At 65.4% G+C, this 52,591-nt stretch carries 64 protein-coding genes and 7 tRNA genes (2 of these 71 running past the window's edge); 44 read left to right on the forward strand and 27 right to left on the reverse strand.

Translation table 11 applies throughout. The annotated features are described in order from the left end of the window. From ACYX4P_RS09320 to rpsF, 4 genes are all read right to left on the reverse strand, one after another. Positions 1–1,095 carry the start of a TonB-dependent receptor plug domain-containing protein gene (locus tag ACYX4P_RS09320; RefSeq protein WP_248121271.1) on the reverse strand. Its footprint begins 1,356 nt before the window's first position, so only the first 1,095 of its 2,451 coding nucleotides appear in the window; the start codon lies at positions 1,093–1,095; the stop codon falls past the left edge of the window. A 613-nt stretch (positions 1,096–1,708) separates the two neighbouring features. Continuing rightward, a complete protein-coding gene (gene rplI, locus ACYX4P_RS09325; protein ID WP_055754943.1) occupies positions 1,709–2,293 on the reverse strand; it encodes a 50S ribosomal protein L9 in 585 nt (194 codons plus the stop codon). A gap of 1 nt (position 2,294) precedes the next feature. Then, positions 2,295–2,573: a 30S ribosomal protein S18 gene (rpsR, locus tag ACYX4P_RS09330; RefSeq protein ID WP_054766014.1), complete on the reverse strand. Its 279-nt coding sequence runs from the start codon at positions 2,571–2,573 to the stop codon at positions 2,295–2,297. A gap of 12 nt (positions 2,574–2,585) precedes the next feature. After that, positions 2,586–2,972, reverse strand: coding sequence for a 30S ribosomal protein S6 (gene rpsF / locus ACYX4P_RS09335; RefSeq protein ID WP_201100299.1), 387 nt, complete (start codon positions 2,970–2,972; stop codon positions 2,586–2,588). Positions 2,973–3,256: 284 nt separating this feature from the next. Between rpsF and ACYX4P_RS09340 the strand changes: the two genes are divergently transcribed. Together ACYX4P_RS09340 and ACYX4P_RS09345 are read left to right on the forward strand one after the other, a co-directional pair. Further along, the gene (locus tag ACYX4P_RS09340) at positions 3,257–4,849 is read left to right on the forward strand and encodes a carboxyl transferase domain-containing protein (RefSeq protein WP_248121273.1); all 1,593 of its coding nucleotides are present in this window, start codon (positions 3,257–3,259) and stop codon (positions 4,847–4,849) included. Between the two features lie 61 nt (positions 4,850–4,910). Next, the gene (locus ACYX4P_RS09345) at positions 4,911–5,810 is read left to right on the forward strand and encodes an enoyl-CoA hydratase-related protein (RefSeq protein WP_248121275.1); all 900 of its coding nucleotides are present in this window, start codon (positions 4,911–4,913) and stop codon (positions 5,808–5,810) included. A 39-nt stretch (positions 5,811–5,849) separates the two neighbouring features. Here ACYX4P_RS09345 and ACYX4P_RS09350 read toward each other — a convergent pair whose 3' ends face one another. Next, positions 5,850–6,461 (reverse strand): TIGR02466 family protein, encoded by a 612-nt coding sequence (locus ACYX4P_RS09350; RefSeq protein WP_248121277.1) that lies wholly within the window; start codon positions 6,459–6,461, stop codon positions 5,850–5,852. 87 nt (positions 6,462–6,548) lie between these two features. Between ACYX4P_RS09350 and ACYX4P_RS09355 the strand changes: the two genes are divergently transcribed. Together ACYX4P_RS09355 and ACYX4P_RS09360 are read left to right on the forward strand one after the other, a co-directional pair. Then, complete coding sequence (locus ACYX4P_RS09355; protein WP_248121285.1) at positions 6,549–8,561, forward strand: acetyl/propionyl/methylcrotonyl-CoA carboxylase subunit alpha; 2,013 nt, start codon at positions 6,549–6,551, stop codon at positions 8,559–8,561. After that, positions 8,558–8,953: a hypothetical protein gene (locus tag ACYX4P_RS09360; protein ID WP_248121286.1), complete on the forward strand. Its 396-nt coding sequence runs from the start codon at positions 8,558–8,560 to the stop codon at positions 8,951–8,953. Before ACYX4P_RS09355 ends, ACYX4P_RS09360 begins: the two co-directional genes overlap by 4 nt. Here ACYX4P_RS09360 and ACYX4P_RS09365 read toward each other — a convergent pair. Then, positions 8,950–9,240 (reverse strand): putative quinol monooxygenase, encoded by a 291-nt coding sequence (locus ACYX4P_RS09365; RefSeq protein ID WP_248121288.1) that lies wholly within the window; start codon positions 9,238–9,240, stop codon positions 8,950–8,952. The genes ACYX4P_RS09360 and ACYX4P_RS09365 overlap by 4 nt on opposite strands. A 104-nt stretch (positions 9,241–9,344) precedes the next feature. Here ACYX4P_RS09365 and ACYX4P_RS09370 point away from each other — a divergent pair, with 104 nt between their 5' ends. The 4 genes from ACYX4P_RS09370 (at position 9,345) to ACYX4P_RS09385 (ending at position 13,678) form a co-directional block, all read left to right on the forward strand. Beyond that, positions 9,345–9,743 (forward strand): DUF1489 family protein, encoded by a 399-nt coding sequence (locus ACYX4P_RS09370; protein WP_248121290.1) that lies wholly within the window; start codon positions 9,345–9,347, stop codon positions 9,741–9,743. 63 nt (positions 9,744–9,806) lie between these two features. Continuing rightward, positions 9,807–11,165: an MATE family efflux transporter gene (locus ACYX4P_RS09375; protein ID WP_248121292.1), complete on the forward strand. Its 1,359-nt coding sequence runs from the start codon at positions 9,807–9,809 to the stop codon at positions 11,163–11,165. A gap of 74 nt (positions 11,166–11,239) precedes the next feature. Continuing rightward, complete coding sequence (metG, locus tag ACYX4P_RS09380; RefSeq protein ID WP_292047755.1) at positions 11,240–12,943, forward strand: methionine--tRNA ligase; 1,704 nt, start codon at positions 11,240–11,242, stop codon at positions 12,941–12,943. A 21-nt stretch (positions 12,944–12,964) separates the two neighbouring features. After that, complete coding sequence (locus ACYX4P_RS09385) at positions 12,965–13,678, forward strand: 2OG-Fe(II) oxygenase (protein ID WP_292047753.1); 714 nt, start codon at positions 12,965–12,967, stop codon at positions 13,676–13,678. A 21-nt stretch (positions 13,679–13,699) separates the two neighbouring features. Here ACYX4P_RS09385 and ACYX4P_RS09390 read toward each other — a convergent pair whose 3' ends face one another. The 3 genes from ACYX4P_RS09390 to rlmB are packed head-to-tail and all read right to left on the reverse strand — an operon-like array spanning position 13,700 to position 15,748. Next, entirely contained in the window at positions 13,700–14,029 is a 330-nt protein-coding gene (locus ACYX4P_RS09390) for a rhodanese-like domain-containing protein (RefSeq protein ID WP_248121297.1), read from the reverse strand. Next, positions 14,026–14,832 carry a TerC family protein gene (locus tag ACYX4P_RS09395; RefSeq protein WP_248121299.1) on the reverse strand — a complete coding sequence of 269 codons (807 nt, stop codon included), beginning with the start codon at positions 14,830–14,832 and terminating at the stop codon, positions 14,026–14,028. The genes ACYX4P_RS09390 and ACYX4P_RS09395 overlap by 4 nt, the downstream gene beginning before the upstream one ends. 31 nt (positions 14,833–14,863) lie before the next feature. Next, positions 14,864–15,748, reverse strand: coding sequence for a 23S rRNA (guanosine(2251)-2'-O)-methyltransferase RlmB (gene rlmB / locus ACYX4P_RS09400; RefSeq protein ID WP_248121301.1), 885 nt, complete (start codon positions 15,746–15,748; stop codon positions 14,864–14,866). A gap of 148 nt (positions 15,749–15,896) precedes the next feature. Here rlmB and ACYX4P_RS09405 point away from each other — a divergent pair. The 9 genes from ACYX4P_RS09405 to nusG all read left to right on the forward strand — a co-directional run bounded on the left by ACYX4P_RS09405 (position 15,897) and on the right by nusG (position 22,335). After that, a tRNA-Tyr gene (locus tag ACYX4P_RS09405) sits at positions 15,897–15,980 on the forward strand. 78 nt (positions 15,981–16,058) lie between these two features. Next, positions 16,059–16,132, forward strand: a tRNA-Gly gene (locus ACYX4P_RS09410). Positions 16,133–16,190: 58 nt separating this feature from the next. Then, the gene (tuf, locus tag ACYX4P_RS09415; RefSeq protein ID WP_292021164.1) at positions 16,191–17,381 is read left to right on the forward strand and encodes an elongation factor Tu; all 1,191 of its coding nucleotides are present in this window, start codon (positions 16,191–16,193) and stop codon (positions 17,379–17,381) included. Between the two features lie 123 nt (positions 17,382–17,504). Then, on the forward strand, positions 17,505–19,520 hold the full coding sequence (locus ACYX4P_RS09420; protein WP_248115912.1) for a DUF3857 domain-containing transglutaminase family protein: 2,016 nt from the start codon (positions 17,505–17,507) through the stop codon (positions 19,518–19,520). Positions 19,521–19,625: 105 nt separating this feature from the next. Further along, positions 19,626–19,760: a hypothetical protein gene (locus ACYX4P_RS09425; RefSeq protein WP_282438735.1), complete on the forward strand. Its 135-nt coding sequence runs from the start codon at positions 19,626–19,628 to the stop codon at positions 19,758–19,760. 96 nt (positions 19,761–19,856) lie between these two features. Next, a complete protein-coding gene (locus ACYX4P_RS09430; protein WP_248115914.1) occupies positions 19,857–21,191 on the forward strand; it encodes a hemolysin family protein in 1,335 nt (444 codons plus the stop codon). Between the two features lie 109 nt (positions 21,192–21,300). Beyond that, a tRNA-Trp gene (locus ACYX4P_RS09435) sits at positions 21,301–21,376 on the forward strand. Positions 21,377–21,446: 70 nt separating this feature from the next. Beyond that, positions 21,447–21,746: a preprotein translocase subunit SecE gene (secE, locus tag ACYX4P_RS09440; protein ID WP_248115917.1), complete on the forward strand. Its 300-nt coding sequence runs from the start codon at positions 21,447–21,449 to the stop codon at positions 21,744–21,746. A gap of 13 nt (positions 21,747–21,759) precedes the next feature. Continuing rightward, a complete protein-coding gene (gene nusG / locus ACYX4P_RS09445) occupies positions 21,760–22,335 on the forward strand; it encodes a transcription termination/antitermination protein NusG (RefSeq protein WP_017506694.1) in 576 nt (191 codons plus the stop codon). Positions 22,336–22,406: 71 nt separating this feature from the next. Here the strand turns inward: nusG and ACYX4P_RS09450 are convergent, their stop codons facing one another. Then, positions 22,407–22,877 (reverse strand): DUF1203 domain-containing protein, encoded by a 471-nt coding sequence (locus tag ACYX4P_RS09450; RefSeq protein ID WP_248115919.1) that lies wholly within the window; start codon positions 22,875–22,877, stop codon positions 22,407–22,409. Between the two features lie 216 nt (positions 22,878–23,093). Between ACYX4P_RS09450 and rplK the strand changes: the two genes are divergently transcribed. Both rplK and rplA read left to right on the forward strand, forming a co-directional pair. Continuing rightward, a complete protein-coding gene (gene rplK / locus ACYX4P_RS09455; protein WP_087119347.1) occupies positions 23,094–23,525 on the forward strand; it encodes a 50S ribosomal protein L11 in 432 nt (143 codons plus the stop codon). A 3-nt stretch (positions 23,526–23,528) separates the two neighbouring features. Next, positions 23,529–24,218, forward strand: coding sequence for a 50S ribosomal protein L1 (gene rplA, locus ACYX4P_RS09460; RefSeq protein WP_087119346.1), 690 nt, complete (start codon positions 23,529–23,531; stop codon positions 24,216–24,218). An 88-nt stretch (positions 24,219–24,306) separates the two neighbouring features. On the opposite strand, the gene ACYX4P_RS09465 is transcribed toward rplA, so the two are convergent. After that, positions 24,307–24,915 carry an NAD(P)-dependent oxidoreductase gene (locus ACYX4P_RS09465; protein ID WP_248115921.1) on the reverse strand — a complete coding sequence of 203 codons (609 nt, stop codon included), beginning with the start codon at positions 24,913–24,915 and terminating at the stop codon, positions 24,307–24,309. Between the two features lie 53 nt (positions 24,916–24,968). Between ACYX4P_RS09465 and ACYX4P_RS09470 the strand changes: the two genes are divergently transcribed. From ACYX4P_RS09470 to rplL, 6 genes are all read left to right on the forward strand, one after another. Then, complete coding sequence (locus ACYX4P_RS09470) at positions 24,969–25,385, forward strand: winged helix-turn-helix transcriptional regulator (RefSeq protein ID WP_248115923.1); 417 nt, start codon at positions 24,969–24,971, stop codon at positions 25,383–25,385. A gap of 81 nt (positions 25,386–25,466) precedes the next feature. Then, entirely contained in the window at positions 25,467–26,546 is a 1,080-nt protein-coding gene (locus ACYX4P_RS09475; RefSeq protein ID WP_248115925.1) for an AI-2E family transporter, read from the forward strand. A gap of 139 nt (positions 26,547–26,685) precedes the next feature. Continuing rightward, positions 26,686–27,138, forward strand: a complete 453-nt coding sequence (locus tag ACYX4P_RS09480) for an NUDIX hydrolase (protein ID WP_248115928.1) — start codon at positions 26,686–26,688, stop codon at positions 27,136–27,138. A 69-nt stretch (positions 27,139–27,207) separates the two neighbouring features. Next, positions 27,208–27,783, forward strand: a complete 576-nt coding sequence (locus ACYX4P_RS09485; protein WP_248115930.1) for a DUF2059 domain-containing protein — start codon at positions 27,208–27,210, stop codon at positions 27,781–27,783. Positions 27,784–28,215: 432 nt separating this feature from the next. Next, positions 28,216–28,731, forward strand: coding sequence for a 50S ribosomal protein L10 (gene rplJ, locus ACYX4P_RS09490; RefSeq protein ID WP_248115932.1), 516 nt, complete (start codon positions 28,216–28,218; stop codon positions 28,729–28,731). A gap of 62 nt (positions 28,732–28,793) precedes the next feature. Next, a complete protein-coding gene (gene rplL, locus ACYX4P_RS09495) occupies positions 28,794–29,177 on the forward strand; it encodes a 50S ribosomal protein L7/L12 (RefSeq protein WP_055754823.1) in 384 nt (127 codons plus the stop codon). A gap of 147 nt (positions 29,178–29,324) precedes the next feature. On the opposite strand, the gene ACYX4P_RS09500 is transcribed toward rplL, so the two are convergent. Further along, on the reverse strand, positions 29,325–29,510 hold the full coding sequence (locus tag ACYX4P_RS09500; RefSeq protein WP_476069354.1) for a hypothetical protein: 186 nt from the start codon (positions 29,508–29,510) through the stop codon (positions 29,325–29,327). Between the two features lie 592 nt (positions 29,511–30,102). Here ACYX4P_RS09500 and ACYX4P_RS09505 point away from each other — a divergent pair. Then, on the forward strand, positions 30,103–30,663 hold the full coding sequence (locus ACYX4P_RS09505; protein ID WP_248115934.1) for a DUF6680 family protein: 561 nt from the start codon (positions 30,103–30,105) through the stop codon (positions 30,661–30,663). A 61-nt stretch (positions 30,664–30,724) separates the two neighbouring features. Here ACYX4P_RS09505 and ACYX4P_RS09510 read toward each other — a convergent pair. The 7 genes from ACYX4P_RS09510 to ACYX4P_RS09540 all read right to left on the reverse strand — a co-directional run bounded on the left by ACYX4P_RS09510 (position 30,725) and on the right by ACYX4P_RS09540 (position 35,050). Further along, positions 30,725–30,814: transfer RNA gene (locus ACYX4P_RS09510), tRNA-Ser, on the reverse strand. 87 nt (positions 30,815–30,901) lie between these two features. Further along, positions 30,902–31,834, reverse strand: coding sequence for an NUDIX hydrolase (locus ACYX4P_RS09515; protein WP_248115937.1), 933 nt, complete (start codon positions 31,832–31,834; stop codon positions 30,902–30,904). A 4-nt stretch (positions 31,835–31,838) separates the two neighbouring features. Further along, positions 31,839–32,480, reverse strand: coding sequence for a YfbR-like 5'-deoxynucleotidase (locus tag ACYX4P_RS09520; RefSeq protein ID WP_374322189.1), 642 nt, complete (start codon positions 32,478–32,480; stop codon positions 31,839–31,841). Between the two features lie 116 nt (positions 32,481–32,596). Further along, positions 32,597–33,400: a methyltransferase type 11 gene (locus tag ACYX4P_RS09525; RefSeq protein WP_248115939.1), complete on the reverse strand. Its 804-nt coding sequence runs from the start codon at positions 33,398–33,400 to the stop codon at positions 32,597–32,599. 72 nt (positions 33,401–33,472) lie between these two features. Further along, complete coding sequence (locus tag ACYX4P_RS09530) at positions 33,473–34,333, reverse strand: AAA family ATPase (protein ID WP_476069357.1); 861 nt, start codon at positions 34,331–34,333, stop codon at positions 33,473–33,475. Positions 34,334–34,395: 62 nt separating this feature from the next. After that, complete coding sequence (locus tag ACYX4P_RS09535) at positions 34,396–34,590, reverse strand: hypothetical protein (protein WP_248115943.1); 195 nt, start codon at positions 34,588–34,590, stop codon at positions 34,396–34,398. A gap of 16 nt (positions 34,591–34,606) precedes the next feature. Further along, entirely contained in the window at positions 34,607–35,050 is a 444-nt protein-coding gene (locus ACYX4P_RS09540) for a hypothetical protein (protein WP_248115945.1), read from the reverse strand. A 145-nt stretch (positions 35,051–35,195) separates the two neighbouring features. Here ACYX4P_RS09540 and flbT point away from each other — a divergent pair, with 145 nt between their 5' ends. Together flbT and flaF are read left to right on the forward strand one after the other, a co-directional pair. Then, positions 35,196–35,618, forward strand: a complete 423-nt coding sequence (gene flbT, locus ACYX4P_RS09545) for a flagellar biosynthesis repressor FlbT (protein ID WP_248115947.1) — start codon at positions 35,196–35,198, stop codon at positions 35,616–35,618. After that, positions 35,578–35,940 (forward strand): flagellar biosynthesis regulator FlaF, encoded by a 363-nt coding sequence (flaF, locus tag ACYX4P_RS09550; RefSeq protein WP_248115949.1) that lies wholly within the window; start codon positions 35,578–35,580, stop codon positions 35,938–35,940. The genes flbT and flaF overlap by 41 nt, the downstream gene beginning before the upstream one ends. A gap of 251 nt (positions 35,941–36,191) precedes the next feature. Here the strand turns inward: flaF and ACYX4P_RS09555 are convergent, their stop codons facing one another. The 7 genes from ACYX4P_RS09555 to ACYX4P_RS09585 form a co-directional block, all read right to left on the reverse strand. Then, complete coding sequence (locus ACYX4P_RS09555) at positions 36,192–36,830, reverse strand: exopolysaccharide biosynthesis protein (RefSeq protein ID WP_248115951.1); 639 nt, start codon at positions 36,828–36,830, stop codon at positions 36,192–36,194. 101 nt (positions 36,831–36,931) lie between these two features. Further along, positions 36,932–37,120 carry a DUF3008 family protein gene (locus ACYX4P_RS09560; RefSeq protein WP_248115954.1) on the reverse strand — a complete coding sequence of 63 codons (189 nt, stop codon included), beginning with the start codon at positions 37,118–37,120 and terminating at the stop codon, positions 36,932–36,934. 29 nt (positions 37,121–37,149) lie between these two features. Further along, positions 37,150–38,319 carry an isovaleryl-CoA dehydrogenase gene (locus ACYX4P_RS09565; RefSeq protein WP_248115957.1) on the reverse strand — a complete coding sequence of 390 codons (1,170 nt, stop codon included), beginning with the start codon at positions 38,317–38,319 and terminating at the stop codon, positions 37,150–37,152. 43 nt (positions 38,320–38,362) lie between these two features. Then, entirely contained in the window at positions 38,363–39,430 is a 1,068-nt protein-coding gene (locus ACYX4P_RS09570) for a lysozyme (protein WP_248115961.1), read from the reverse strand. A 168-nt stretch (positions 39,431–39,598) separates the two neighbouring features. Further along, on the reverse strand, positions 39,599–41,017 hold the full coding sequence (gene mgtE / locus ACYX4P_RS09575; protein ID WP_476069363.1) for a magnesium transporter: 1,419 nt from the start codon (positions 41,015–41,017) through the stop codon (positions 39,599–39,601). A gap of 65 nt (positions 41,018–41,082) precedes the next feature. Then, positions 41,083–41,167 (reverse strand) — tRNA-Leu (locus ACYX4P_RS09580). A gap of 80 nt (positions 41,168–41,247) precedes the next feature. Then, positions 41,248–41,556 (reverse strand): FliM/FliN family flagellar motor switch protein, encoded by a 309-nt coding sequence (locus ACYX4P_RS09585; protein WP_248115964.1) that lies wholly within the window; start codon positions 41,554–41,556, stop codon positions 41,248–41,250. Positions 41,557–41,565: 9 nt separating this feature from the next. On the opposite strand from ACYX4P_RS09585, the gene lipB reads away from it, so the two are divergent. The 4 genes from lipB to ACYX4P_RS09605 all read left to right on the forward strand — a co-directional run bounded on the left by lipB (position 41,566) and on the right by ACYX4P_RS09605 (position 45,104). After that, complete coding sequence (gene lipB / locus ACYX4P_RS09590; RefSeq protein WP_248115966.1) at positions 41,566–42,282, forward strand: lipoyl(octanoyl) transferase LipB; 717 nt, start codon at positions 41,566–41,568, stop codon at positions 42,280–42,282. Between the two features lie 129 nt (positions 42,283–42,411). Then, positions 42,412–43,896, forward strand: a complete 1,485-nt coding sequence (locus ACYX4P_RS09595) for a hypothetical protein (RefSeq protein WP_248115968.1) — start codon at positions 42,412–42,414, stop codon at positions 43,894–43,896. A 74-nt stretch (positions 43,897–43,970) separates the two neighbouring features. Further along, positions 43,971–44,465, forward strand: coding sequence for a peptide-methionine (R)-S-oxide reductase MsrB (gene msrB / locus ACYX4P_RS09600; RefSeq protein ID WP_248115971.1), 495 nt, complete (start codon positions 43,971–43,973; stop codon positions 44,463–44,465). Positions 44,466–44,513: 48 nt separating this feature from the next. Then, a complete protein-coding gene (locus ACYX4P_RS09605; protein ID WP_248115973.1) occupies positions 44,514–45,104 on the forward strand; it encodes a hypothetical protein in 591 nt (196 codons plus the stop codon). A gap of 68 nt (positions 45,105–45,172) precedes the next feature. Here the strand turns inward: ACYX4P_RS09605 and ACYX4P_RS09610 are convergent. After that, positions 45,173–45,247, reverse strand: a tRNA-Thr gene (locus ACYX4P_RS09610). An 81-nt stretch (positions 45,248–45,328) separates the two neighbouring features. Here ACYX4P_RS09610 and ACYX4P_RS09615 point away from each other — a divergent pair. The 12 genes from ACYX4P_RS09615 to ACYX4P_RS09670 all read left to right on the forward strand — a co-directional run. Beyond that, the gene (locus ACYX4P_RS09615) at positions 45,329–45,598 is read left to right on the forward strand and encodes a hypothetical protein (protein ID WP_248115976.1); all 270 of its coding nucleotides are present in this window, start codon (positions 45,329–45,331) and stop codon (positions 45,596–45,598) included. Between the two features lie 102 nt (positions 45,599–45,700). Then, positions 45,701–46,990, forward strand: a complete 1,290-nt coding sequence (murA, locus tag ACYX4P_RS09620; RefSeq protein WP_248115978.1) for a UDP-N-acetylglucosamine 1-carboxyvinyltransferase — start codon at positions 45,701–45,703, stop codon at positions 46,988–46,990. Then, entirely contained in the window at positions 46,980–47,480 is a 501-nt protein-coding gene (locus tag ACYX4P_RS09625) for a DUF2948 family protein (RefSeq protein WP_248115980.1), read from the forward strand. Before murA ends, ACYX4P_RS09625 begins: the two co-directional genes overlap by 11 nt. After that, positions 47,477–47,944, forward strand: coding sequence for a UPF0262 family protein (locus tag ACYX4P_RS09630; RefSeq protein WP_248115983.1), 468 nt, complete (start codon positions 47,477–47,479; stop codon positions 47,942–47,944). The genes ACYX4P_RS09625 and ACYX4P_RS09630 overlap by 4 nt, the downstream gene beginning before the upstream one ends. A 103-nt stretch (positions 47,945–48,047) precedes the next feature. Next, positions 48,048–48,266 (forward strand): translation initiation factor IF-1, encoded by a 219-nt coding sequence (gene infA, locus ACYX4P_RS09635; RefSeq protein ID WP_008261544.1) that lies wholly within the window; start codon positions 48,048–48,050, stop codon positions 48,264–48,266. 18 nt (positions 48,267–48,284) lie between these two features. Then, positions 48,285–48,866, forward strand: a complete 582-nt coding sequence (locus tag ACYX4P_RS09640) for a Maf family protein (protein WP_248115986.1) — start codon at positions 48,285–48,287, stop codon at positions 48,864–48,866. Further along, positions 48,863–49,897: a ribonuclease E/G gene (locus tag ACYX4P_RS09645; protein WP_248115989.1), complete on the forward strand. Its 1,035-nt coding sequence runs from the start codon at positions 48,863–48,865 to the stop codon at positions 49,895–49,897. Before ACYX4P_RS09640 ends, ACYX4P_RS09645 begins: the two co-directional genes overlap by 4 nt. A gap of 3 nt (positions 49,898–49,900) precedes the next feature. Next, positions 49,901–50,101: a DNA gyrase inhibitor YacG gene (locus ACYX4P_RS09650; RefSeq protein ID WP_248115991.1), complete on the forward strand. Its 201-nt coding sequence runs from the start codon at positions 49,901–49,903 to the stop codon at positions 50,099–50,101. Between the two features lie 27 nt (positions 50,102–50,128). Next, positions 50,129–50,204, forward strand: a tRNA-Phe gene (locus ACYX4P_RS09655). Positions 50,205–50,743: 539 nt separating this feature from the next. Then, positions 50,744–51,616 carry a MotA/TolQ/ExbB proton channel family protein gene (locus tag ACYX4P_RS09660; RefSeq protein WP_248115993.1) on the forward strand — a complete coding sequence of 291 codons (873 nt, stop codon included), beginning with the start codon at positions 50,744–50,746 and terminating at the stop codon, positions 51,614–51,616. Positions 51,617–51,621: 5 nt separating this feature from the next. Further along, on the forward strand, positions 51,622–52,056 hold the full coding sequence (locus tag ACYX4P_RS09665) for a biopolymer transporter ExbD (protein WP_087119214.1): 435 nt from the start codon (positions 51,622–51,624) through the stop codon (positions 52,054–52,056). A gap of 14 nt (positions 52,057–52,070) precedes the next feature. After that, on the forward strand, positions 52,071–52,591 hold the 5' portion of the coding sequence (locus ACYX4P_RS09670; protein WP_282438737.1) for an energy transducer TonB. It continues 199 nt past the right edge of the window; the window shows 521 of its 720 coding nt (coding positions 1–521); the start codon lies at positions 52,071–52,073; its stop codon lies off the right edge, out of view.

Consider the following 52,591-nt stretch of genomic DNA (forward strand, 5'->3'; position numbering starts at 1 on the left):
GTCGAACCTGATCTCGTTCTTGCCGTAGCCGAGGTTGACGTCGATGTCGAAACCGCCCGCCTGACCCTTCAGACCGCCAGTGGCCGTCCAGTCCGTGGTGTCGGTCAGAATGTAGGGCAGATAGCCGTTGGGATAGACGCGGCCCGAGGCGTAGGCGGGGTTCTGGGCGTTGTCGGTCGGCGTGCGGTAGAAGGCGGCCGCCGAGGCGTCTCGCGTCTGATACCCGACCCAGCCATAGGCTTCCCAACCGGCGCCCAGCGGCTTGCCGGCGTTCAGATAGATGGCCAGATCCTCGGATTCGGGGTCGCCCTGGCCGCCGCGCACCTCGGCGGGGGTGAAGCGGGGGTCGATGTCGCTGCGGTTGGTGCGGGCGCGGTCGCGATACTCGACCGAAGCGGTCAGGAAGCCGTCGGAGCCCAGACCGAAGCCTTGCCAGCCCGCGACCGTCAGGGCCTCGCCGTCGCTGATGTCCTTGCCGCCGCCGTAGAAGCCGGTGAAGTCGGTCAGATAGCCGCCGTAGGTGACGCTGGCGCCGCCGCCGCTGGAAGCCTGGCGCAGGCGCAGGTTCAGCACCCCGGCGATGGCGTCCGATCCGTACTGGGCCGCTGCGCCGTCACGGAGCACTTCGATACGCTCAATGGCCGTTGAAGGGATGGCGTTCAGATCGACGGCGGCCGAACCGCGTCCAACCGAGCCGTTGGTGTTGACCAGGGCCGTGGCGTGACGGCGGACGCCGTTGACCAGCACCAGGGTCTGATCCGGCCCCTGGCCGCGCAGGGTCGCCGGGCGGATCGAGTCGGTGCCGTCGGTGGCGGAGGGGCGCGGGAAGTTCAGGGCCGGGACGCTGGCGGCCAACTGGGTGGCCAGTTCGGTCGAGCCGCGCTGCTGCAGGGCCTCGGCGGTGACCACATCGACGGGCGCGACGGAGTCGAGTCTCGACCGGCCCGCGACGCGGGTGCCGGTGACGACGATGTCGTCGACGTTGTCAGCCTGGGGCTGTTGCTGGGCCAGGGCGGGCGTGGCGGTCATCAGGGCGAAGGCCGAGGCCGTGATCAGCAGGGCGGAGGCGGAAGTCTGTAAGGTTGGGCGGCGCATCGAGAGAGTGTCCTGTTATTGGTCTTGGCGCGTGAGCTTTTGAGGGATGGCCTGGAGGCGACATCGGGCGTGCGGCGGCAGAAAAACTGCACGAAGACGTGGCTTGGACATTCAGAGTTCCCCAGGACGACAAGCGCGTCGCCCAATGTTCATGGCCATATCGGGGCGGATATGGGGCGGGTCAATCCGCCCGCCGGGCCATGTTTGCTGGTCGCAGCGTTCAGAAAATCTAATCCCTCGAGCAGGGCTTTGGCGATGCCGGCGTGCGGCTGACGGTATGCTGAGCATGGCGCGAATTCTGTGACCTCCAGATCCGTGTCCAACGAACCGTCCAGTTTCCCTTAGCGAGCAAGCAATAAGGATTCCGGGCAAAAAATTACCAGGCAGATCGTTTGGGGCGATCTTCGACGAAGGTGTCGTTCGCAAAGGCGCGGCGTCAAGGTTGTTTCGTGCGTGTCACGGCACCGTCGGCGCGAGTGGCGAACAGTGTTGTAAACTTGTCATCCTGTCGTTCGCGCATGGTCTGGCGTGGTGCGCACAGCAAAAAGGGCGCGTCCCGTGCGGAACGCGCCCTTGATGTCTTCACCGATCCGGCCCGAGGGCCGGGCAGGGATCAGGCTTCGTCGCCGAAGCCTTCCTGTTGACCGGCGCCGCCTTCGATCAGCTCCTGCGCCGATTGCTCGGCGGCCTGGCGCTCGTCGTCGAACTGGCTGCGGATCACGTCCTCGCCCTTGGCTTGGCGCTCGGCCTCGTCCATCGAGCGGGCGATGTTGATCTTGACCGTGGCGCGGACCTCGGCGTGCAGGCGAACCGGCACTTCGTGGACGCCCAGGCTCTTGATCGCCGTGTTCAGGACGACCTGCGAGCGCTCGACCTTGCCGCCTTCGGCCTGGATGGCCTCGGCGACGTCGCGACCGGCGACCGAACCGTACAGGTGACCGGTTTCACCGGCCTGACGGATCATGACGTAGGTCTGGCCGTCGATCTTGTCGGCGACCTTCTGTGCATCGGCCTTGTTCTTCTCGTTGCGCTGCTCGATGGCGGCGCGGTCGAGTTCGAACGCCTTCAGGTTCGCGGCGGTGGCCCGGCGGGCCTTGTCGCGCGGCAGAAGGAAGTTGCGGGCGAAGCCGTCCTTGACGGACACGACGTCGCCGATGGCGCCGAGGTTCTCGACGCGTTCCAGCAGAACGACCTTCATCTTACTTCACCACGTACGGCAGGAGGGCCAGATAGCGGGCGCGCTTGATGGCCTTGGCCAGTTCGCGCTGCTTCTTCTGGGAGACGGCGGTGATGCGCGAAGGCACGATCTTGCCGCGTTCGGAGACGTAACGCTGCAGCAGCTTGACGTCCTTGTAGTCGATCTTCGGCGCATTGGCGCCCGAGAACGGGCAGACCTTGCGGCGGCGATAGAAGGGGCGGCGGCCGGCCGAGCCGGAGCCGGCCGGGGCGCCCGGGGTCGGGGCGGTGGTGTCGGTCATGTTCCGGGTTCCTTATTCGGCGTCGGCGGCGGCGTCTTCGCGCGGGGTGCGCTCGCGCTCACGCTCGCGTTCACGCTCGCGGCGGGCCAGCAGCGGCGACAGTTCCAGGTCGAGTTCCTCGACGCGGACGGTCAGCCAGCGCAGCACGTCTTCGTTGATGCCCAGCTGACGCTCGACTTCAGCCATGGCGGCCGGAGGGGCGTCGACGGCCAGCAGCGAATAGTGAGCCTTGCGGTTCTTCTTCACGCGGTAGGTCAGGTTGCGCAGACCCCAGTATTCGATCTTGGCGACCGAGCCGCCACCGGCGACGATCAGATCCTTGATGGTGTCGTTCAGCGCTTCGGCCTGTTGCGCCGAGATGTCCTGGCGCGTCATGACCGTGTGCTCGTAAAGAGCCATGCGGTAGTCTCCCTTGTGGGCGTCGGCGCGGAAACGACCGGGTAAGTCGATCTCCACGATGGCTCCTGGCGCGGCGGCCGGACCGAACGTCCAACCCTTTGGTGCTCCACGTCAGGACCGAAGCCCTGGAAAGGCGGGGCCTATAGGGGAAAAGGGGCGGGGAGGCAAGGATGGCGGCGCCGACGAGGTGAAAAGTGCTAGTGAGCGAAGGGGTGAGCGACAGGTTTGATCAGCTCACCTCTGGCTCACTAGCACTTTTCACCAACCGCCCTTAAACCAGGCCCATGCCGAAGCTGACGTCAGCGGTCGATCCGCAAAGCCAAAGATACAAGTCCCTGCACGCCCACAACAGCGCCCTGGTCGCCGAACTGCGTGACCATGTGGCCAAGGCCGCGCGCGGCGGGTCCGACAAGTCGCGCGAACGCCATGTGGCCCGCGGCAAGTTGTTGCCGCGCGACCGGGTCGAGCGGCTGCTGGACCCTGGCTCGCCGTTCCTGGAGGTCGGGCAGCTGGCCGCGCACGGCATGTACGACGGCGAGGCGCCGGCGGCGGGCGTCATCGCCGGGATCGGACGGGTCTCGGGCCGCGAGGTCATGATCGTCTGCAACGATCCGACGGTGAAGGGCGGCGCCTATTTCCCCATGACGGTGAAGAAGCATCTGCGCGCCCAGGAGATCGCCGAGCAGAACCGCCTGCCGTGCGTCTATCTGGTGGACTCTGGCGGGGCCAACCTGCCGCACCAGGCCGAGGTGTTTCCCGACCGCGACCATTTCGGCCGCATCTTCTTCAACCAGGCCCGGATGAGCGCCAAGGGCATCGCCCAGATCGCCTGCGTCATGGGCCTGTCCACCGCCGGCGGGGCCTATGTGCCGGCCATGTCGGACGAAACGATCATCGTCAGAAACCAGGGCGCCATCTTCCTGGCCGGACCGCCTCTGGTGAAGGCCGCGACCGGCGAGGTGATCTCGGCCGAGGAGCTGGGCGGGGCAGAGACCCACGGCCGTCGCTCGGGCGTGGTGGATCATGTGGCCGAGAACGACGAGCACGCGCTGGAGATCGTGCGGTCGATCGTCGCCAATCTGAACACCACCAAGACCGTCGAGATGGATGTGCGCGAACCGCGCGCGCCGGCCTTTGACGCCGAGGAACTGTACGGCCTGATCCCCGACGACGTGCGCGCCCCCTATGATGTGCGCGAGGTCATCGCCCGGCTGGTTGACGGGTCGGAGTTCGACGAGTTCAAGAGCCTGTACGGCTCGACCCTTGTGTGCGGTTTCGCCCGCATCTGGGGCTATCCGGTCGCCATCCTGGCCAATAATGGCGTCATCTTCTCCGAGAGCGCCCAGAAGGGCGCGCACTTCATCGAACTGGCCTGCAAGCGCAAGATCCCGCTGCTGTTCCTGCAGAACATCTCGGGCTTCATGGTCGGCGGCAAATACGAGGCGGGCGGCATCGCCAAGGACGGCGCCAAACTGGTGACGGCCGTCGCCTCGGCCGAGACGCCCAAGTTCACCGTTCTGATCGGCGGCAGCTTCGGGGCAGGGAACTATGGCATGTGCGGCCGCGCCTATTCGCCGCGCTTCCTCTTCACCTGGCCCAACAGCCGGATCGGGGTGATGGGCGGCGAGCAGGCCGCCAGCGTCCTGGCCACCGTCCACCGCGACGCCGAGACCTGGAGCGCGGACGACGCCGAAGCCTTCAAGGCCCCAATCCGCCAGAAATACGAGGACGAGGGCAATCCCTATTACGCCACCGCCCGCCTGTGGGACGACGGGGTCATCGACCCGGCCCAGACCCGCGACGTCCTGGGCCTGGCCATCAGCGCCAGCCTGAACGCCCCGATCCCAGAGACGACCTTCGGCCTGTTCAGGATGTGATCCTGGCTTGCGCCATTCACCAAACCTCCCCTCGCGCGTTGATCCTTCGAAGGAGCCTCCCATGACCGACAAGCCCACCGAAGCCGACCTGAACGCCCTGGACATCACCGACGCCGAGGCGGCCGAGATCAACAGCATCGCCCAGCCGCTGGTGCCGGACGCGGCCCCCGACGCCGACGACGATCTGGTGCAGATCGATTCGACCACCGACGGCGTCGTCTTCGTCACCATCAACCGGCCGGCCAAGAAGAACGCCTTCGACGCCGCGACCATCGCCGCCCTGCATGAGGCGTTCGAGACGCTGCACGGCGCCGACCGGGTGCGGGCCGTCTTCATTCGCGGGGCGGGCGGCACCTTCAGCGCGGGGGCCGACCTGAACTGGATGCGCGACGCCGCCGGCTGGTCCGAAAGCGACAACCGCGACGACGCCATGGGATTGGCCAGGATGCTGAAGGCGCTGCACGACATTCCGGCCCTGACGGTGGCCGTGGTCGAGGGCAACGCCATGGGCGGCGGGGCCGGTATTGTCGCCGCCTGCGACATGGCTGTGGCGGTCGAGGGCGCGCGCTTCGCCTTCTCCGAGGTCAAGCTGGGCCTGATCCCCGCGACCATCGCCCCCTATGTGATCGAGGCCGTCGGCGCGCGCCGCGCCCGCCAACTGTTCCTGACCGCCAACGCCTTCGACGCCGACTACGCCGCACACGCCGGCCTGATCGACCTGGTCCTGCCCGAAGGATCGGTCGACGAGTTCATCGCGATGCTCAGCGACAGCCTGACCAACAATGCGCCCGGCGCGATGGGAGAGGCCAAGCGCCTGGTCAACGACATCGCCCACCACAAGATCGACTCGGGCCTGATGGACGAAACCGCCAAACGCATCGCCCGCGCCCGCGTGTCGGACGAAGGCCGCGAAGGCGTGCTGGCCTTCCTGGAAAAGCGCAAGGCCAGTTGGACGGTGTGATCGGACGGCTAGGTTCCACCGACTGACGGGCTGTTCCGTTCAGGCGTAGTTGAAGCTGATCGAAATTCGGTCGGACCTGGCCTGATTGGTCGGGACTTCATGGCGCAGCCAGCTTTCCCACATCAAAACCGTGCCCGCCTTCGGATGCAGATAGACGAAGGGGCGTTCGGCCTCGGGCGCGTCGTCGGTGACGCCGGGGCGGGCCATCATGAAGGGCAGGCGGGGGTCTTCGATCTTCAGAGACGAGGCGCCGTCCGGGATGTCGATATAGACCGTGCCGGACAGGAAGGCGTGGGGGTGGATATGGCCGGTATGGCCGCCCCCGGGCTTCAGGATATTGACCCACAGATTGTCCAGGCGGGGCTTCCTGGCCAGATCGAAGTGCAGCGCCTTGGCGTAGGCGACGGCGTGGCGGTCGAGGTGGCGCTTCAGCTCGGCGAACTCGGGGAAGCGCTGGGGCAGGTCGTTCAGCGAGCCGTAGGAGGTGTAGCCGCGATAGGCGTTGTCGCGGCACCAGCGTCGGCCGGCCGCATCCTCTTCGGCCATCATGCGGACGACGTCGATCAGTTGCGCATTGAAGTCGGCCCAACCCCGACCCTCTGCGAGGGAGGCTTCATAGATATGGGTGACGAAGAGGGGGCGCAGGGACATGGAGGGGCCTTACCCCGTGCGGCGCCGCCTGAGAAGGGTCGTGCGCAGCCTCTCGCCTGATGCGCACGATCCGGCTAAGACCGCTTCATGTTCAAGTCCGTCCTTGTCGCCAATCGCGGCGAAATCGCCTGTCGTGTCTTCCGCACCGCCAAGCGGATGGGGATTCGCACCATCGCCGTCTATTCCGAGGCGGACGCAAACGCCCTGCATGTGCGCGACGCCGACGAGGCGGTGCTGATCGGCCCGGCGGCGGCGCGCGAAAGTTATCTGGACGGCGCCAAGGTGCTGGCGGCGGCCAAGGCGACGGGGGCGGAGGCGATCCACCCCGGATACGGCTTCCTGTCCGAAAACGCCGAATTCGCGGAAGCCGTCGCGGCGGCGGGCCTGATCTGGATCGGGCCGGACCCGTCCTCGATTCGCGCCATGGGCCTGAAGGACGCGGCCAAGGAACTGATGATCCAGGCCGGCGTGCCGGTGACGCCGGGCTATCAGGGTGCGGACCAGTCGGAGGCCACGCTGACGGCGGAAGCGGCGCGGATCGGCTATCCGGTGCTGATCAAGGCGGTCGCGGGCGGCGGCGGCAAGGGGATGAAGCGTGTCGATGATCCGGCCGACTTCGCCGCCGGTCTGGCCAGCGCCAAGCGCGAGGGAGCGGCGGCCTTCGGCGACGACCGGGTTCTGATCGAACGCTACATCACCCGCCCGCGCCACATCGAGGTCCAGGTGTTCGGGGACAAACACGGCAATGTCGTTCACCTGTACGAGCGCGACTGCTCCCTGCAACGCCGCCACCAGAAGGTGATCGAGGAGGCCCCCGCGGCGGGCATGAGCGAGGCCGTGCGCGCCGCCGTGACCGGGGCCGCCATCAAGGCGGCCAAGGCCGTGAACTATGTCGGGGCCGGAACCATCGAATTCATCGCCGACGCTTCCGACGGGCTGAAGGCGGACGGCGTCTGGTTCATGGAGATGAACACCCGACTGCAGGTCGAGCATCCGGTGACCGAGAGCGTGACCGGGGTCGATCTGGTCGAATGGCAGTTCCGCGTGGCGGCGGGCGATCCGATCCCGCTGAAACAGGATCAGATCAAGCTGAACGGCTGGGCGATGGAGGCGCGGCTGTATGCCGAGGACCCAGCGAACGGCTTTTTGCCTAGCATCGGCAAGCTGGAGCATTTCGTCATGCCGGACGGCATCCGCGTCGACACCGGCGTGGAGCAGGGCGGCGAGGTCAGCCAGTTCTATGATCCGATGATCGCCAAGCTGATCGTGCATGAGGACACGCGCGAGGCGGCGGCGGCGCGTCTGGCCGAGGCGGCGGGCGAGGTCGAGGTCTGGCCGGTCAAGGCCAACGCCGGCTTCCTGAAGCGCTGTCTGGTGCATCCGCGCTTTGTCGCGGGCGACGTGGATACCGGCTTCATCGCGGCGGAAGATACGGCTCTCGTCCCTGCAGCTTCCGATGAAGCTGTTGCGGCCGGCGCGGTGTTGGTGGCGGAAGAAACGACTTGGCGGTTCGTCAATCGTGACAACGCCGACGCTTGGGATACGCGCGTCAGCGACTTGTTCGGGTTCCGCCTCAACGCATGTCCGTCGTCTCTTCTGGTGATCGACGCGGATGGCGTCCGCCGCTCTGCCAAGATTTCGCCAGGTGCGGAGCAATGGTCTTATGCGGTCGATTTCGGTGATGGCGCTCTACGAGTGAAGCATGTGCCCGGTAACCGGCTGAAAGAAATTCGATCTGGCATGGAAGCCGGTCCTGATCGTCGCCGCCTTGGCTTCCGGCTCGGTGAGGGGGAGGGGGATGCCGTCATCTTCGACAATGGCCTGTCGGTGAATGTTCGTCCCCATAAGGCCGCCTCGGCGACAGCGGGCGTCACCTCCGACGGCTCCCTCCGGGCCCCCATGCCGGGCAAGATCGTCGCCACGCCGGTCAAGGCGGGCGACGCCGTGAGCAAGGGCCAGCCGGTCGTGGTGCTGGAAGCCATGAAGATGGAACACGCCCTGACCGCTCCGTTCGACGGGGTGGTGGAAAGTCTGTCGGCCTCGGTCGGGGATCAGGTCGTCGACGGCTTCGAACTGGCGCGTATCAAGAGCGAGGCGTGATCGTGGTTTCGGGGGCTCTGGCCGCGATGGCCATGACGGCCAGCCTGATGGGTGAACCGGGAATGCAGACGGTCCGCGTCGAGCCGGACGACCTTGCGGACCTGCAATGCATCGTGACGCTGATGGAAGGGATCGGTGAAGACGAGGCGGAGAAGGCGTCGCTCATGCCCGCCATGAATTACTTCATGGGCAAGATCGCCGGTCGCGGGCGCTTCGAACGGTGGGACAAGGTTGTAGTCGCCTATCGCGCGGGTCTGGACCAGACAGGTCGCGACAAGGTGGTCGAGGACCACGACGCGCGTTGTCTGATGGAAGGGCTGGCTCCGACCGCAGCCTCTACTCGGATTGTCCTGACTGACCTCGCGGCGGCCATCGCCGCCTCACCGGACTAAAGCCCCACGCCGCCCAGCGGCCGGGTGAAGATGGTGTCGCCGAAGGTGGCGACCATGGCCAGGGCGGGGCGAAGGGCGCCGTTTTCGCGCGTATCGGCCGACCATGCGTCGTGCGTGGCCTGGTTCATCCAGACCTCGGTGACCCATAGGGCGTCGGCGTCGGTCAGGTCCTGAGCCAGCACATAGCTGTGGCAGCCGGGTCTTCTGACGCTGGGGTCGAGCAGACACAGGCTCAGTTCGTCGCGACGGCCGGGATGGGCCGTAAGGCGGGTGATCAATCCGTACATTCTGTCTCGCGCCGCGCCGGGGAGGAGAGGGGGCGCCGCGTCGTGCCTACCGGACGGGGATTAAGAAACTGGCCAATGCCGCTCAGGATCACTAGGTGGGCGCCATGTCGCTTCACATGATCAAGCTTTGCGTCGGGGTGTCCGACGTAGAATGGCTGGAGACGCGAGCCGCCAGCGGCCAGCCTCTGGTGGTTCACACCCGGATGACCCCCAAACGGGCGGGCGAGATCGAGGATGGCGGGTCGCTGTACTGGGTCATAAAGGGCAGCATCGCCTGCCGTCAGCCCATTGTGGACATCACGACCCTGGGCGAGGGCAAGGATAGTCGTTGCGAGATCACGCTGGAGCCCCGGGTGATCCGCACCGCCCCGATGGCCCGCCGGCCGTTCCAGGGCTGGCGCTATTTCGAGCCCAAGGACGCCCCAGCCGACATCGATATGCTTGAGGCGGGCGAGGCGCCGGACGAACTGGTGCGGCAACTGCGCGAACTGGGCGCCTGGTAGCCAAAGACCACGAACCGATTGGGTGTTGACCCTGGCGGGCGCGCATGGCCTGTGCCGCGTCCGATGTTCAAGATCAGCGCCGCCACCCGTTCCACGCTCAAAGAACTGACCACACTGGCCTGGCCGGTGGTGCTGGCGCGTCTGGGCATCATGACCATGGGGCTGACCGACGCCATCGTGGTCGGCCATTACGCCAGTCGCGAATTGGCGTTCCACTCCCTGGCCTGGGCGCCGTCTTCGGTGGTGCTGACCACGGCGGTCGGGCTGATGATGGGGGTGCAGGTCATGACCGCCCGTCTGCGGGGCGAGGGGCGTGGCGACGAGGTCGGCGCCGTCCTGCGCCGGGGCATGGTCTATGCGCTGCAGATCGGCGTCGTCTCGATGATCGGCTTGATGCTGCTGGGGCCGTTCGGTCTGATGCACATGGGGCTGGAGGATGGACTGGGCGAGGGCGCATCGCCCGTGCTGATGGTGTTCGCCCTGTCGATGCCGGCCTATCTCATTTCAGTGGCGGCCCAGTTCTTCCTTGAGGGCCTGCACAGGCCCAAGGCGGGCATGGTCGCCATGTGGGTCGCCAATGCGGTCAATCTTGCGCTGAACATCGTCTTGGTGCCGGACATGCTGGGTCTGGGCGTGGATGGAGCGATCGCCTCGGCCTGGGCGACGTTCGGCGCGCGGACGGCGCTGGCGGTGTTTCTGGTCGTCTTCATCCTGCGCCTGCCGGAAGCGCGGGCCTGGGGGCTGTTCGCCAAGCCCAGGCGCGACCGTTCGGTCGAGGTGGAGCAAATCCGCGTCGGCATTGGCGCGGGATCGTCCAACTTCATCGAGGTCGGCGCCTTTGCCGCCATGACCCTGTTCGCCGGACAGCTGGGCGCGGCCGAGACGGCCAGCTGGGCCGTGGTCATCAATGTGTCCGCCATCGTCTTCATGGTGCCGATGGGCCTGTCGTCGGCTACGGCGGTGCTGGTGGGCCGGGCCTATGGCGCAGGCGACCGGCCGGGCGTGATGCGCAGCGGCCTGTTGGGCATCGCCGTGGTGACGGTTCTGGCCTTCATCATCGCCGTGGGCCTGTGGCTGGCGGCGCGGCCGGTGGTCAGCGCCTATACGACCGACCCCGCGATCCTGGCCATCGCCGCCCCCGCCCTGGTGCTGGCCACCCTGTTCTTCGTCGCCGACGCCCAGCAGGTGGTCGCCGCCCAGGCCAACCGCGCGGCGGGCGACGTCGTCTGGCCCACGCTGATGCACCTGCTGTCCTATGGGATCATCATGATCCCGCTGGGCTGGTGGCTGGCGCACCGGACAGGCGTCGACGGCCTGGTCTGGTCCGTAATCGTCGCCAGCCTGATTTCCGGCGTGCTGCTGACCGGTCGGTTCCTGCGGGTGGCGCGGCGGGCGCCGATGGTGAAGGCGACGGTTTCCTGAGCGAGCCACGTCAAAGGTGACGTTTCGGTTTCGTCGCTCTATATCCGACGGCTTCCCGGAACGACTGGACGACCATGGCCCGCATCCTCATCACCTCGGCGCTGCCCTACATCAATGGCATCAAGCACCTGGGGAATCTGGCGGGGTCGATGCTGCCGGCCGACGTCTGGGCGCGGTTCAAGCGGGCGCAAGGAAATGAGGTGCTCTACATCTGCGCCACCGACGAGCACGGCACCCCAGCCGAGCTGGCCGCCGCCGCCGCCGGTCAGGACGTGCGGACCTATTGCGACGAGCAGCACGAGATTCAGAAGGCGGCGGGCCAGGCGTTCGGGCTCAGCTACGACTGGTTCGGCCGGTCGTCGAACCCGCAGAACCATCGCCTGACCCAGCATTTCGCCGAGGCGCTGGAGAAGAACGGCCTGATCGAGGAGCGGGTGGATCGGATGATCTACTCCATCGACGACGCCCGGTTCCTGCCCGACCGCTATGTCGAGGGGACGTGCCCCCATTGCGGCCACGTCGGCGCGCGCGGCGACCAGTGCGACAACTGCGGGCGGCTGCTGGACCCGACCGACCTGATCGATCCCTATTCGTCGGTGTCGGGTACGCGGAATCTGGAGGTGCGCGATACCCGCCACCTCTATCTGTTGCAGACGAAGATCGAGCCGGAAATCCGCGCCTGGGTCGACGGCAAGAGCGGCTGGCAGACCCTGGCCAAATCCATCGCCTACAAGCATCTGGACGAGGGTCTGATTGACCGGGGCATCACCCGCGACCTGGCCTGGGGCGTGCCGGTGACCAAGGACGGCTTCCCGCGTCCGGGCATGGAGGACAAGGTCTTCTACGTCTGGTTCGACGCCCCCATCGAATATATCGGCGCGACCGAGGAATGGGCGGATGCGACCGGAAACAGCTGGCGCGACTGGTGGCGTCTGGACGAGGGGGCCGAGGATGTCCGCTACGTCCAGTTCATGGGCAAGGACAACGTCGCCTTCCACACCGTATCGTTTCCCGCGACCATCATCGGCTCGGGCGAGCCGTGGAAGACGGTGGATCAGCTGAAGGCCTTCAACTGGCTGAACTGGTACGGCGGCAAGTTCTCGACCAGCCAGAAGCGCGGCGTCTTCATGGACCAGGCGCTGGAACTGCTGCCGGCCGATTACTGGCGCTGGCGTCTGACGGCCTATGGCCCGGAACACGCGGATTCGGCCTTCACCTGGGAGGATTTCCAGGCCTCGATCAACAAGGACCTGGCCGATGTGCTAGGCAATTTCGTCAACCGGATCGTCAAATTCGCCGAGTCGAAGTTCGATGGCGTCGTGCCAGAAGGCGGCGAGCCGGGCCTGGTCGAGGCCAAGCTGGAAGCCGACATCAAGGCGGCCGTAGCCGAGGCGACTGAACAGTTCGAGGCGATGGAGTTCAGGAAGGCCGCCGTCGCCATCCGCGCCGCCTGGGTGCTGGGCAACGAATATCTGCAGGTCGCGGCGCCCTGGACGGCGTTGAAGAGCGACCGCGACCAGGCGGCGGTGGGGGTGCGGACGGGGCTGAACCTGGTCGCGCTGTTCGCGCGTCTGGCCGCGCCGATCCTGCCGTTCACGGCGCCGAAGATCGCGGCCTCCGTGGGCGTGGACGACCTAAGCTGGCCGGGCGCGGACGAGGATCTGCTGAACGTCCTGCCGGTCGGCGGCAAGGTCCAGGCCCAAGGCGTGCTGTTCGCCAAGATCGAGGACGCCCAGGTGACGGAATGGTCCGAACGGTTCGGCGGTGCGGACGCCTGATCGCGGGACAGGGGACGGCGGATGACAATGAACCTGGCGCCGCTGAACGAGACGCGACGCGCGGCGATCCGCGAACGTCTGCACCGGACAGGGCGCGCCCAGGTCGACGGCGTGATGGCCACCGACGACGCTCTGGCCCTGAACCAGGCGGCGGCGGGCGTCGAATACAATATCGTCACGCGGCGCGGGTCGGGTCATGTCGATCTGCCGGCGGCCTGGCTGGCGTCATTGAGCCCGGATCAGAAGACGGCGCTGGGACAGGCGGTCCAGACCTCTGCCCGCGACGACTTTCAGTATCTGTACGACAATCACCCGATCTATGACCTGGTTCAGTTGGGGCAGGCGGCGCCGATCTGGGCCGATCTGCTGGGGTTCCTGAACGGCGAGGCGTTTCTGGATTTGATGCGGGACCTGACCGGCGAGCCGCGCATCGCGATGGCCGACGCCCAGCTGACGCGGTTTCGGGCCGGCCATTTTCTGACCGAGCATGACGATCATGCCGAAGGCAAGAACCGCTTCTTCGCCTATGTGTTGAATCTGACGCCGGCATGGCGGATCGAATGGGGCGGGCTGCTGGCCTTCCACGGGACCGACGGCAATGTAGCCGAGGCCTTCACCCCGCGTTTCAACACCCTGAACCTGTTGAAGGTGCCGTCGCCGCATTCGGTGACGCAGGTGGCCCTGTCGGCGGGGGCGGACCGGATTTCCGTCACGGGGTGGCTAAGGGGCGTCTAGAGCTTTCGCGCGGAGACCGCTTCAACCTTCGATGATCGGCAGGCCCGCAGCGTGCCAGGCCTGGATTCCGCCCGTCAGGTTGAACAGCGGTTGGCCGTCCGCCGCTGTCGGGCCGACGAAGGCGCAGACCTGATGGCTGCGACCGCCCTTCAGGCACTGGACGATGATCTTCTTGTCGCTTGGCAGGTCCAGCGCCTCCCAGGCGGCGGGCATCTGGCTGAGGGGAGCCAGGACGGCGCCGTCGATGCGGGCGGCGGCGAACTCGTCCGCCTCGCGCACGTCGATCAGGACGGCCTCGCCCGCCTGGAGCCAGGCGGCGGCCTCTTCGACCGTAACCGTGGCGACGGTCATGGCGCGACCCTTGGTTCAGCGGGCGTCGGCGTCGAGCTGTCCTCGGTGCGTTTCCGGCCCAGGTGTTTGGCGGCTTCCTCGGGACCGATCTCAAGGAAGGCTGGGGCGGAGGCGTTGAACGCCTCCATATGGCCGGTGCGGACCACGACCTGGCGGGCGCCGTCCCAGATCATGTGCAGGGCAACATACAGCACCACGACCAGGCCGATGTAGCCGATCCAGCTGAAGCGATGCAGCAGCTTGGCGATGTAGGTGGCCGCCACCCCCATCAGGGCGATCGACAGGATCAGGCCGAAGACCATGATCCACGGATGTTCGTGGGCGGCGCCGGCGACGGCCAGCACATTGTCCAGCGACATGGTGATGTCGGCGATCATGATCTGGATCAGGGCGGCGCCGAACGACTTGCGCTTTACGCCCAGTTCCTCGGGCGAGGGGCCGGTGCCATGTTCGATGCTGAGGGCCAGCTGAAGCTCGGCCTCCGCCTCGGCCTGATCGTGGGTCGCCTGCTCACGCAGTTCGCGCCACATCTTCCAGCACACCCACAGCAGCAGAAGACCGCCCGCCAGCAGCAGACCCACCAGCGCCAGAAGCTGGACGGTGATCAGGGCGAATCCGATTCGCATGACCACGGCAGCGGCCAGACCGATCAGAATGGCCTTCTTTCGCTGGTCCTGGGGCAGGGCGGCGGCGGCCAGGCCCACGGCGACGGCGTTGTCGCCGGCCAGGACCAGATCCATCAGGACGACCTGGCCCAGGGCTGTGGCCTGGCTGGCGAGTTCGGGAGAGGAGAGGAAATCCATATCCGCTCTCTACCCCGGGTGCGACCTTCTGTCAGCCGCGTTGCGCGCGGGCCGCTTCATATAAGGCCACGGCGGCGGCGTTGGAGACGTTCAGGCTTTCGAAGCCGCCCGGCATGGGGATCTTCGCCAGCACGTCGCAATGTTCGGCGACCAGCCGACGGATGCCGTCGCCCTCCGACCCCATGACCAGGACGGTGGGCTGCGAATCAAGCGCCTCTTCAAGCGTCTGTTCGCCCGAACCGTCCAGGCCCACGGCGCGCCAGCCCAGATCGGACAGACGCTCCAGCGCACGCGACAGGTTGGTCACCCGGGCATGGGGCAGGCGTTCGGTGGCGCCGACCGCCGCCTTGGCCAGGGCGCCGGCCAGGGCCGGGGCGTGGCGATCCTGCACGATGATTCCCCGCGCGCCGAAGGCCAGGGCCGAGCGGAAGATGGCGCCGACATTCTGGGGGTCGGTCAGCTGGTCCAGCATGACGATGACGCCGTGAGCGGGATCGGCCAGGTCTTCCAGCGCCACGCCTTCCAGCGGCTGGACCTTGAACACCATGCCCTGATGCACCGCGCCGGCGGGCAGCATCCGGGTCAGGGCCTGATTGTCCATGACCTCGATCTTGTGGCCGTGGTTCAGCCGGCCGTCCTCGATCTCCTGCGCGCGGTCGGCGGTGACGATCAATCGCCCCGTTCCCCGACGCGAGGGATTCGCCAAGGCGGCCAGAACCGGATGGCGGCCCCACAGATAATTATCGGCGTCCACCCGGCTTCGGTCCGGCGAACGGGGCGCGCGCGGCCCTTCCTCTCGCCCGCCAAACCCTTGCGTGGCGGGCTTTTGAGCCTTGTCGCGCAGTCCTCCGGGCCGGTTTCCGAAGACTTGTTTTTTACCGCTTTTACGGTCGTTGCGTTCTGATTTCGACGACACTATAAGACGCCCTCCGATTTGGAGCCCCAAGGGCTTTCGGGTCTGGGCGCCCCCTCTACTGCAGAGGAGGCGACAAGCCGAAGGTTTTTGTTTCGTCCCGCATCTTTATGGGCGGAACGAGGGGTCCGGCGGTTCGACAAGGCGCGCTGGGGGAATGTCCCGAGCGGCAAAGGGGGGGGACTGTAAATCCCCTGCGTAAGCTTCGAAGGTTCGAGTCCTTCTTCCCCCACCACGCGCCTTCGAACACGACGGATCAGGACGCCGGAGAGGATCGGCTGCGGCGTTCCCCAAGAACTTCCGCAGTCTCCGCGCGGGTATAGCACAATGGTAGTGCAGCAGCCTTCCAAGCTGAGGATGTCGGTTCGATCCCGTCTACCCGCTCCAGGTTTTATCAGCACAGCGCCCCTCCGCTGACGGACCAGGGCCTCGAGGAGTTTTGGCCATGGCCAAGGAAAAGTTCGAACGCACGAAGCCGCACTGCAACATCGGCACGATCGGTCACGTTGACCACGGCAAGACGACGCTGACGGCGGCGATCACGATGACGCTGGCGAAGGCTGGCGGCGCGAAGGCGATGAACTACGCCGACATCGACGCTGCGCCGGAAGAAAAGGCCCGCGGCATCACGATCAACACCGCGCACGTGGAATATGAGACGGCCAACCGTCACTACGCCCACGTCGACTGCCCCGGCCACGCCGACTATGTGAAGAACATGATCACGGGCGCGGCGCAGATGGACGGCGCGATCCTGGTGGTTTCGGCCGCCGACGGCCCGATGCCGCAAACGCGCGAGCACATCCTGCTGGCCCGTCAGGTCGGCGTGCCGGCCCTGGTGGTCTTCATGAACAAGGTCGACCTGGTCGACGACGAAGAACTGCTGGAACTGGTCGAGATGGAAGTGCGCGAGCTGCTGAGCAGCTACCAGTTCCCGGGCGACGACATTCCGATCACCAAGGGCTCGGCCAAGGCCGCGACCGACGGCGTGAACCCGGAAATCGGCGAACAGCGCGTTCTGGCCCTGATGGAAACCGTCGACGCCTACATCCCGCAGCCGGAACGTCCGGTCGACCTGCCGTTCCTGATGCCGGTCGAAGACGTGTTCTCGATCTCGGGCCGCGGCACCGTGGTCACGGGCCGCGTCGAGAAGGGCATCGTCAAGGTCGGTGAGGAAGTCGAGATCGTCGGCATCCGTCCGGTCCAGAAGACGACCTGCACGGGCGTGGAAATGTTCCGCAAGCTGCTGGACCAAGGTCAGGCGGGCGACAACGTCGGCGTTCTGCTGCGCGGCACCAAGCGCGAAGACGTCGAGCGCGGTCAGGTTCTGTGCAAGCCGGGTTCGATCACCCCGCACACCAAGTTCCAGGCCGAAGCCTACATCCTGACGAAGGAAGAAGGCGGCCGCCATACGCCGTTCTTCACCAACTATCGTCCGCAGTTCTACTTCCGCACGACGGACGTGACCGGCATCGTGCACCTGAAGGAAGGCGTCGAGATGATCATGCCCGGCGACAACGCCGAGCTGAGCGTCGAGCTGATCACGCCGATCGCGATGGACCAGGGCCTGCGCTTCGCCATCCGTGAAGGCGGCCGCACCGTCGGCGCCGGCGTCGTGGCCAAGATCGTCGAGTAATCGACGACACCACCCAGCCCACCGGCTGACCGAGTAGCGTACAGAGCGGCCCCCGGAGCGATCCGGGGGCCGCTTTTGCTTTGCGGCGAGACACGCCATAGTGTGATCGGAGGGCGATCACAGATGGCGTTTGAGGGAGAAGTCGCGAAAGGCGAACTGGTGACGTTCGCGCCGCCGGGACATGGTTTTGGGGCTAGGCCGGTCGATCTGCGGGGGCGCGATCCCTTCGCGCTGAGCGAGCGTGGCGTCTGTTATATCCTGTTGGAAAGCTTGAGCGACCTGACCGGACCCGTTCCAGCCTTCAGTTCTCGGCTAGTGCAGCAGGTGACAGGCAGCGATGGTCTTCAGCCAACAGCCAGTTTCGAGATCGTGTTCGATCCAGCCTTCGAGCGTGTGATCGTACACACGGCAAGCGTGCTGAGGGAAGGCGTTCGACGGGAGGCGGCCAGTCCGGCGGCTTTCGAGCTCTTGCGCCGGGAGTTGAACCTCGAGCGGGCGATCTATGACGGTCGTCTGACGGCTCATATGATTATTCCCGATGTTCGCATCGGCGATATCGTCGAGACATGCTACACCATCGTCGGGGCCAATCCTGTGCTGGCCGGGCGGTTCAGCCGTCGCCAGAGCCTGCAGTGGGCGGCTCCTCTTTTAGAGGTGGAGTGTCGCGTCAAGGCCCCCGTCAATCGCATTCTGGTCCACTGCAGTCATTGTGCGCCGCCAGACCTGGAAGAGACGATCGAAGGGGACGTGCGCCAATGGCGTTGGCATACGTTCGACGTGGCGCGGCATGTCTACGATCTCGATACGCCTGGGTGGTGGATCGGCCATACGGAAGTGCACATCGGCGATCGTCTGGTCTGGTCAGACATCGCCGATCTGTTCCGCGACTTCTATTCGCCGCCCGCGATCTTGCCGACGCAGCTGGATGCGGCGATCACAGAGCTGGCCGCACGTTATCCGCGCGGAGAAGACCGAATGGTCGAAGCGTTGCGTTTCGTACAGAGACTGCTCCGCTATCATTCGGTTGGGATAGGCGCTGGCGGGTTCAAACCAAGAGCCATTTCAGACATCTGGGCCAGTCGCTATGGAGACTGCAAAGACGCCTCATACCTCCTGACCGTGATCCTGCGTCGACTAGGCGTCGAGGCGTGTCCAGCACTTGTAAACACTGTCACCGGACGTGGGTTGAAAGAGGCCTTGCCCAATGCGACGGCCTTCGACCATTGCATCGTGCGCGCTGAGGTGGATGGGCGTGTCAGATGGCTGGACGCGACGATGGCCCCCCAAGCGGGAACCGCCGACAGCATTACTCAGGCGGGCGGTGGATGGGCTTTGCCCTTGACCGAAAACGCATCGCTCGATGCGATTCCAGAGCCAGGGAAAAAGGTGGTGCTTGAGGTTTTCGAGGCGTGGACGTTCAAGCGGATGGCGGCCGATCCGGCGGAGTTAAAGCTCAGAAGCGTCTATCGAAGCTGGCGCGCCGACGACATGCGCCGATGGGGCGAGAACGAAGGGTTCGAGAGCGTAAGTCGTCGGCTGCGCGAAGGACTGGAAAATAACTACGGCGAACTGTCCGAGCTTCACCCGTTGACGTGGACCGATGATCGCAACGCCAATGAAATCGAACTGATCGAACATTACAGTGTGAGCCGCCCCTTCGTCGTGAACGATGGCGACGATACGGGCGTGCGCTTCGAATCCGTGGACGACGTGGTCGGGCCCACGCTCACCGCCACCGAGCGCGCGCGGCGCGATCAGCCGATTCACATCGGCGCACCTCGTATCGTGCGCACCGAGCGAACCTTCAACTTTCCCATAAAGCCGCATGTTACACCTTGGGAAAAGGCGTTTACGGGACCTGGGGTCAGGGGGTTTTCGAAGTTTGAATGTTTGGACAGCGCCCGCGCGCGACACCTTATCGAGGTCGATGTCGCCAAAAGCGTCGTCCCAGTGGAGCACGCTCAGGACTATTTTGCATTCCTGCGGAAGATCCGAGCTTTTAACGGCGTGAGCTTCGTCCTGGATACCCGCAACGGTCGCCTGAAAGGAGCAGATGGTGGCGAGACCACCTGGCGTAGCTGGTTGGTCGTTGGCGGCGTTGTCGGGGTATTGGTCCTTCTTCGGATACTCTCCGCTTAACGGCGAAAAAGCTGGCCAACTTGCTCGCCCTACGGATGTCGGGGGTTGTGAGCCACGAGATTTTGGCGTTTGGCTTCGAAAGGATGTTAACTTTTCGGTAACCACATGCGACGCGCCATTCGACTGGGTCTTTTCATCGGCACCGTGATCGGCATGAGCGCCTGTGCGACCCAGTATGATGCGGGCGGGCGGCCCGTTTCTGGGCCTTATGGTTCGGTCGAGGCGGGGCGGACGAGCTGAAGGGCGAAGGAAAACGTGGCGCTGGCCGCCTTCCTGCCCTAATGTAGCGCCGCGGACGCCGAATGTTGCGCCGCGCTGGTCTCCAAAAACCCCTAGATGTTACTCATCGCTATTGCCGTCGTTCTGCTCCTGGTGGTGCTCAACGGCCTGTTCGCCATGACCGAATTGGCGGTCGTTTCCTCCCGACGGTCAAAACTCCAGGCGCGGGCGGAAAGAGGAGATCGGGGAGCCCGGGCGGCGCTGAAGCTGTCGGAGGAGCCGACGCAGTTCCTGTCGGCCGTGCAGGTCGGCATCACCCTGATCGGCATTCTGGCGGGAGCCTATGGCCAGGCGACCATCGCGGGGGAACTGGATCGGATCCTTGAAGTCGCCTTCCCGGCGCTGGCCGCCTATACGGAATTCTTCGCCACGGCCGTGGTGGTCGTGTGCATCACCTATGTGTCGCTGATCATCGGCGAACTGGTGCCCAAGCGCCTAGCGCTGATCTTCCCCGAGACGGTGGCCTCCAAGATGGCCGGGCCGATCTCCGGCCTGGCGATCGTGCTGAAGCCGTTCGTCCTGCTGCTGACCGCCTCGACCTCGGGCATATTGAAGCTGCTGGGCGTCAAGGATCGCGACGGCTCGGACGTGACACAGGAAGAGGTCGCCACCATCCTGGCCGAAGGCACTTCGGCCGGCCTGATCGAGCCGGAAGAGCAGGAGATGATCGAGGAGATCATGCGCCTGGGCGATCGTCCGGTGCGGGTGGCAATGACGCCGCGTCACGAAGTGTTCTGGATCGCCCTGGACGACCCCGAAGACGTGGTTCGCGAGGAAATTCGCACCTGCCCCTATTCGCGCATCGTTGTGGCGCGCGAGAACGACGTCGATAACCCGCTGGGTCTGGTCCACAAGAAGGACCTGCTGGACGCCCTGTTGACCACGGGCAAGATCGATGTCGAGCCGCTGGTCGCCGAGCCCGCCTTCATTCCGCAGTCGACCTCGGTGCTTAAGGCGCTGGAGATTCTGAAGGGGTCGCGGGTCCACATGGCGTTCATCGTCGACGAATACGGCGCCTTCGAAGGCGTGGTGACCGCTACCGACATCCTGGAGATGATCGCCGGCGACTTCGACGAGGGGCATGACGAGGAGCAGGCCTGGATTCATCAACGCGCCGACGGCAGCTGGCTGGTGGACGGTCAGACGGACCTGGACGATCTGGCCGACACCCTGGGCGAGGATTTCGGCGAGCACGACGGCTTCCACACCGTCGCCGGCCTGATTCTACATCAGATCTCGCGCGTGCCGGACGAGGGGGAAGTCCTGCAGGTCGGGCGATTCGAAGTGGAGGTCGTGGACATGGACGACCGCCGAATCGACAAGCTGATCTTCAAGGAACTGATCAAGGCCGAGGACGAGCGCGACGCCGTGGCGGCCCATCTGGAAGACTAGCTGTCGCATTGGCGGGGATAGCCTCACATCGCCCTTGAAAAGGCGGGCGGTGTGGGGCATACGCCCCCCTCTGGCGAACGCGCGGGCCGGACGGTTCGCGCGATTGTCTAGGAGTTTAGCTCAGCTGGTAGAGCACCGGTCTCCAAAACCGGGGGTCGTGGGTTCGAGTCCCCCAACTCCTGCCAATCCCCCCTGTCGCTTCCGGATGGGACTTCCCATCTGGGGCGACAGGAACAATTGTGTGAAGAGCAACTGATGGCCAAGGCCAAAACTCCCGGCAAGCGGCCGCAAGGCACTGCAAAGCCCCAGGCCGCTGCAGCCGCCGCCGCCATCACGGTCGATTCGCCCGAGCCCAAGAAGCCCCGCACCAGCCCTGGTCAATTCATCGGCCAGGTCCGCGCCGAGGGCCGTAAGATTGTATGGCCCAGCCGCAAGGAGACCTGGATCACCTCGGTGATGGTCTTCATCATGGTGCTGATCGCCTCGATCTTCTTCTGGATCGTGGACACCGGCCTGGGTTACGCCTTCCGCTACATCATCGCTCTCGGATCCTGAGAAAGACGCGCCCATGACCGATGCAGCGCCCGCAAAGCCCGCCAATCCGCGCCACAAGTGGTACATCGTCAACGCCTATTCGAACTTCGAAAAGAAGGTCGCCGAGCAACTGCGCGATCAGGCCAAGCAGCAGGGCCTGGAAGACGCCTTCTCCGAAATCCTGGTTCCGACCGAGGACGTCGTCGAGATCCGTCGTGGCCGCAAGGTGAACTCGGAACGCAAATTCTTCCCAGGCTATGTGCTGGTGAAGATGGAGATGACGGACCAGGCCTATCACCTGGTCAAGAACACGCCGAAGGTCACCGGCTTCCTGGGCGCGGCGGGCGGCACCAAGCCCCTGCCGGTCTCGGAACGTGAGGTCCAGAACATCATCGGCGCCGTGGAAGAGGGCGTCGAGCGTCCCAAGCCCACCATCCGCTTCGACATCGGCGAGAAGGTCAAGGTCATCGACGGCCCGTTCGCCAGCTTCGACGGCTCGGTCGAGAGCGTGGACGAGGAACACGCCCGCCTGCGCGTCGCCGTGTCGATCTTCGGTCGCGCCACGCCGGTCGAACTGGAATACGCCCAGGTGGAGAAGGTCGCGGGCTGAGGTCTGCCTCCGATACAGGATTGAGGGGCCGCTCCGGATTGCCGGGCGGCCCTTTTTGTTTTCCGGCGGGATCAGGCGCGCACGGCGGCGGCCAGATAGCAGCCCCGGCGCGCAGTGTGGATATGGATGACGGACGTTTGGGGACGGGCGAATCCGGCCCGCAACCAGGCCGCCAAGTCGACGCCCTCCACCACGTCTGCGTCGGTCATCATCCAGTTCGCATCATAGTTTCGGACCGACAGGAGACGACGGGTCAACTGGTCGGGCAGTTCGCCCGGAGTCGGGCTGGCCTGGACCGCTGTCTCGCGCACGAGCACCGGCCCCTCTGCGCGATAGGGGCTGGACGGGGCGTCCAGGTGGCGGACGTTCGCCAACAGTAGGAGATCGCCCGGATCGGCGTCCATAAGGCTGACACGGCAGGGACAACTGTGCGTCGTTTGCGCGGTCATGCGGCGAGCGCCGAGAGCGATGAGGGCGTCGTCGCTCATCTGGAACAGCGGTTTAAACGCTGCGAGGGGCAGGGGGCGGATGAGGTAGGTCATGGGCATGCTCCGGTTGAAGCGCGAGCTAGCGGCAGGCGTCGCCCAGCGTCTGGCGGTTTCCGGTCCTGTTTGCCTTTCCCGCCCCCCTCTGTTACACGCGCGCCTTCGCTCGGCGGGCCCTGGCCTGCGGAGCGGCAAATCCGTGGGAGGCAGCCATGCCGGACCACGGCTCACCGGCCCTGCGTTCGTTCGCCGGGTCATTCATAGGAGAGACCAATGGCCAAGAAGATTCTCGGCTATATCAAGCTGCAAGTGCCGGCCGGTTCGGCCACGCCTTCGCCCCCGATCGGCCCGGCCCTGGGTCAACGCGGCGTGAACATCATGGGCTTCTGCAAGGAGTTCAACGCGCGCACCGAGAAGGAAGCCAAGGGCACCCCGCTTCCGACTGTCATCACCGTCTATCAGGACAAGTCGTTCACCTTCATCACCAAGACGCCCCCGGCGACCTGGTACCTGAAGCAGGCCACCGGCCTGAAGTCGGGCTCCAAGCTGGTCGGCCGTGAAGTCGCCGGCAAGATCACGCAGACGCAACTGCGCGAAATCGCCGAGAAGAAGATGAAGGATCTGAACGCCAACGACCTCGACGCGGCGGCCAAGATCATTGAAGGCTCCGCCCGCGCGATGGGCCTGGAAGTGGTGGAGGGCTAATCCATGGCTAAGCAAACCAAGGCTCAAAAGGCCCGCACCGGCGTCACCCAAGACCTGCTGCCGTTCACCGACGCCATCAAGCTGGCCAAGGAAAACGCCAAGTCGAAGTTCGACGAATCCCTGGAAATCGCCGTCAACCTGGGCGTCGATCCCCGTCACGCCGACCAGCAGGTCCGCGGCGTGGTGAACCTGCCGTCGGGCACGGGCCGTGACGTCCGCGTCGCCGTCTTCGCCAAGGACGCCAAGGCCGCCGAAGCCACCGCAGCCGGCGCCGAACACGTCGGCGCTGAAGATCTGTACGAGAAGATCGCCGGCGGCTTCATGGAGTTCGACCGCGTGATCGCGTCGCCGGACATGATGGCCCTGGTCGGTCGTCTGGGTAAGGTGCTGGGCCCGCGCGGCCTGATGCCGAACCCCAAGGTCGGCACCGTGACCCCGAACGTGGCCCAGGCCGTCAAGGACGCCAAGGGCGGCGCCGTGGAGTTCCGCGTCGAGAAGGCGGGCATCGTCCACGCCGGCATCGGCAAGGTGTCCTTCACCCAGGACGCCCTGGAAGCCAACGTCAAGGCCATCGTGGACGCTCTGGTCCGCGCCAAGCCGTCGGGCGCCAAGGGCACCTATGTGAAGCGCATCAGCCTGTCCTCGACGATGGGTCCGGGCTTCAAGGTCGACCCGGCCTCGTTGGGCGCCTGATAGGCTCAAGCCGCGCCGCGCGTCGCGCGTCGCGCTAGGCCGAAAAGATGAAGGCCCCGGAGAGCGATCTCCGGGGCCTTTGTCATGGTCAGTAGGCGGCGGTGAAGCGGGCGCGGCTGTGGCGGTGCTGCTCCAGTTCGTCGACCATGGCGATGGCGTAGTCTGCGAAGCTGATCCGGCTGTCGCCCTTGTCATCCACGATCAGCTGGTCGCCACCGGTGCGATAGGCGCCGATGCGGGGGCCTTCCTCGATCAGGGCTGCGGGCGAGAAGAAGGTCCAGTCTATCTCTTTCTCGTGACGCAGGTGGGCCAGGAAATCGATGCCGCCCTTGGCGATGGGCTTCCACTCCGCCGGAAACTCGGGCGTGTCGAACAGCAGGACGCCAGGCGCGACCTCCAGGCTGGCCGCCCCGCCGGTGACGAGCAGCCGTGGGACGCCGGCGGTCTTAAGCGCGCCAAGCAGGGTTTCGGCGGGGACATCGAAGTGCAGGGCGCTGATGACGGCGTCCGACCCCTTGATCAGGGCGATCAGGGCGGCCGGATCGGAGGCGTCGCCGGCGATGGGGGTGATGCCGGAGGCGGCGGGAATGGCGTCGGGCTTGCGAGCGATGGCCGTGACCGAATGGCCGCGAGAGGCCAGTTCCTTGGTGATTTCGGATCCGGCGCGGCCGCTGGCGCCGAGGACTGCGACTTTCATGGAAGGCTCCTTTGGGTTTCCAATGGATACCAGGTGCGGTATGGAGCTCGACCATGCAAGACGGCACCTTTTCCTCACCTGGTCACCTGGATGAAACCTGGATGCGCGGGGACGTGTTCGCCGCCGATTGCCCGACCCGGCAACTGCTGGACCGTATCGCGGACAAGTGGAGCACCCTGGTCCTGATCGTGCTGGGGCAGGGGCCCATCCGGTTCAACGCGCTTAAGCAGCGGGTGGACGGGGTGTCGCAGAAGATGCTGAGCCAGACGCTGAAGTCGCTCGAGCGGGACGGGCTGGTGTCACGGTCGGTCGTCGCTTCCGTGCCGGTGTCTGTGACCTATGCGGTGACGCCGCTGGGAATGACGCTGATGGCCGCCATGCAGTCGATGATCGACTGGGCCGAGACCCGGATGCCCGAGGTGGCGGCGGCCCAGGCCGACTATGACCGGAGACCCACAGAGACCCACTGAGCGGCCTCTGCGCTTTTTTATCGCCGCGGGCGAACGGCCACGCTCCGCCTGCGTTCCTGTCGCGACCATAAAGGGGGCGACATGTTTGGTTTCGGAAAATCCAGGAGCGGTGCGGCGTCGGGCGATCATGATCCGTGGAAGGGGCGTCTGGCGTTCGCGGCCATCGTCCTGGTCTCGGCCTATTTCTCCGTGCAACTGGTCGTCTCGCTGAAGACCCTGTGGCTATTGATCTTTGGCGCCATTGTCGTGGCGGTGATCCTGCGGGCGCTGGCCGATCCGCTGGTGCGGTTTCTGAAACTCCCCGATCCGCTGGCGGTCTTCCTGTCCATGCTGATCGTCATCGGCGTGCTGGCGGGCGTCCTGACGCTGTTCGGCGCGCAGATTTCCGAGCAGGTGACCACGCTGGCGGCCATCATCCCGGTTGGCTGGGCGCAGGTGCAGACCTGGATCGAGGCCCAGCCCTATGCCGCCCAGGTATTCGAGCAGCTTCAGAATCTGGGTAGCCGGGCAGGCGAGGCGCTGCAGTTCGCGCAGAAGTTCGCCATCGGCATGGCGGGCGGCTTAACGACCATGGTGCTGGTTCTGGTGGCGGGCGTCTTCCTGGCCATTGAGCCGGCCAAGTCGCGCGAGGGGCTGTTGTCGGTCTTTCCGCTGGACCGCCGCCAACGGCTGCGCCAGGTGTTGAACAGTTGCGGCAAGGCGCTGAAGGGCTGGCTGAAGGCGCAAGTGTTCTCGATGGTGCTGGTCGGCACCCTGACCGGGATCGGTCTGGCCATCATCGGCGTGCCGTCGGCCCTGGGTCTGGGGCTGCTGACGGGCCTGGCGCAGTTCGTGCCCATCGTCGGGCCGATCGTCTCGACCATTCCCTCTGTGCTGGTGGGGGCGACCCAAGGCTGGCACACGGCGGTTCTGGCCGTGGTGGTTCACATCGTCATCTCGCAGTTGGAGAGCAACTTCATCACGCCGTTGGTGCAGAAGAATGTGGCCAATCTGCCGGTCGTGCTGGGAATTTTCGCCGTGGTCGGGATCGGAACCCTGTTTGGTCCGCTAGGGGTGCTGTTCGCCACTCCGCTGGCCCTGGTGCTGCATACCATCGTGACCATGCTGTATCGCCAGGACGTGCTGGGCGACCCCGACGCCAGGGCGCCGGGGGAGAAATAATCCGGTCGTCCGTGCGCTGACAACTTGACGCAGCCGGTGCGATCCCGTTTCGAGAGCGCGCCGAACGGCCGCCGTCGTCGAGGAGCAAGGACGTGACCCCAAAAGACCGATCCAATCCGCGCGGCGGCAAGGCCTGATCTTGGCGCGCTCCGGCTCCAAACGCACGGCTCGGTCCGAGACTCGTCAGGTGGCGGCCTTGCCCTGGCGGCTGGAGAACGGCCAGCGGCGCATTCTGATGATCACCTCGCGCGAGACCCGACGTTGGGTCATACCCAAGGGCGGGCGGATGGTCGGCAAAACCGATCCCGAGGCCGCCGCACAGGAGGCGATGGAGGAGGCGGGGGTCAAGGGCGACATCGACAGCCAGTCCATCGGCGTCTTCCGCTACGCAAAGGGGACGAAGGACGGCGGGGTGCGCCAATGCGTGGTGTCGGTCTATCCGCTGGAGGTGCTGATCCAGATGGGCGCCTGGCCCGAGGCGCACCAGCGTGAACGCCGCTGGATGAGCCTGAACGAGGCCGCGAGCCTGGTTCAGGAGCCAGACCTGGCCACGCTGATCCGCGACTTCGACGCCACGCCCGTGGACGATTAGACAACCGCCGGTCGATTTTCGCTGGTCAGCCCGGCTGCGCGCCCGCGATAAGACGGGCGGGAGGCTGTCATGACTATTCGAACACATCTCGCGCTGGGGCTGGCGCTCGGCCTGGCCGCGACCGCAGCGATCACCGGGGCGCAAGCGCAGGCTCAGGCGCGATCGCAGAATGAGACCGTCGTCGTCACGCGCGTCGAGCCGGCGCCATACGATGCGGCCGTGGCGCGTCGCAGCGAGCTGGCGCGCGAACTGATCGGCCTGTCGGTCGGTCCGAACTTCGCCAAGGAGTTCGAGCGCGCCATCATGGAGCAGATGGGCAAGGTCGATGGCAAGGACAGCGAAGAGGGCGCCTGGGTGCGGGCCAACATGCCGACGATGGCGTCGCGCATGATCGTGCGGATCATGGATGACATGGCGCCCACCTACGCCACAATCTACACCGAAGAGGAACTGAGGGCCCAGATCGACTTCTATCGCAGCGCCGCCGGTCGCGCCGTCGCCGCCAAGACCGTGGCCCTGAGCGTCGCCCTGCAGGACGTCAAGGCCAGTGTGGGCGAGGCCTTTCTGGCGGAGTTCGAAAGCAAATACTGCGCCCGGTTCGACTGCGGCGAAGACACGGCGACGGCGGCCAAGTCCAGGCGCTGATCGTCCGGTTCCGGGTGATGGTGGAAGACGCCCCTGTCGCTCGACGCCCGCCGCCCGAAACGCCAGACGCACAAACTCGGCGCAGGGCTGGATGATCGCCCGTACATGGCCATCGCGATCCGCGCCTTGATTTCCTGTCGGCGCCGCTGTAAGAGCGCCGCTTCCCGTCGGAGGTTCATCTTCTGACGGTCCTGTCCGAGAACTTCGGGGCGTGGGGGTCACCCAGGCCGTAACTGTCAGAGAGCCCTCTGACGCCGTGGGGAGATGGGGACGCGACCTTGCCGATGTCAGCCCGCAATCCGGGCCGGACGCCGTCAGACGCATCCTTCGGACAATACGACCGGCCCGAACGTTTCGCAGCGATGCGGCGCGCTTTGGCCAATCCGTCGTCGGGAATAAGCCTGGCGGCGAATACCAAGACTGGAGACCGCAATGGATCGCGCTCAAAAAGCCGAGTCTATCGAAACGCTGAAGGGCGTGTTCGCCGAGGCCGGCAGCGTGGTCGTGACCCACAACCTGGGTCTGACCGTTGCGGAAATGGAAGACCTGCGTGGTCGCCTTCGCAAAGAAGGCGGCGCGTTCAAGGTGGTCAAGAACCGCCTGGCGCTGAAGGCGCTCGAAGCCGAAGAAGGCAGCGACTACCACGGCCTGTTCAAGGGCCCGGTGGGCATCGCCTACTCCGAGAACCCCGGTACGGCCGCCAAGGTCGCTACCGAGTTCGCCAAGGCCAATGATCGCTTCAAGATCATCGGCGGCTTCATGGGCGAAACCGTCGTTGACGTTAAGGGCGTGGAAGTTCTTTCCAAGCTCCCGACGCTCGACGAGGTTCGCGGTCAACTCATCGGCCTGCTCAACGCGCCTGCGACCCGTATCGCCGGCGTGCTGCAAGCACCCGCCGGTCAGCTGGCCCGCGTGTTCAACGCCTACGCCACCAAGGAAGCCGCGTAAGCGGCCCCGCCTTTCATCTCTGCATCACTCTCTAAACCTCATCCTCCGAAGGAAAACTGACAATGGCCGACCTCGCCAAGATCGTCGAAGACCTGTCCGCGCTTACCGTTCTGGAAGCCGCTGAACTCTCCAAGCTGCTGGAAGAAAAGTGGGGCGTCAGCGCCGCTGCTCCGGTCGCCATGGCTGCCCCGGCCGCCGGCGGCGGCGCTCCGGCTGAAGCCGCCGAAGAGCAAACCGAATTCACCGTCGTCCTGGTCGACGGCGGCGACAAGAAGATCAACGTGATCAAGGAAGTCCGCGGCGTCCGTTCGGACCTGGGTCTGAAGGAAGCCAAGGACCTGGTCGAAGGCGCTCCGCAGAACGTCGTCGAGAACGTCTCCAAGCAAGCCGCCGACGAAGTCGCCAAGAAGCTGACGGAAGCCGGCGCCAAGGTCCAGATCAAGTAATCTGGATCTCAGCTCTGCTGATATCGGAAAGGCCCGGCGGGAAACCGCCGGGCCTTTTTGTTTGACCTGCTGCGCGCAGCGCTGCTTGAGGCCGATTGGGGGACTAGACGGCTGCCGGTGAAGCGAGGCGTCGCGCCTTGCGTCATCTCAGCCTTGCGGTCGGGGGATGATGGTGGAATCGATCATCTTCGTGCTGGCGCGACCTTCGCCGTTCACGTTCGACGCCTGCAGCATCACATCACAGAGCTCCGTCTGCGTCCAAAGCCTGAACTGGCGATAAACTGAATTCCAGGTGCCGAAGTGGCTATGCAGGTTTCGCCAGGCAGTCCCCATCCGAGCGATCCAGAACACTTCATTGAGCCCTCGCCGATGATCCCGTGCCCGGCCGCTCGCTGGGATATGGTCTCATAGAGGCCGCCCAGCCGCTCCAGGCCGATCGCTAGGCGTCTGCGGTGGCTTGGGTGCGTAAGGTGCTCGGAACGGCTCTTAGGCCGCTCCAATGGCCCGTCAGGGCTACAGCGTGTGTCATAGGTCTGCTCTTCAGGTTCAGGCTTTCTAAGGCCATCACCAAGGGACCGCTTGGTATCGGGAGGGTATAAACCTGCTGAAGAGACAGGCCTGACGATTCTCCCTCGAGGGTATTGTATGGCGCCAGCCTCCCGAAATAGGATGTCGGTCGGTCAGAGGCGCCAGCCTCTACCGTTGCGAGAGCTGCCAAGCTCCGCATTCCGTCGGCTTTCCGCGCCTACGGATCGCGACCTATCTTCAGTCCGGGTTTCTACGCCCATGGTCAGGATGACATAAGAAAGCCCGTCACCGTAAGGGGACGGGCTTTGTCGTATCTGACTCGCATTTCGTGTCTCGGTCGCGCATCTTCGCTTCAGGGGTGCACCCATGAGCTCGATGAACCATCACCGGCACAGTTATGGTCGCCACCGCCTTCTCGGCGCATTGCAAAGGCGAATACACGATGACACCCCAAGAACTGGCTGTGGTCGCGGCCGGCCTCTCATTCCTTGCGGCCGCAGCGAGCGCAACAGCAGCATGGCGCGTTCCATATGCGGTCGCTCGATTTGCTGAAGAGAGGCGGAAGGAAAGCGATGCGCGGTCACGCAAGATGGCGGTGCTCGAAACACTCATTCAATATCGCGCCACGATCGCATATGCGCAGTCGGTCGCCGCTCTGAACTCTATTCCGACGGTATTCTCCGCGAGCCCTAAAGTGCGTGAGGCGTTCACGCGCTTCATGGCCGCGGCTAATGCAAAGCCGTTCAATCAAGGCACTCTTGTGGAGCGGCACCTTTTGATCATCTCAGCCATGATTCAGGATTTAGGGTTGGATGCGCAGATATCAGCTACGGACGTCGACTCGTTCTATTATCCCGAGCTTCTGGGCCGAGCACACGAAGTCGAACAGATGGATGTGATCGTCAGATCACGATCCTACGAGCCATCCGCGAATAATGATCCGCGCTCGATAGGGTGATTTTCCCATTGATGGGTAGCCCCCGGTGCGGGGCTAGTTCGTCAAATTAATCAATAGGAAATGGCGGAGAGGGTGGGATTCGAACCCACGGTACCCTTCCAGGCACGCCGCATTTCGAGTGCGGTACATTCGACCACTCTGCCACCTCTCCGCGGCGCCGATATCGCTTGGTCGAGCGAGGGGCTTCTCTAATCGGAGCCGCTGCGGTTCGCAAGCGGTCTGTGAAAGAAATCCGACGCTATCTTTGCGCCGGCAGGGACAGGCCGGGCGCGGCGCCGGTCTGGTCGTCCACGCCCTTGAATCGAAACAGTTCGGCGGGGCGGCCGCCCGTCGCGGAGGACATCTGTCCGGTCGGTTCGACCAGGCCCGTGCGTTCGACCCCGCGGCGGAAGTTCTGCTTGTGCAGGCCAAGGCCCGATACGGCTTCGGCCCCGGCCTGCAACTGCGACAGGGTGAACAGACCGGGGGTCAGGTCGAACAGGACGGGCCGGTATTTCAGCTTGCTGCGCAGGCGGCCGAGCGCGGTGGCCAGGATGCGGCGGTGGTCGGACGCCATGGGGCGACCGGGCAGGGACGTAGGCGCGGGCTGGCCCGCGTCGCGCCACGCCTCCGACACCAGGCGCGCCTCGTAGAGCAGTTCGTAGCGTTCCAGCACCCGCTCCTCGTTCCAGCGGTGATCGGGCGTCAGGGCGAACAGGCTGCGTGCGCGGGTCAGGCGCGCTTCGTCGCCGTCGGCCCAGGCGATCAAGCGTTCGCCAAGATCGGGCCGCGCCGGGAGGCGGCGATCCTCCCAAGGAAAATGGTCGAAAACGGCGTCCCAGCGCGCATCGTGAGTCTGGCCTTCGGCGGCGTCGGGCGTCAGGGCCAAATAGCCGACCGAGACCTCGCGATGGCGGCCCGGTCCCGGTGTGGCGCGCGGCGAGGCGCGGCCGGCGTCGCCGAAGGTGTAGAGTTGCTCGACGAAGCCCAGGCGAAACCCGGTCTGGGCGGTCACGAAATCGCGCAGGGCTCTCTCGAACGTGCGATCGCGGGCGGGGTCGAAGGGCCCGAAGGGCAGGGCGCGGGCGCCGTCCTCGGCCGGGGTGGTCAGGACGACGGCCTGCCGGGCCTGGAGCGTCATGACGACCGCCGACAGACCGATGCGAACGCCGTCCTCCGCCCCTTGGGTCATGGTCTTATTCCGTGTGCCAGGCGTCATCGGCGGCGATCAGGCCGACCGCTCCGGCCAGGACGCGATAACGCTCCAGATAGCGCGCTTGGGCGACAGGGGCGGGCTGCGGCTCGATCACCAGGCTGTAGCCGGCGGGCGGGCTGCCGAAGAAGCCCAGGGATTCCTTTTCGGTGAAACCGGCCAACTGCGTTGCTTCGAAGAAGGCGCAGGCCTTGTCGGCCTTCTTGATCAGGGTCTTGATGGTCTGCGGCGTCTTGGGCGGCAGGCCGTAGCGCAGGTGGATTGCGGCCTCCAGCTTGGCCTCGAAATCCTTGTAGCCCGAGCCCAGCGCGGCTTTGAAGGGCGAGATCATGTCGCCGATCACATATTCGGAGGCGTCGTGCAGCAGGGCGGCGAGGCGCCATTTCGGGTCCAGGCCTGGCTTGATGTGCGCCGCGATCTCCTCGACCACCACGCTGTGCTGAGCGACCGAAAAGGCGTGTTCGCCGATGGTTTGGCCATTCCAGCGTGCGACACGAGCCAGGCCGTGGGCGATGTCCTCGATCTCGATATCGAAGGGCGAGGGGTCGAGCAGGTCCAGGCGGCGGCCCGACAGCATGCGTTGCCAGGCCCGGGGGGCGTTCTTCTTGGGGGGGCGCTCGGCCAAGGGACGTGTCCTGATCGCTTACGGGACGGTCAGGTGGCGCAAAGACGCGCCGGGATCAAGCGTCGCCCATCGATCCGGCCAACTATCCCGCACCGTGATGCGGTTTTCGGGCGGCCTCAGCGGCCGACGTTCAGCGCGACCAGATCGCGAGCGTCGTCGAACACCCCGCCGTCGCGACGGTCCTTGGAACGGACCACGGCGATGACGATGGGGCCGCCGGCGGGGCCGCGCGCCTCGAACCCGACGCGGCGCCAGCCGGCGGCTGCGGGCTGGTCGTCGGACAGGATGTAGGTCATGCGCGTCGCTGCACCCGGCGCGCGCGTTCGTACGCGCGTCGACTTTTCGTTGGAGTCCACGCTGACCGTCGAGGTTTCGGTGCGGGTGTTCTGATCGTCCTTGGACCGAATGTTGATGCCGCCGATGCGGACGCTGGCGTTGTCGCCCTGGGTTTCGATCCGCAGGCCGGGCAGGCGCACCGAGGCGTCCTCGCCCCGGGTCTGGATGTTGACGCCCGGCGCCTGAACCGAAGCGGTCTCTTCGCCGTTCGCGGCGGCGGCCGGCGCCGCCTCTGCGGCAGGCGAGGGGGCCAGTCGGGCGGAAGTCGTCGGCAGTTCGGCGCTGACGCGGTCTTCGAAGTCGCGCAGGACGTCATCGACCGGGCGGCCGTCCAGTCGGACCAGATGCAGGACGACATCCGACCCCTTTGGACCGCCATAGACGCAGTTGGCGCCGCCCGCCGCCGCCAAACCCTTTCGGGTCAGGACGCCCAGATTGTCCGGGCATTGCAGGGTGTCGATCACCTTCAGAACGCCGGTCTTTTGATCGTCGCTGGACTGGGTGGTGGTGATCTGCACCGAGTTCTCGCCGTCGCAGGCGGCCAAGCTGGTCGCGAGGGCAAGACAAATCAGGACATGACGCATGGTCGAACCTCTCTTGGTCCCTATTCTGCGCGCTGTGGTTCGTCGTTCCAGTGAAATCGCGGTAAGGCGGGGTTAACCGCCGGGACGCGCGCCTTCACGTCGGTTCAGGAAGGCCAGCCGTTCGAACAGATGCACGTCCTGCTCGTTCTTCAGAAGCGCGCCGTGAAGCGGCGGGATCAGACGATTGGGTGTCTTTTCGCGCAGGGTTTCGGCGTCGATGTCTTCGACCAGCAGCAGTTTCAGCCAGTCCAGCAATTCGGATGTGGACGGCTTCTTCTTCAGCCCCGGCGTGTCGCGGATTTCGTAGAAGGTCTTCAGCGCCTCTGACACCAGGCGCGGCTTGATGCCGGGGAAGTGGACCTCGACGATGGCCGACAACGTGTCGGCGTCGGGGAACCGGATGAAGTGGAAGAAGCAGCGACGCAGGAAAGCGTCCGGCAGTTCCTTTTCATTGTTCGATGTGATGATGACTATGGGCCGAACCTCGGCGCGGATCGTCTCGTCGGTTTCCTGGACGTAGAATTCCATCCGGTCCAGTTCCTGAAGCAGGTCGTTCGGGAACTCGATGTCGGCCTTGTCGATTTCGTCGATCAGCAGGACGGGCCGCACGGGGGCGGTGAAGGCCTCCCAGAGCTTTCCCTTCTTCAGATAGTTGCGGACATCATGGACGCGCTCTTCGCTCAGCTGGCTGTCGCGAAGGCGGCTGACGGCGTCGTATTCATATAGGCCGTTGTGGGCCTTGGTCGTGGACTTGACGTGCCAGGTGATCAGCGGGGCGTCGAAGGCCTTGGCGATCTCATAGGCCAGAACCGTCTTGCCCGTGCCCGGCTCGCCCTTGATCAGCAGCGGACGCTCCAGCGCCACGGCGGCATTGACCGCCACCTTCAGGTCGTCGGTTGCGATATAGCGGTCGGTGCCTTCGAAACGGCTCATGAAATAACCCACTCCGTGTTTCCACGAAGTGGGTAGCGTATCGCCATCGACGTGAACAGCGATCAGGTGATGCGTTTGGCCGAAACCGGGTCGCTGGCGGGGAAGGTCTCTTCCAGACCCTCGTCGACCAGGGCTTCCTGGCGGCTCTCGGACTGGTCGATCTTGTCGAGTTGATCGGGCTTCTCGACCTGGCCTTCCGTACGCTTGGCGTGGGGCGCGTCGGAGTGGGCGTCGTTGCGGGCTTTTTCGTGATCCATGGCTTGATCCTCTCTGTTATCGCGCGGCGCTGTCCTGATCGCCGTCCGGGCCGTAGCCCAGGTCGGAGATATCGTCGTCGGACAGACGTTTGGCTTCCCAATGGGCGGCGCTGGCCTGGGCGCCGCGTTCATTCTCCATCAAGCCGGAATAGACCAGTTCGACCTCGTCGGGGGCGGACGCAGGGTCCCCGTCGGCGTCCAGCTGGCTGCGGTTCTCGCCATCCACGCCGAGCAGGGCGTCGGCCTCGCGTTCGATCCCATCCAAAGCGAGCTGGTCGTCCAGATCGATCTCGGCGTCGGGGTCGAATTCCTCTTCGTCGGCGTCACCTTCGGCCTGGGTGACATCCAGAACCTGATCGGCCTCGTCGAGCAGGAAATCGCCGTCGCCCTCGTCGTCCAGGTGGGTTTCGTCGAAGGTCTCCGACTGTTCCTGATCGTCCTGATAATCGTTGTCCGGCATGGTCGCCTCCTCTGTCACAGGCAAACGCCGTGTCGGCGATAGGTGTTCCCGTCGCGCTGTCGCACAAGAGATGGTTAACCGATGAGGGGGTAGGGTTGAGCCTATCAAGCCTGTCCTTGGGGACGCTGCCTGGAGTCGGTCCTCAATGGCCCTGAAGCTGTCGCTGAAACCCGGCGAGAAATTCGTTTTGAACGGGGCCGTGGTTCAGAACGGCGACCGTCGCGGCGTGCTGATCCTGCAGAACCGCGCCAGCGTGCTGCGGGAAAAGGACATCATGCAGGCCGAGGACGTCGTCACGCCCGCACGCCGCATCTATTTCCCGATCATGATGATGTATCTGGATGAGAGCGGGGCCGCCAAATTCTACGACGAACTGGCGCTTCGGATCACAGAATTCATGGGCGCGACGCAGAACCCCGACATATTGGCGGAGTGTGTGTCGGCCTCGCGTCACGTGCTGGCGCGCGAATACTATAAGGCCCTGATGTCGGCGCGTAAGATTGTCGAGTATGAAGAGAGAGTGCTGAATGTCGCTTCAGGCCTACACAGCGGCGACAGCGAGGGCTGAGAGCCCGCGCGACCTGGAGTACCGTTTGTTCGGTCAGGTCACGCGCGCGCTGGTTCACGCCTCCACGCTGGATCCCTCGGACATCGCCGGCCGAATCGACGCCCTGGATTGGAATCGGCGGCTGTGGTCGGCCTTGGCCGGCGACTGCAGCGACTCCGGCAATGCGTTGGCCAATCCCGTCCGGGCCCAGATCATTTCGCTTAGCCTGTTCGTCAATCGTCACTCTTCTGCGGTGATGCGGGGCGAGGAGACGTTCCAGGAACTGATCGACATCAATCGCATGATCATGCAGGGCCTGGCCGGCGCCGCGCAGGCGGCCTGAAGGCGACTTCACGAAAACGCGAAGCCTATTGGCGCAAGGCGCTGAGACGGCTTACGTTCAACCTCCCTGTTCAACAGTCGAAAGGAGGTGATCCAGTGTCTCATTGTCATCAATCGCGAGCGACGGCCGCGACCCTGGGCCTCGGGAAGGCCCTGGTCTGATCCTTTCAGACTGACGTTGCGGCCTGATCCTCTGCGATCAGGCAATGAAGGGCTGTCGGAGCGATCCGGCGGCCCTTTTGCTTTGTCCGGTCAGTGAAAGATCTGGGCCATCCAGCTTGCCGCATGGTGGGTGACCTCGATCACCGTGCGCCAAATCAGGAACAGGTAAAGGCCGCAGGCGCCGGACGCGGCGGCGCCCAGCAGGATGGCCACGCCGTCCCGCTGCATCATGCCCAGGGCGAAGAAGACCAAGGCGATGCCGGGCAGGGCGTCGCCGAACGGTATGGGCAGGGCCATAATCAGCGCCAGAACGACGCAGACCAGGCCCGTTACGGTGTCGGCGATTTCGCCCGTCAGGAAAGGAATGCGCGGCCGTGTCAGGTTTTCGACATAGCGCACCACCTTCATTATGCGCGACACGCCGGCGCGATAGGCCGGACGGCTGATTGAGGCGTTCAGCGCCCAACGGGGCAGCCAGATGGCGTCGCGCTGAAACGCCAGCTCCAGAGACATCAGGATGATCGGCACGGCGAACACCGCCTTGCCGCCTGGCGGCCAAGGCAGCAGGGCCAGCATCGACAGAATCAGGATCATGGCGCCGAAGCCGCGTTCGCCGAAAGCCGCGACCAGTTCCTCCAGCTTCAGCTTGGGATCGGGACTCTCCCCAATTTCCTCCAGAACGTCGGAAAAACGCCGCAGGTCGTCGTTTTCAGGCGGTGGGGCGGGCATCAGGAAAGGCGCTCGGCTGAAAGGTTCGAGCCATCTAGGCGCGCAACGGTTTCACCGCCACTTACAGAAGGGCGACGCGGTCGAATAATCACGAAATGCGACTATTTTTCCGCCACGTGGTCTGGCTTTCCCTTGCGCTTGGTATGCGCCAGGTCCTCCAACTGACCCTCGGTCATGCTGTCGACCATGGACTTGGACGCGCCCTGCAGCTTGGATTTGGGCGTGTCGCCGCGTTTGGCCGATAAGGCGGCGCCGGCGGCCTTTTGCTGGGCTGCGGATTTTGCGGGCATCGGATGTCTCCTCTGGCGGAGACAAGCCGTCAGCCGCCCAGCAGTTCCCGCCCGATCAGGAAGCGACGAATTTCATTGGTGCCCGCGCCGATGTCGTAGAGCTTGGCGTCGCGAACCAGGCGTTCGACCGGCCATTCCTTGGTGTAGCCGGCGCCGCCCAGTGCTTGAACGGCCTCTAGCGACACCTTCACCGCGTTCTCCGACGCCAGCAGGATCGCGCCCGCCGCGTCATAGCGTGTGGTCAGCCCGGCGTCGCAGGCGCGAGCGACCGAGTAGACATAGGCCCGCGCGCTGTTCAGGGCGACATACATGTCGGCCACCTTGCCCTGCATCAGTTGGAAGGAGCCGATCGGCTTGCCGAACTGCTTGCGGTCGCGGACGTAGGGCAAAACGACATCCAGCGCCGCCTGCATGATGCCCAAGGGGCCGGCGGACAGAACAGCGCGCTCGTAGTCCAGGCCGCTCATCAGCACACCCGCGCCGCCGCCGAGCGGGCCCATGATGTTCTCTTCCGGCACTTCGCAGTCCTCGAAAACCAGTTCGGCGGTGTCCGAGCCCCGCATCCCCATCTTGTCCAGTTTCTTGGAGACGCTGAAGCCCTTCATGCCCTTTTCGATAAGGAAAGCGGTGCAACCCTTTGATCCGGCCTCGGGATCGGTCTTGGCATAGACGACCAGGGTGTCGGCGTGGGGCGCGTTGGTGATCCAGAACTTGGTTCCGTTCAGAACATAGCGGTCGCCCCTGCGATCCGCGCGGGTCCTCATGGACATGACGTCCGAACCCGACCCGGCCTCGGACATGGCCAGGGAGCCGACGTGTTCGCCGCTGATCAGTTTGGGCAGGTATTTCTGCTTCTGTTCAGGCGTTCCCCAGCGGCGGATTTGGTTGACGCACAGGTTGGAGTGGGCGCCGTAGCTCAGGCCGATCGAGGCGGAGGCGCGGCTGACCTCCTCCATCGCCACCACGTGTTCCAGATAGCCCAGGCCCAGGCCGCCGAACTCTTCCTCGACGGTGATGCCGTGCAGGCCCAGGTCGCCCATCTCGGGCCACAGCTCGCGCTTGAATTCGTTCTTCTCGTCGATCTCGGCCGCCAGAGGGGCCAGACGATCGGCGGCCCAGCGGGCCGTGGTATCGCGAATGGCGTCGGCGTTTTCGCCAAGGCCGAATTCCATGGATTGGGGCGCGAAGGGAATGCTCATGCGCAACGGGGTAGCATTGCGCACGGGTCTTCGCCAAGCGCCGTCAGTAGCGGTCGGGACGCCCCCAGCGGCGATAGAGGTTGTAGGCCGACACCCCGATGCAGGCGACCGCGATCAGAGCCAGGACCCAGGCCACCGTCGCCGTGTCGCCGCTACGCGTGGCCGAAGCGCGCTGAAAGGCGGCGGCGGCGACCCCCAGCGACACCATGCCCAGCGCGCCCATGGCGAAGAAGGTGACCAGTTCGCCCAAACCCGCGCGCCGAGACGCCTTGGCGCGGGCCACGACCTCGCGCACCCCCAGCGCCTGATCGGGCGGCGTGAAGTCGGGATCGAGCGCCGTCAGGGCGGGATCGGCGGGTGTAGGCGCGGCGGCGGCTGTGGCTTCGGCGGCCAGACCGGGGGCGGTCAGCACGACGCTGGAAGGTTCGGGCGCGAATCCGGTCGGTGCGTTCTCGACCGGCTGCCCAATCAGCGGATCATGCAGGTCGTTCGCCGCGATGATAGGGGGGGCTTCGACCGTTTGGCTGGTCAGGGGGGCGATTTCGGCGAGAGGGCCGACGGTCTTGGCGGCATAGGTCGCTTGGGCCAGCGGCGCGGGCGTCGCAGTCGTTTCGGCGGCCTCTTCGACCACAGGGAAGGGCGCCACGGTCTCGTCCAGAGCGCCGTCGACGGCGGGCAGGGCGGTCGGCGATGTCTCGAAAGGAGACGGTAGAGGCGCGGCCAGCAAATCGGCCAGGGTGACGGGGGCGCCGGGCGCGGCGTTGAACAGGGCGTGTTCGGCCGAGCGGCGGCGCGTGGGTTTTTCGGCGGCGGCGTCGTCCGCCCAAGCGCTTATCGCGGCGGCGGCCTGTCCCGCCTGGCCGGCGTTCAGTTGCGCCACCACGTCCGAGGTCGCGAACCGTTCTGCGCCTATGGAGAAGGCGAAGCTGGCCAGGGCGTCGAACTGGTGCTGGTTCAGGGGCGCCTTCACATGGTCGGCCACCGCCTTGACCACCGGCAACAGGTCGTACTGCATCAGAAGCTCAGCCTCAGCCTCCGACACCGCCGCGCCTTCGCGTGCGGAATGGGTGTGACCATAGCCGATGACCCAGCGGCCGTCGCTACGGAGCATGGCCCGAGGGCGGAACCCTTCGAAGCTCTTGATCAGAAGGACCCCTTCGCGGGAGACTCTGGTCGGTTTGGCTAGGACGTCGGACACAGGTGACCCAATTAAAGACAGGCGCGTGGCGTTCGCACCGTCCTCAGCAAGGGCCGCGCCGGACGCTGGATCGCGCCCGGTCTAGAGCAGGACCAGTGTGGCCAGACCAAGGAAGATCAGGAAGCCGAAGAAATCGGTGGTCGCCGTGACGAAGACGGCCGAAGACACGGCCGGGTCGAACTTCAGCTTGGACAGGGTCAACGGCGTCAGCACCCCTATGATGGCGGCGACCAAGAGGTTCAGGATCATGGCCGCGCCGATGACCAGGCCGATCTTCCAGTCCTCGTCCCGGAACCAGAATCCGGCAGCGACGCCGATCAGAGGCGCCAGGATCAGGCCGTTGGCCAGACCCACAACCAGTTCGCGCAGGAAGGTCCGCATGGCGTTGGCCGAGTTCAGTTCGCGCGTCGCCAGCGCCCGCACAGTCACGGTCAGCGCCTGGGTGCCCGCATTGCCGCCGATGGCCGAGACGATGGGCATCAGGACGGCCAGGGCCACGATCTGCTGGATGGTCGCCTCGAATAGGCCGATGACGCTGGCGCCCGCCGCAGCCGTGGCCAGGTTGATGGCCAGCCAGGGCACGCGACCGCGCACAATCTCTGGCACCGACGATCCGCGATCCTCGTCGGCAACACCGGCCAGACGCAGGATGTCCTCGCGGTTCTCTTCCTGAATGATGTTGACGATGTCATCGACGGTGATCTGGCCGACCAGCCGACCGCCGGCATCGACGACCGGCGCCGAGATCAGGTGGTATTTCTCGAAGATATAGGCGACCTCTTCCTGGTCCTGATCGACGGTAATCTCGTTCACCGGCTCCATCAGATCTGTCAGGGCCGCGCTGCGGGGCGCGCGCAAAAGAGCGCTGATGGCCACGCCGCCGACCGGCCGGTTGACCGGATCGACCACATAGATGTCGAAGAACAGTTCGGGCAGATCGTCGCCCTGCTTGCGGATGTGGTCGATGGTGTCGCCCACGCTCCAGAACTGGGGCGCGGCCATCACTTCGCGCTGCATCAGGCGACCGGCCGATTCCTCGGCGTAGCCCAGGCTGCTTTCGATAGCGGCCCGGTCGACCTCGGGCATGGCGGCCAGCACGCGCTCGCGCTGATCGTCCTCCAGATCCTCCACGACAGCGGCGGCGTCGTCGGAGTCCAGTTCCTGCAGGGCCTCTGCGAGGGTGCCATGCGGCACGCGCTCCAGCACCTCCTCGCGGATGCCGTCGTCCAGTTCCGGCAGGGTCTCGGCCAGAAGCTCCGTCGGCAGCCACAGGACCACGACCGCGCGATGCTCGGCCGTCAGGAAGCCCATCAGGTCGGCGACATCGGCGGGGTGCAGGTCTTCCAGCAGGGAACGCAGCCGCATCCCGTCGCCGTCGTCGGCGGCGTCCACGACTTTTTCGACGAAGGCCGGGGTGAGGACATAGTCCTCGTCCAGGGCGGCGTGGTCTTCGGTATCAGGCGCTTCGGCTGGCGCGAAGGCGTTGTCCGTGGTGCTCACGTTGTCGCCTTCCTTGGTAGTGTGTCCAGCCGGAGTTAGCCGATGAATCGCCCTGTTTAGCCAGATGGTGCGGTCGAGAAGACTCGAACTTCCACGGGTTGCCCCACAGCGACCTCAACGCTGCGCGTCTACCAATTCCGCCACGACCGCTCGCATCGGAGCGGCGGCGAATAGACGAAGCCGTTGGAAAAGGAAAGGGCGAATTGAGCGGCGTATTGAAGGCGCCGATTTCAGGCCGACCCGGCCATGAAGTCATAGACATCGGCCTGGCGGGTGACCGTGATCGCGATGCGGTCGTCGCGAATCTCGATCTCGCCGCGCGCCACGGGATAGTTGTTGGCCAGGATCCAAACCTCGTCGCCCTCAGCCACGTCCAGAGGAATCACCGCGCCGCGTCCCATGCGCAGCAGTTGCGACATCGGCAGCACCGAACGCCCCAGGACGACTGAGATTTCGACATCGACGGCGTTGATCTGGGTCACGAAAAGCTCTCGGTCACGGAAAGGCCGTCCCTTGCGGAAACGCCTTCGCGCCCACATTGAAGCCTCATGCTTGCTGAGCCGTTAAGTTCGTCCCTTCAGAAACTGCGCCTCGACGACGGCCGGCCCGTCGAATGGGCGGTGTCCGACGGCTATGTCGACTATGCCGCCGCCGAGGCCTTCATGGAGGCGCGGGTCGCGGCCATCGCGGCGGGCGAGGCGTCCGAGATGGTCTGGCTGCTGGAACACCCGCCGCTCTACACCGCCGGGGTCTCGGCCAAGGACGAGGACTTGCTGGACGCCGGCCGCTTCCCCGTCCACCGCACGGGGCGCGGAGGGCAGTTCACCTATCACGGGCCGGGGCAGCGGGTCTGCTATGTCATGCTGGACATGAACCGACGGGGCAGGGACGTGCGCTGCTTCGTGCGCGGACTGGAGCTGTGGCTGATCGGCGCCCTGTCCGACTTCGGCGTCATCGCTGACGTTCGGCCGGGCCGGGTCGGGGTCTGGGTGGAGCGCAAAGGGCCCGGCTGGTCGCGCGAGGACAAGATCGCGGCGATCGGCGTCAAGGTCCGCAAATGGGTCAGCTTCCATGGGATCAGTCTGAACGTCGAACCGGACCTGGATCATTTCGGCGGCATTGTGCCTTGCGGCATTCAGGAGCATGGCGTGACCAGTCTGGTCGATCTGGGCGTCCTGGCCACGCTGGACGAGGCGGACGCGGCGCTGCGGCGCAGCTTCGTTTCGTTGTTCGGGCCGGTGACGACCGCGAGCGCGCCGGTCTGAGCCGCGCTGCATCCCTGGGTCGCATGTGACAATGCGGCGAAATCAGGTCGTGCGGGCTTGGCAAGCCCGGGACGCATGGGGTTTAACGCTGTCCAAGCGTTTACCTTTGAGAAGACCGCAGGAAACCCCATGAACCGCATGATCGCCGCCGCATCGGCCGCCGTTCTGTCGCTGACCGTCGCTGCTGGCTCGGCTGTCGCCCAGGACTTCCGCGCCCTGGCCCAGCAGGATCTCCAGGCCGCCCACGACGCCCTCGCTGCGAACCATCCCGCCGCCGTGATTCCCGGCGCGCCCGGCGAAGCCTTCCGCAGCTGGATCGACGCGGGCCTGGCCCAGGCCAAAGGCAAGGTGGGGCAGGTCAACAGCGGCGACAGCCACGCCTATCTGATGCGCTACTACGCCAACGGTTTCCGCGATTCGAACATCGCCATCCGCCCGACCTATGAAGGTCTGGGGCCGTTCTTCGCCACCAGCTGGCCGGGCGTGGCCACGGCCTGGCGCAACGGCGAATATGTGGTCTCCTACGCCAAGCCTGGCGTGCGCAACCTTCCGCCGGTCGGGGCGACCCTGGTCAAGTGCGGCGACAAGACCGCAGCCCAGCTGGCCGAGGAGCGGCTGGACCGCTGGGAAGGCGATCTGACCACCGAGGCCGGTCGCGTCCGCACCGCGCCCTATCTGCTGTGGAACCGCAACAATCCCTTCACCGGAGGCGTGCCGTCGCTGTGCACCTTCAAGGTCGGCCGTCGCGACCGCGATTTCCAGATGCAGCCGCAGCCAGCCGACGCCGCCGGCCTTGAGGCCGCCTATCGCGCCACCGTCTATGTGCCCGGCGCCAATCCGCTGTCGATCGAGACGGTGAACGGGCGGCCTTGGATCAACGTCCACACCCTGGCGGACGACGCCGGTTGGGACGCCTTCTTCGCTTCTGTCGAGGCGCAGCTTCCCGCCATTCGCGGGCCGCAAGGCCTGGTCATCGACCTGCGCGGCGCGAACGGCGCATCGCTGAACGCCACGGGGCGCGGCTATGGGTTGGCCAACCGCATCTGGACGCCCGAGTTCACCGTCAGCCGCCAGCCTGAGGCCGGCTCGATCACCTATCGCGCCACCCAGGCCAACCGTCAGTGGTTCGTCGACACCCTGACCCGGATGCAGGCCGATCCCCGCTTCGTCGCCGAATCCGGGCCTGTGATCGAACAGACCCAGGCCATCGTCGCCGCCTTCGATTCGGCCCTGGCCGCCAATCAGGCGACCTTCACCCTGCCGGGACGTCCGTCCGTGGCCGACACGGGCGCCGCCAACCCGGTCGCCGGGCCGGTGGTGGTTCTGGTGGACGGCGGGTGCACCAGCGGCTGCCTGGACACGCTGGACCTGCTGACGCGCCTTCCGAACGTGCGGTTGGCAGGATCGGTCACGGCCGAGGATTCGATCTTCATCGAGCCCACCGTGCTGCGCCTGCCGTCGAACTATGCCGAGCTGACTTATGGCCATAAGGCCTGGACGACGCGCCAGCGCGGCAATGACGCGCCCTTCGCCCCGGCCCAAGGTCTGGCCTACACCGGCGACGCGACCGACGAAGCGGCCGTGCGCGCCTGGGTCAGAACGCTGTTCCAGTAATCTTCGCATCGTTGTGTGAGGCGCAAGGGCGGGCAGGGGTGGAACCTCGGCCCGCCCCTTCCCATTTGCAGACCATGACCGATCTCGCCGCCCACACCGAAATCCTGCACTCGCCTTCGGGCTACGATTTGACGCCGCCCGACGCCGAGGAACGCGCCCGGCTGGAAGCGGACCTGAACCCCGAAGAGAAGCGCGTCCTGCTGTCGCACGGCACCGAGGCGCCGTTCTGCGGTACGCTGCTGGGCGAAAAGCGGGCCGGCGTGTTCTGTTGCCGCGAGTGCGGCCTGCCGCTGTTCCGCAGCCGCACCAAGTTCGAGAGCGGCACGGGTTGGCCCAGCTTCACCGAGCCGGTGGACGCGACCCACGTTCACGAAATCCGAGACACAAGCTACGGCATGATCCGCATCGAGACCCAATGCGCCAGGTGCGGCAGCCACCAGGGCCATGTCTTCCCCGACGGTCCGCCCCCGACTGGCAATCGTTACTGCATCAACTCCGTGGCCCTCTCGTTCGTCGCGGAAGGAGAGCCGCTGCCGGATCCTCTGGGGCGCGGCGATGGAATCGCCTGACCATCGCGGTATTCGCCGTGCTAGGATGATGTCGAAGGGAGAGGCGAAATGCTGATTGCAGGTTTCTTGGCAAGCATGGCCCTGATGGCGCCTGGCGAGGACCCGGACGGCGTGGTCGCGACCGCCCCAACGAACGCCCCGACCCTGGCCCAGGCCATGAACGCCGCCCCCCAGGCCGCACTCTCCGCCCCGACGGCGCAGGACGCGCAACCCCATGGCATGACCACGGAACAGCAGATCCAGAACTGGATTTCGAACCGCACGCCGGGAGCCAGCTTCGAAGAGGCGCCTGCGCCTGGTCCTCAGGACGACCGCCAGATGCATGGAATGGTCGAGGCGGGTATCGGCACCGGCGGCTATCGAACCTATGGCGCGGCGGTCTCCATGCCGGTCGGCGAGAACGGACGGCTGGACCTGGCTTATCGCGAGGCGCGCAACGAGCCGTGGGGCTATGGCTATGGCTATCCGGGCCGTTATGGATTGGCGGGAGCTGGCTATTATTCGCCTTACGGCGTGCGCGCTCGGAGCTACGGCGGCGACACCACCAGCAAGTCGCTGTCGATGGGCTTCAGCTGGAGCAAGGATCGCGATTCGGATGAACGCGATCCCTACCGAGGCCGAATGTCCGCCTTCGACTGAACGGACCGGAACAACAGATCCCGAATGCAAAAAGGCCCGGCGAAAGCCGGGCCTTTTCAGTTCTCAGATGGTGCCGCCGGGGGGAATCGAACCCACGACCTCAGCCTTACCAAGGATGCGCTCTACCACTGAGCTACGGCGGCCCCGACTGAGGAAGCGGCCGTATAGCCAAACCCTTCCGGGGAGGGAAGCGGCTTTTTGACGATCTGAAAGAAAGTTTGGACATGGCCCGTGATCGCGGCATTCTGCGGCTCATGACTCGCTCTCCGCACGACGCCGTTACGCCGCCAGCCGCCGCTGCGCCCCCGTGCGTCGAATCGTCGGCCAAGGCCGAGGCCGCTCCATCGACCGCTGTCGCGCCTGAACCGGCTCAGTCCGAGGCGGCGCGCGCCAAGGCCGAGAAGGCCATGCGTATGGCCGCCGCCCTTCGCGCCAATCTGAAACGGCGCAAGGCGCCGGCCCGGACCCCCGCGGCGCCTAGAGACAGCAACTGAAAGTCATCGGCGCGTCGCCGCCCAGCCCTTTGGCAAGCGCCCGACGGCTTGCTACAGAACCCTCCCCCCGAAGCGTTTCCTTCGGGTGCGCCTAAGGATCACATGGACAGCATCGCCATTCACGGCGGCGCCCAGCTTTTCGGGGACATTCCCGTCAGCGGCGCCAAGAACTCCGCCATCAAGCTGATGGCCGCCTCGATCCTCACGGATCAGCCCTTGCTGCTGACCAATATGCCGCGTCTGGCGGACACCCGGTTCCTGGGGCAGCTGCTGCGTCAGTTCGGCGTAGAGGTGACCGAGCGCGACGGGGCCGACGGGCAGGAGAGCCTATTCCACGCCAAGGACCTGACCTCGACCTTCGCGCCCTATGATCTGGTTCGCCAGATGCGGGCCTCGTTCAATGTGCTGGGGCCGCTCTTGGCGCGCACGGGCGAGGCCAAGGTCTCGCTGCCGGGCGGCTGCACCATCGGCGCGCGTCCGGTGGACCTTCACCTGCAGGCTCTGACGGCCCTGGGCGCCGAGATCGAGTTGGAAGAGGGTTATGTGACCGCTCGCGCGCCCACGGGGCTGCGCGGCGCGGAGATCGAATTCCCCTTCGTCTCCGTGGGGGCGACCGAGCACGCCCTGCTGGCGGCGGTGCTGGCGCAGGGCACGACCGTCCTGCGTCGCGCGGCGCGTGAGCCCGAGATCGGTGATCTGGCGCATTGCCTCACGGCGATGGGCGCCAGGATCGACGGCATCGACACCGATGTCCTGACCATCACCGGCGTCTCTTCCCTAAACGGCGCGACCTGGTCGGTGATTCCCGACCGGATCGAGATGGGTTCCTACGCCGTCGCCGCCGCCATGGCCGGGGGAGAGGTGCGCCTAACCAAGGCGCGCGCCGAATTGATATCGTCTTTGACGGACAAGATGATCGAGGCGGGCGTCGAGGTGTCGCCCACCGCTGACGGGGTGCTGATCAAGCGCGATCCCCAGCAGCGGCTGAAGGCCGTTGATGTCGAGACTGCCATTTATCCCGGCTTCGCCACTGACCTGCAGGCGCAGTTCATGGCCCTGATGACGACCGCCGAGGGCGTCAGCACGGTGCGTGAAACCATCTTCGAGAATCGTTTCATGCACGTGCCGGAACTGGCGCGTCTGGGCGCCGAGATTTCCGTTCATGCGGGCGAGGCCCAGGTGACAGGCGTCGAGGTTCTTCACGGCGCCCAGGTGATGGCCACCGATCTTCGGGCTTCGATGTGCCTGGTGATCGCGGGTCTGGTCGCTGAGGGTGAAACCACGGTGGGACGCGTCTATCATCTGGATCGCGGGTTCGAGCGTTTGGAGGAAAAGCTCGGCGCGTGCGGCGCCGACATCCGACGCATCAAGGGAACAGGTGATGAGCACTGAGATCGACGCGGTTCCGCCCGTTCCCAGCACGCCGGTGGAGCCGCTGCGCCTGCTGGCGGAGGACGCCGACGATCTTCAGATCATTTCCGCCGCGCTGCAGGACGCCATCCTGCGGCCCGTCGATATCGTTTGGGAAAAGCAGGCGCGCACCCTGACCATCGCCTTCAGCCGCTTCTGCTGGGAATGCGGCGGGACGCGGGTGATGTGCGCCATGCAGTTCGGAGACGTGCTGGCGGTCAAGAGCCGTCGTCTGTCGCGCAGCCCCGACGCTTCTCTGGAGTTGCTGGCGCTGGACTTCATTCCGACCGAGACGCCCGGCGGCAAGGTGATCATGATGTTCGCTGGCGGCGGCGACCTGCGGGTCGATGTTGAATGCCTGGACGCTGTGGTCACGGATATTTCGGAACGCTGGCCAGCGCGGATCGCCCCGACTCATCTGGACGGTCACGAACTGGACGTCCTGGAGCTGGGCAAGGGGAATGCGGCATGAACGGTCCGCACAGGCTGGCTTCCGTGGAACTGGACGCCGCGACCCTGCCGGCCGCGACGGCCGAGATTGAGCATGAGCGGCGCGTCGCCATCTTCGATCTGGTGGAGAAGAACAGCTTCGAACCCCAGGGTGCACCGGGCGGCCCGTATCGGCTGAAGCTGTCGCTCCAGGACAATCGTCTGGTGTTCGACATCGACGGCGAGGATTTCACGCGCACCTACGCCATCAGTCTGACGCCGCTGAAGGGCGTGCTGAAGGACTATCTGCTGATCTGCGACAGCTATTACGAGGCGTTGCGGGGATCGTCGCCCAGCCAGATCGAATCGGTCGATATGGGCCGGCGCGGTCTACACAATGAGGGCGCCGAACAGCTGAAGTCGCGGCTGGACGGCAAGATTGTGGTCGATCACGAGACCGCGCGGCGGCTGTTTACGCTGCTGTGCGCCCTATACCGTCGCGGCTGACCTCGACTATCTCTGCGTTTTCGGGCATTAGGCCCGTCCATTCCGCCCCTCGCGCCCGCCCGGCGTGGGGTTGAACGCATTTCAGACGGGCGTGAGAGGCCGCATGGCTAAGGAAGAACTGCTCGAGTTTCCCGGCACCGTCAGCGAACTGCTGCCGAACGCCACCTTCCGCGTGACGCTTGAGAACGACCACGAGATCATCGCCCATACCGCCGGCAAGATGCGCAAGAACCGCATCCGCGTGCTGGCCGGCGACAAGGTGCTGGTCGAAATGACCCCCTACGATCTGACCAAGGGTCGCATCACCTACCGATTCAAGTAAAGGCAGGCCGACATTTCCGTGTCTGGGGCCCGTCCTGAACTTGTGCTGGCGTCGTCCAGCCCGCGTCGCATCGAATTGCTGGCGCAGGTCGGCATTGCACCCGACCATATCGATCCTGCCGATATCGACGAGACGCCGTTGAAAGGCGAAACTCCGCCGCGTCTGGCAGAACGTCTCGCTACATCCAAGGCGCAGGTGGTCGCGATGCGTCGGCCCGGCGCGGTGGTCATCGCCGCCGATACGGTGGTGGCGGTCGGCCGCCGCTTTCTGGAGAAGGCGGCTGATGAGGCGGAGGCGACCCGTTTTCTGAAACTCCTGTCCGGGCGCAATCACCGTGTCTTCACGGGCGTCGCCGTGGTGCGGGACGGGAAACTGTCCTCGCGCGTCAGCGAAACCCGCGTCGCCTTCAAGCCGCTGTCCGACCACGAGATCGCGACCTATGTCGCCACCGGAGATTGGCGCGGCAAGGCGGGCGCCTATGGCATCCAGGGGCCGGCCGGCGCCTTCGTTCAGCGAATCGTCGGCAGCCATCCGTCCGTGATGGGCCTGCCATTGTATGAGGCCGTTCAACTGCTGCACGGCGTCGGTTGGCGGCCGTGAGTGGACAGGTCGAGGTCTTCCTCGACGAAACGCCGGGCGAGACGCGCGGCGCGATCCTGCGAAACGGCCGGTTCACCCATCTTTTGATTCAGCGTGAAAGCGACGTGGCGCAGACGCGACTCGGCGCCCGTTCGATTGGGCGGGTTGTCGAGGTCAGTCCCGGCCTCCGCGGCGCCTTCGTCGATTTGGGCGCCGGGGCGCCGGCCTTCCTTCCCTTCAATCGCAATGATCGCCTCACACAGGGGCAAAGGCTCGAAGTCGTCGTGTCAGCGGAACCGCGATCCGGCAAGGGCGCCGTCGTTCGACGTCTGGGGCCGGGGGAGGGGGCGCCGCGCCTGATCCAGAAAGCGCCAAGGGTCGCTGACCAGCTGCGCGGGCTCGCGCCTGGCGAGGAATCAGTCGCCGGGATCGCCGCCATCGACGCGGTCATTGATGCCGAGGAGGAGGCGCTCGCGCGAACGCATCAGTTTCCGACGCATGGCCTCGATCTCTCGCTGGAGCGCACCCGCGCCCTGATCGCCATCGATATCGATCATGCTCCGACGCCCGGCCGCGACCCCAAGCAGGCCAGGGCGACGGCGAATCGGGAAGGGCTGAACCAGGCGGCGCGCCTGATCGGCCTGCGTCGTTGGGGCGGCTTGGTGATCGTCGATCTTATCGGAGACGGGCGCGACGCGGCGGCCCAATCCGAGGCGGTTCGCGCCGCCTTCGGCCATGAGGCGCAGGCGGTGTTCGGCCCCGTCAGCCGGTTCGGCTTGCTGGAGCTATCTTTGCCGTGGCGCCAAACGCCGCTGGAGGACGTGCTTCTGGACGCCGATGGCCGGCCTTCGCTTCAGACCCGGGCGCTGTCGTTGGTGCGCAGGCTGCGGCGACATCTCTTGTCCGACAGGGCCGCGCCCCGCATCGTCGCACGTTGCACGCCTGAGGAAGCGGCCATTGCGGCTCCGCTGGCCGAACGTCTAGGGCCTCGCGCCGGTGTTCGGCCGGACGCCGCCATCGCCGCCGGGCGTGGCCATATAGAAGAAATCTGAGCGATGTCGATCTGCCCCATATGCCGCAAGGCCCAGCCTGATCCCAAGTACAAGCCCTTCTGCTCGCGCCGTTGTTCCGAGGTGGATCTGCAGCGCTGGTTCAGCGGCGCCTACGCCATTCCCGCCGCCTTGGACGAGGGCGCCGAAGATGATGACGAAAACGATGGATTGGGCGCTGGACAGGCGCAAAAGCCTCCCCTATAGACCCGCCTCTCGCGACGCCGCGTCGGCGCCTGGATAGCTCAGCTGGTAGAGCAGCGGATTGAAAATCCGCGTGTCGGTGGTTCGAACCCGCCTCCAGGCACCATTCTTTATTTCTCAAATCGCCACCCCTTGCTCAGCCTGCTTTAAGCACGCTTTCGCGCTTCATCTCGGAAGGCCGGTGCGAAGTCGGCAGGGACGATCCGTCGCGATTTGTGCAATTCCGGCAAGAAACAGCCGAGGGATCGCGCTTTGGAACAAGCTTGCTCTAACTGACGTGCGCCCTTCATCAAAATGTCGCGCGGCAACGCTTCAATGCGTGCCGTGGGCGAAACTTTTCTCTCGCGCTCTTGCGGAGTTAAAAGCCGTCCTTGTCCCTTGACGCTCCGGTAAGGGTTCTTCAAAGGGGTTGAGACGCCTTCCGACGAAGGCGTTAATGCGAACGGTCGAGGAGTTGCTCTGCGGCGGTTCGTACATCGGAGGCGGCGCGGGCGACCGCATCGGCCTCCACCAAAGATTTCAGCGGATCTTGATCCTCGAGGGGGACGGGGTGCGCTGAAGGAAACATTTCAGGTTGGGGGGCGGTCGCTGACTATGGCCGCACCTTTGGTTCCACGAGTCAGACCAAGCAGGAACTGGCGAACTATGCTGAACAGCAAAAAGACGAACATCCTTCTCGCCATGGCCGGCGCCGCCGCGCTGATGGCGAGCTCGCCGGTTCTGGCCCAGGCCCCGGCCGAGCCGACCCCGGCTGCCTCGACTGCGGCCCCCGCCGCTACCCCGGCCGATCCCGCGACGGTGAACGAAGCCGTTGGCGGCGGTCACCACGGCGGCGGCATCACCCCGATCTCCATGTTCATGGAAGCCACGGTTGTCGTTAAGGTCGTCATGGCCGGCCTGCTTCTGGCCTCGATCCTGTCCTGGACGCTTCTGCTGATCAAACTGTTCGAGTTCGGTTCGCTGAACCGCAAGACGGACACCTTCCTCGAGAACTTCCGCGGCGCTCGCACCATCGCTGATATGCGCGCCGTAGCTACCCAGGAAGAGTTCGACGGCAACCCGCTGGCCGACATGGCCGCCGCCGCCACCGAGGAAATCGAACTGTCGCGTCAGTCTGGCCTGTCGGTCACCGGCGATCACCTGGACTCGGCTCTGGGTCGCGCTCAAGCCGCTGTCGCCGCCGTTCAATCCGGTCTGGCCAAGCGTCTGTCGGGCGGCCAGCAGTTCCTGGCGTCGGTCGGGTCCATCGGGCCGTTCGTCGGTCTGTTCGGCACCGTTTACGGCATCATGAACTCCTTCATCGGCATCGCGGAATCCAACACGACCAACCTGGCCGTCGTTGCGCCGGGTATCGCCGAAGCCCTGCTGGCCACGGGTATCGGCCTGTTCGCCGCTATCCCGGCCGTTGTGTTCTACAACTACTTCAACACCCGCATCGCTGGTTACGGCACGCGCGCCGACGGCTTCGCCGCTGAGCTGCTGAACGGCATCTCGCGTCAGCTCGACAAGGGGGCGTAAGACGGATGGCCGCCAAGATTAAATCGGGCGGCGCTGGCAATGTGGTCGAGGCCAACAGCGATATCAACGTTACGCCTTTCGTTGATATCATGCTGGTCTTGCTCATCATCTTCATGGTGGCGGCTCCGCTAGCTTCCGTGTCGGTGCCCGTCGAGTTGCCAATCGCCGTCGCCAAGGCGGCCCCGAACCCGCCCAAGCCGGTCTATATTTCGATCCAGAATGACGGCGACGTCTATGTGGGCGACTTCAAGACCGACGTCGGATCCCTGGGTGAAGATCTGCTGAAGCAGATCGGATCCCGGAACCCGGCCGATGAGCGGATCTTCATTCGGGGCGACCAGAACACCCGTTACGGCGATTTCATGCAGGTCATGAATGCGCTGCAGGATAACGGCTTCTACAGCGTTGCACTGGTCGGCGAAGACCAGGCGACGAGCTAGAGCGCGGAGATAGTATGACAGACGTCGAATATCATCGCAGTCGTTACGACGTACCAAAGGCCAAGGGCTTCATGGGGGTTTCCTACCCCGTGCTGATCGTGTGCCTGCTGGTCGTCTCCATCCTGTTCGCCTTGCTGATCTTCTTCCTGCAGCAATCGAAGTTTAAGCTGAAGGAATTCAATTACGTCGACGAGTCCGTCGAGGTCGAGTTGGTCGAGCCGGTTCCACCGCCTCCGCCGCCGCCGCCCCCGCCGCCTCCGCCGACGGATCAGCCGCCCCCGCCTAAGCTTCAGGTGCGCGTGCCGGCGCCGGTTCCGAACGTCACGCCGCCTCCGCCGGTGAATATCACGCCGACGAAGAAGGAAGACCGGGTGGAATACACGGGTCCGCCCGTGAACATTCCCGGACCGCCGCCGCCGCCTGCTCCGCCGGCTCCGGTCCGTCCGTCGACGATCACGAACGTCCAATGGGCGCGCCAGCCGCGTCCCACGGCTGACGATTTCCCGGCGCGCGCGCTGGAACGTGAGATCAGCGG

This window comes from Brevundimonas sp. ABV4_179 (assembly GCF_056311945.1).

Coding starts and splice junctions, on each gene's coding strand:
- rplI (WP_055754943.1), bottom strand. CDS start 2,293: ATGAAGGTCGTTCTGCTGGAACGCGTCGAGAACCTCGGCGCCATCGGC.
- rpsR (WP_054766014.1), bottom strand. CDS start 2,573: ATGACCGACACCACCGCCCCGACCCCGGGCGCCCCGGCCGGCTCCGGC.
- rpsF (WP_201100299.1), bottom strand. CDS start 2,972: ATGGCTCTTTACGAGCACACGGTCATGACGCGCCAGGACATCTCGGCG.
- ACYX4P_RS09340 (WP_248121273.1), top strand. CDS start 3,257: ATGCCGAAGCTGACGTCAGCGGTCGATCCGCAAAGCCAAAGATACAAG.
- ACYX4P_RS09345 (WP_248121275.1), top strand. CDS start 4,911: ATGACCGACAAGCCCACCGAAGCCGACCTGAACGCCCTGGACATCACC.
- ACYX4P_RS09350 (WP_248121277.1), bottom strand. CDS start 6,461: ATGTCCCTGCGCCCCCTCTTCGTCACCCATATCTATGAAGCCTCCCTC.
- ACYX4P_RS09355 (WP_248121285.1), top strand. CDS start 6,549: ATGTTCAAGTCCGTCCTTGTCGCCAATCGCGGCGAAATCGCCTGTCGT.
- ACYX4P_RS09365 (WP_248121288.1), bottom strand. CDS start 9,240: ATGTACGGATTGATCACCCGCCTTACGGCCCATCCCGGCCGTCGCGAC.
- ACYX4P_RS09370 (WP_248121290.1), top strand. CDS start 9,345: ATGTCGCTTCACATGATCAAGCTTTGCGTCGGGGTGTCCGACGTAGAA.
- ACYX4P_RS09375 (WP_248121292.1), top strand. CDS start 9,807: ATGTTCAAGATCAGCGCCGCCACCCGTTCCACGCTCAAAGAACTGACC.
- metG (WP_292047755.1), top strand. CDS start 11,240: ATGGCCCGCATCCTCATCACCTCGGCGCTGCCCTACATCAATGGCATC.
- ACYX4P_RS09385 (WP_292047753.1), top strand. CDS start 12,965: ATGACAATGAACCTGGCGCCGCTGAACGAGACGCGACGCGCGGCGATC.
- ACYX4P_RS09390 (WP_248121297.1), bottom strand. CDS start 14,029: ATGACCGTCGCCACGGTTACGGTCGAAGAGGCCGCCGCCTGGCTCCAG.
- ACYX4P_RS09395 (WP_248121299.1), bottom strand. CDS start 14,832: ATGGATTTCCTCTCCTCTCCCGAACTCGCCAGCCAGGCCACAGCCCTG.
- tuf (WP_292021164.1), top strand. CDS start 16,191: ATGGCCAAGGAAAAGTTCGAACGCACGAAGCCGCACTGCAACATCGGC.
- ACYX4P_RS09420 (WP_248115912.1), top strand. CDS start 17,505: ATGGCGTTTGAGGGAGAAGTCGCGAAAGGCGAACTGGTGACGTTCGCG.
- ACYX4P_RS09425 (WP_282438735.1), top strand. CDS start 19,626: ATGCGACGCGCCATTCGACTGGGTCTTTTCATCGGCACCGTGATCGGC.
- ACYX4P_RS09430 (WP_248115914.1), top strand. CDS start 19,857: ATGTTACTCATCGCTATTGCCGTCGTTCTGCTCCTGGTGGTGCTCAAC.
- secE (WP_248115917.1), top strand. CDS start 21,447: ATGGCCAAGGCCAAAACTCCCGGCAAGCGGCCGCAAGGCACTGCAAAG.
- nusG (WP_017506694.1), top strand. CDS start 21,760: ATGACCGATGCAGCGCCCGCAAAGCCCGCCAATCCGCGCCACAAGTGG.
- ACYX4P_RS09450 (WP_248115919.1), bottom strand. CDS start 22,877: ATGACCTACCTCATCCGCCCCCTGCCCCTCGCAGCGTTTAAACCGCTG.
- rplK (WP_087119347.1), top strand. CDS start 23,094: ATGGCCAAGAAGATTCTCGGCTATATCAAGCTGCAAGTGCCGGCCGGT.
- rplA (WP_087119346.1), top strand. CDS start 23,529: ATGGCTAAGCAAACCAAGGCTCAAAAGGCCCGCACCGGCGTCACCCAA.
- ACYX4P_RS09465 (WP_248115921.1), bottom strand. CDS start 24,915: ATGAAAGTCGCAGTCCTCGGCGCCAGCGGCCGCGCCGGATCCGAAATC.
- ACYX4P_RS09470 (WP_248115923.1), top strand. CDS start 24,969: ATGCAAGACGGCACCTTTTCCTCACCTGGTCACCTGGATGAAACCTGG.
- ACYX4P_RS09475 (WP_248115925.1), top strand. CDS start 25,467: ATGTTTGGTTTCGGAAAATCCAGGAGCGGTGCGGCGTCGGGCGATCAT.
- ACYX4P_RS09485 (WP_248115930.1), top strand. CDS start 27,208: ATGACTATTCGAACACATCTCGCGCTGGGGCTGGCGCTCGGCCTGGCC.
- rplJ (WP_248115932.1), top strand. CDS start 28,216: ATGGATCGCGCTCAAAAAGCCGAGTCTATCGAAACGCTGAAGGGCGTG.
- rplL (WP_055754823.1), top strand. CDS start 28,794: ATGGCCGACCTCGCCAAGATCGTCGAAGACCTGTCCGCGCTTACCGTT.
- ACYX4P_RS09500 (WP_476069354.1), bottom strand. CDS start 29,510: ATGGGGACTGCCTGGCGAAACCTGCATAGCCACTTCGGCACCTGGAAT.
- ACYX4P_RS09505 (WP_248115934.1), top strand. CDS start 30,103: ATGGTCGCCACCGCCTTCTCGGCGCATTGCAAAGGCGAATACACGATG.
- ACYX4P_RS09515 (WP_248115937.1), bottom strand. CDS start 31,834: ATGACCCAAGGGGCGGAGGACGGCGTTCGCATCGGTCTGTCGGCGGTC.
- ACYX4P_RS09525 (WP_248115939.1), bottom strand. CDS start 33,400: ATGCGTCATGTCCTGATTTGTCTTGCCCTCGCGACCAGCTTGGCCGCC.
- ACYX4P_RS09530 (WP_476069357.1), bottom strand. CDS start 34,333: ATGAGCCGTTTCGAAGGCACCGACCGCTATATCGCAACCGACGACCTG.
- ACYX4P_RS09535 (WP_248115943.1), bottom strand. CDS start 34,590: ATGGATCACGAAAAAGCCCGCAACGACGCCCACTCCGACGCGCCCCAC.
- ACYX4P_RS09540 (WP_248115945.1), bottom strand. CDS start 35,050: ATGCCGGACAACGATTATCAGGACGATCAGGAACAGTCGGAGACCTTC.
- flbT (WP_248115947.1), top strand. CDS start 35,196: ATGGCCCTGAAGCTGTCGCTGAAACCCGGCGAGAAATTCGTTTTGAAC.
- flaF (WP_248115949.1), top strand. CDS start 35,578: ATGTCGCTTCAGGCCTACACAGCGGCGACAGCGAGGGCTGAGAGCCCG.
- ACYX4P_RS09555 (WP_248115951.1), bottom strand. CDS start 36,830: ATGCCCGCCCCACCGCCTGAAAACGACGACCTGCGGCGTTTTTCCGAC.
- ACYX4P_RS09560 (WP_248115954.1), bottom strand. CDS start 37,120: ATGCCCGCAAAATCCGCAGCCCAGCAAAAGGCCGCCGGCGCCGCCTTA.
- ACYX4P_RS09565 (WP_248115957.1), bottom strand. CDS start 38,319: ATGAGCATTCCCTTCGCGCCCCAATCCATGGAATTCGGCCTTGGCGAA.
- ACYX4P_RS09570 (WP_248115961.1), bottom strand. CDS start 39,430: ATGCTCCGTAGCGACGGCCGCTGGGTCATCGGCTATGGTCACACCCAT.
- ACYX4P_RS09585 (WP_248115964.1), bottom strand. CDS start 41,556: ATGTGGGCGCGAAGGCGTTTCCGCAAGGGACGGCCTTTCCGTGACCGA.
- lipB (WP_248115966.1), top strand. CDS start 41,566: ATGCTTGCTGAGCCGTTAAGTTCGTCCCTTCAGAAACTGCGCCTCGAC.
- ACYX4P_RS09595 (WP_248115968.1), top strand. CDS start 42,412: ATGAACCGCATGATCGCCGCCGCATCGGCCGCCGTTCTGTCGCTGACC.
- msrB (WP_248115971.1), top strand. CDS start 43,971: ATGACCGATCTCGCCGCCCACACCGAAATCCTGCACTCGCCTTCGGGC.
- ACYX4P_RS09605 (WP_248115973.1), top strand. CDS start 44,514: ATGCTGATTGCAGGTTTCTTGGCAAGCATGGCCCTGATGGCGCCTGGC.
- ACYX4P_RS09615 (WP_248115976.1), top strand. CDS start 45,329: ATGGCCCGTGATCGCGGCATTCTGCGGCTCATGACTCGCTCTCCGCAC.
- murA (WP_248115978.1), top strand. CDS start 45,701: ATGGACAGCATCGCCATTCACGGCGGCGCCCAGCTTTTCGGGGACATT.
- ACYX4P_RS09625 (WP_248115980.1), top strand. CDS start 46,980: ATGAGCACTGAGATCGACGCGGTTCCGCCCGTTCCCAGCACGCCGGTG.
- ACYX4P_RS09630 (WP_248115983.1), top strand. CDS start 47,477: ATGAACGGTCCGCACAGGCTGGCTTCCGTGGAACTGGACGCCGCGACC.
- infA (WP_008261544.1), top strand. CDS start 48,048: ATGGCTAAGGAAGAACTGCTCGAGTTTCCCGGCACCGTCAGCGAACTG.
- ACYX4P_RS09650 (WP_248115991.1), top strand. CDS start 49,901: ATGTCGATCTGCCCCATATGCCGCAAGGCCCAGCCTGATCCCAAGTAC.
- ACYX4P_RS09660 (WP_248115993.1), top strand. CDS start 50,744: ATGCTGAACAGCAAAAAGACGAACATCCTTCTCGCCATGGCCGGCGCC.
- ACYX4P_RS09665 (WP_087119214.1), top strand. CDS start 51,622: ATGGCCGCCAAGATTAAATCGGGCGGCGCTGGCAATGTGGTCGAGGCC.